This window comes from Catenovulum agarivorans YM01 (assembly GCF_000281085.1).
GTDB classification, from domain to species: Bacteria; Pseudomonadota; Gammaproteobacteria; order Enterobacterales; family Alteromonadaceae; genus Catenovulum; species Catenovulum agarivorans.
The window spans coordinates 216,268-257,393 of sequence record NZ_JH767528.1 but is presented as its reverse complement, the minus strand read 5'-3'; the positions used below and the strand labels follow the sequence as shown (position 1 = coordinate 257,393).

Sequence of the window (41,126 nt, the reverse complement as noted above, 5' to 3'; positions counted from 1 at the left end):
CCTTTATTTTTAAGCTTTTCGAGAAAGTTTTAAAAACAAGTTTTTGATTCAAGCTTGCAGGATTTGGAGGAGTTGAACTTCACCGCGTCGCTGCGTTGTGGTGGCGCATTATAGGGAGAAAAGAATGGGCGTCAACGCTTTTTCATAAGTTTTTTTAAATAAAGTTTCGTTCGCTCATAATTCATACTAACCAGTACAAATTAACGCTAGTTATTGACTTTTTTTTAACCTTTTTCCATTTTTTCAGTACAAAAGTGATGTTAAACAGGTTAATTTATAGCGTGCATATTTTTTATGCGCCTTATTTCTAATGATAATAATCTTTAATTTTGAAATTTTTTGAGGTCTTTATGTCAAATGTTGTAATTAAGCAGGCATTGGTTTTAGTTGTGCTTGCACTTGTTAGTTTTTTTGTCGTTCCCGCTCTATCTATTAATATTGAAGTAAATGTTGCGCTTGCTGTTGGTTTAATTGTTGGTGGTGCACTTGTTATTTTCTTATCGCCATCCGCTGCAGCTGATGTTCAAGTAAACAGCGAAGCATCAAAAACGCTTTATGTTGGCAATCTGCCGTATCGAGCAAATGAAGCGTCTGTACGTGAACTATTTTCTCAACATGGTGATGTGAGGTCAGTTCGTTTAATGCGTGATCGTAACACTGGTAAACGTAAAGGTTTTGGTTTCGTTGAGATTAATGAATCGGCAGCCGAAGCTGCTATCAATGCTTTAAATGACCAAGAGTTTCAACAACGCACATTAAAAGTACGTGAAGCAAAAGACAAAACACAACAGGAAGATAATAACGCTTAACTATTATCCTTCCTTTGTTGATAAATACAGGTTTATTCGCCTTTCTCTTTATCACTGCCATTAAGCAGTTGTTGATTAAAGTGGTTGAACCTGTTTACCGCTTCTAATAACTCATTGCCTGTTAGCTGGAATTGATTACTAAACACCTGGCTGACTAAATGAGCCACTTCTTGTTCGTCTTGTAATTGATTAGCCCCCTGAGCAACCATATCTTTAAGTTTTTCGACATAAGCCATGATTGGCTCTTTAACACTATTCGGTAGTTGAGCTTGACCATTTTCGCTATATGACTGGTACGCAACTGTCGACTGACTCACTCTTTTATTCAGATCTAATGCAAAATTACTAATTTCTGATTGGTCAAATCCTAGTTTTAAGGCTTGTTCGTACGCAGCTTCAACATCACCATTATAAAATTCATCGGCTACACTACTGACATTTTTGACCAAATCTGCGATCGCAGCTAATTCGTCTTCATCCAATTCACCTTCTACTGAGAAGTGCATACTTTCTTGCGAATATTGACTCGACAACCTAAACAGACTGGACTCACTGCCTTGCTCCGACTCAGCTTGCTTTGTTTGTAAAATATTGACTTGCTCATTCAAGCGCGCAAAATCAATTAAAACTTTGTCGCCGTCTTTGGTCGTTAATTCTAATTTAGTAGATTGCGATTCCGTAGTTTGAGATTGTAATCCGGCCTCAAAAATAGACTGAGGTTGGGTTAGACCATTTATACGTTTGTAGATATCATCCAAGCCATTGTTGATCAAACCATGAGCTTTTTTAATGCCATTGGCTAAATCATCATCTTGTTCTTCTGATACACCTAATATTTTTTTAGCGTCTGCAACCCCTTTTGCTACACCTTTGCGAGCCTGAGTTAGCATATCGTTGAGTTGTTCAGTTTCTGCACCTGATTCTTGCGCAGAAGTAATCACACCATCAACAAACTTTAAGACGTTTTTAGCGACAGCTTCAAAATCAAACAACTTTTCATTACGCGCTTTGATTTCCTCAAACGAAGTTTGGTTAATATCGACTTTTTCAGCCGATAACTTTTGCCAAACTTCAAGCTGCTGACTAAAGTTTTGCTGCAAAATAGATAAACCCAACTTGCTGGTTGATTGCTGACTTATATGCGCCTGATCTAAAACCGTTTTGCTGTTAGCCTGCTGCGCTTGTTTGGTTTGCTCGTTTGTCGCTGCATCATATACATCAGCTTTTGCAGTAGTCGATTTATCGCTACTAGCTGGTACAGTTTTATCTGTACGGGTTGTAATGTTTGATATCTCCATACCGCCACCACTTCAATTAAAGCTATTCTTATATGCTATATCGGCACATAATGAATATATTTTAGCCAAAATACCTGCTTTTTGAAAAATAGTTAGTTCAGTTACTGAAAATGATTTGTTTTCCAGTAAACTAATCCTTTTTGTCAGTGTGAATTTCAATATGCGAGTTAATCAAATCGATCCTAGCCAATACAATCAAATGCTCACTAACAAAGTAGAGAGCACATTAAAGTACTTCTCGGGATTAGAATTGCCAAATGCGTCTGTTATTGAGTCAATTCCACAAAACTATCGATTACGCGCTGAATTTAGGGTTTGGCATCAAGATGAAGATAGTTACTACATTATGTTCGATCCTGAAACCAAAGAAAAATATCGAGTTGACTACTATTTACCTGGAAGTGAGTTAGTCAATCAGCTAATGCAAGCTGTTCGTGATGCCTTTTTAGCCAATCCAATATTGCGTTTTAAATTATTCCAAGTTGACTTTTTAACCACGCTGAGTGGCGAAGCGCTTGTCAGCTTGATATACCATAAACCAATAGATGAAGAGTGGATAGGACACGCAAAAGCGTTAAAACAACAATTAAATTCTATAGCCAAAATTGAGTTAATTGGTCGTGCTCGTAAAACCAAGCTATTGATTGACCAAGATTATGTCGTCGAAAACTTTGAAGTAAACAACAAGCAGCTTAGTTATAAACAAATCGAAAATAGTTTTACTCAACCTAATGGCTACATTAATCAAAAAATGCTTGATTGGGCAGCCAACATCAGCCAAAACTTAACGGGTGATTTGCTCGAACTTTATTGTGGTAATGGCAATTTTAGCCTTGGACTCGCACACGCATTTGACCGAGTGTTAGCAACCGAAATTTCGCGCAGTTCAGTAAAAGCAGCACAATTCAACATAGAGTTAAATGGCATAGATAATGTGGTTATCGGCCAATCATCAGCCGAAGATTTTGCAGCTGCCTACTTTGAAGGTAAGTCAGTTAAATCGTTAAAAGAGATTAATTTAGCCGAATACCAATTTTCGACTATTTTAGTTGACCCACCAAGAGCTGGCTTAGATGAAGACACAGAGCAACTGGTTAGCAAATTTGACAACATTTTATATATTTCGTGTAACCCTGAGACATTAGCAAAAAACCTCAAACACATATGCAAAACGCATCAAGTTAAAGACATTAGCTTTTTTGACCAATTTCCATATACACACCATATTGAAACTGGCGTCTGGTTAGTTAAGCGTTAGTTTTTCTATTATCTAGTTCGACTCTAGCACCGTTCACAATCAACCTCAGCTGAGCAACCAATCGCTCAGCTACGGCTCTACGTTGGCTAAATGACATATCAATAACTTCCGCGCCGGCATGAAAGACCAATTTTACCATGGCGTCCGCTTGAGTGAGCGCAAACTCCAAGTGACAAGTTTGTGATTTGCTAATGTAATCAGCTAATTCAGCGATAAAGTGATCGACCTCTCGCGATATCGCCGCTCTAAATTCTTCCGATGTGCCACTGTTGGCTTGCAGTAAAATTCGAAAAGCACCTTCATTAGTTTCCAAAAATTCGATAAATGTCAGTACCGAAGTCGCAATGACCGAACCTTCCGAGGCTATGCGTTTGCGTGCTTGACGCATTAATTGGCGCAACAATACGCCAGCCTCATCAACCAAAGTTAAACCCAGCTCATCCAAATCTTTAAAATGCCGATAAAATGAGGTAGGCGCAATGCCAGCTTGACGTGCAACTTCACGCAGGCTTAACTGAGTATAGTTTTTTTGTGCAGAAAGTTGTTCAAATGCTGCTTGAATAATAGCCCTGCGGGTTTTTTCTTTTTGTACAGCCCTAACACCCATGCTAACCCCACATTTGATTTTTTGGAAAATTTACTCGGGCAAAAGTATAAATGATTCAACAATTAAACAGCAAAACTAAATATCATAGCGACAAACAACTTGATCCTTGCGGCGCATACACTAAAATTGAGCTAACACGTGTACGCTAATATACCCAAGCTACTTGAAGATACGAGATTTCAGCAAGAGATAAAAAGCATTTAGACAAGGCATTGATTGAAGATAACGGTTATCCCTTTTCAAAATCAATAACGCAGTATAAATGCTTTTTAGCCTTACCCTTCGGGAGCTTCACAGCGTTTCTATTACTGCGTTATGTTAATTTGAAAGGTGCCTACATTCCTTCATCAACATGCCTTGTACTAAAAACGCTGTGATAGCTCTGAAACATGCATCTTCAAGTAGCTTGGGTATATATTCTAGCTACCGACCGTAGTAATTGAACAAGGCTCAATAATGAATAAAGCACCAATAGTATGGGTAAACCTACTCATCTTCTTAATTACCGGATTGATCGCATTAGTCGGTATTCCACTTGATATCTATTTTAATGGTTTAGACAGCACACAAATTATCGCAACTGTTTTATGTTTGGGTTATTGTGGTATGTCGATTACCGCGGGTTACCACAGATTATGGTCGCATAAAACTTACCAAGCACACGCATTTGTTCGTTTTGTTTACGCAGTCGGTGGGGCGTTTGCACTGCAAAACAGCATCTTGCATTGGTGCTCTGATCACAGAAACCATCATAGATTCGTAGACAATAATGATAAAGATCCTTACTCAGCTAAACGTGGATTTTGGCATTCACACATTGGCTGGATGATCCGCGAATATCAAGGCCCAGAATACAAGAACTACAATAACACTAAAGATTTACAAAAAGATAAAATTGTAATGTGGCAACACAAATATTATCTGCCACTTGCTATCGTAACTAACTTCGGCATACCGGTTTTACTTGGTTGGTTAAATGGTAATATTTTAAGCATGCTGTTATGGGCAGGCGTGTTGCGTTTAGTATTAAGCCACCACTTTACCTTCTTTATTAACTCGCTTGCGCATATTTGGGGCTCACAACCATACAGTAACCAACATACAGCTAAAGACAACGCCTTATTGGCACTATTAACTTATGGTGAGGGCTATCATAATTTCCATCACACTTTTGAATATGATTATAGAAATGGTATTCGTTGGTGGCATTTTGATCCGACCAAGTGGTTTATCAAAGCTGCCAGTTATGTTGGTTTAACCAGTAAATTGCGTACCACACCGGAAGAGAGAATTGAAAAAGCGTTGGCGGAAAATCACTTCGAAACCCTCAAAGAGCGTTTATTGCATTTGCCACATAACCACCCGCTGGTAAAAAAACTTGAACACGAGTACGAGATATTGCAGCAAAAGATGAACGACTTTTATGCTGCGCGTAAACGTTTATTAGAAATAAAACGCAAAAAGATGGCGAAAGACTACAAAAAGACAGATCTATACGCCCAAGTTCAAGAGTTAAAAGCTAAATTTGAAGAACACAAAAACAAGTTTTTCGATTTATCTATTCCTCAATCAGCATAGTCCTATAGCGTTACACGAAAACCAGCGAAACATTTTGCTGGTTTTCACCTTCCCCACCCGCGTTTATCTCTGAGTATTACCGAGTAAAATAATCAAAACACTTTGTTTAATCTGTACTTATAAGCGGAAATGTCATAACTTTGAACTAAAATACAAGCATAAATCTTTAGGACAAAGTACACCATGGCTAAACAACAGACACAAAATACTTCTGAAATATCTTATGACTTTGACTTTGATGCAATAGTAATTGGCACGGGCCCGGGTGGCGAAGGTGCAGCTATGGGGTTAGCCAAATCAGGTCAATCAGTTGCTGTGATAGAGCGCCATTCTTCCGTTGGTGGTGGTTGCACACATTGGGGAACAATCCCATCAAAAGCGCTCCGTCAATCTGTTTCACAATTAATGCATTTTAATACCAATCCACTTTTCAGTCAGAGTGGTCGAGATAAACACTTTACTTTCCCACAAATACTCAAACATGCGGAAGGTGTTATCCGTCAGCAAATTCGTTTACGTGCAAGTTTTTACGATAGAAATCGAGTTTCTTTAATCACGGGTGAAGCGTCATTTGTCGACAAAAATACGGTTTGTATTACTCATCAAGACGGTTCGACCCAAGAGATAAAAGCAAAAACCATTGTAATCGCAACAGGTTCCCGTCCTTATCGTCCAGCGGATGTTGATTTTAACCACCCGCGTGTATACGACAGCGATACCATATTGTCGCTGAATCACGACCCACGCAGCATCATTATTTATGGTGCAGGGGTAATTGGCTCAGAATACGCCAGTATATTTAGAGGCTTAGGGGTAAAGGTAGATTTAATTAATACCCGTGATCGCCTTCTAGCCTTTTTAGACAACGAAGTTTCCGACGCTATTAGCTATCATCTGCGTAATAATGGCACTGTAATTCGCAATGGCGAAGAATACGACTCAATTAGCGCCACGGAAGATGGTGTTATTTTAAAAACTCAGTCAGGCAAACGCTTTAAAGCCGATTGTTTATTATTTGCCAATGGTCGCACAGGTAACACTGACACACTAAATTTACCTGCTGTAAACCTCAAAGCCGATGGACGTGGTCAAGTTAAGGTCAATGAGAATTATCAAACGGAAATAGACAATATTTACGCGGTTGGTGATGTTATCGGTTACCCAAGTTTAGCCAGTGCTGCTTATGACCAAGGGCGAATAGCGGCAAACTTTATTACTAAGTCAGGTATTCAATCTAAACTCATTGCGGATATTCCAACCGGTATTTATACCATTCCAGAAATTAGCTCAGTTGGTAAAACAGAACAAGAACTTACTGCCGCGAAAATTCCTTATGAAGTAGGCAAGGCTCAGTTTAAACATTTAGCCCGTGCACAAATCGCCAATGCCACCACAGGTGGATTAAAAATACTTTTCCACCCAGATACACGTGAAATTTTAGGCATACACTGTTTTGGGGTATCAGCATCTGAGATTATTCATATCGGCCAAGCAATTATGCAGCAGCAAGGTGGGGCTAATACAGTAGATTATTTCGTCAATACCACATTTAACTACCCAACTATGGCAGAAGCTTATCGAGTAGCAGCATTAAATGGCTTAAACCGACTTTTTTAAGGAAGGAAAGCAGTACACTGTACTGCTTTCCACACCCTGAAAATTTCGAAAAATAGTGCATAAGCTTGTTGTAGGCTAGACTAGAATAAGGAATGACAGATCAACAGCGCTAGATGGAATTATGACGAATCAAATATTACCGCCTGAATTCAGTTCAACTAATTTCGGGGTAAGAGAAGAACTAACTAGCTTTCTAATTAATTATATCGAAGGCCAAGGAGGGTTTTATGTGCTGTTTGATGAGCAAGGATCAGCCGTTTTAAGCAGTAGTAGGCTACCAAACGAATTAACGCCTAGCATCCGCGAAATTCTGAATTTTAACGCCGTGCATAAAATCTTCGGTGAGGAACTTAGCCAACATAAAGCGACTATAATCAACGGCTACCAAGTAACCTTAAATGAAGTGTATCACCAAGAAGCCATGTTCTTGATCTTGCTTGGTATTCCGGAAAACAACGTACTTAGTGAGTTGTATAATGCTTTTCCCATAGGGGTAATGAAAGCAGATCATTTACTGCATTTGAAGTTTTGTAATACCCACTGTTATGAATTGTTTGGTTTAAGCAGCGACGAGTTGTACGGTCGAAACTGGATAAATGCGCTAGATAGCGACTCAAGGGAGAAAATCTTTTCTTTCTTCTCAAGTACTTACAACACGCCTACAGGATTACGCGTTATAGCAGAAGTTGTCTCTCCACTTGGAAAAAAACGGGTATTATCTATCGCGATGCATGAGCAAATTGACCTAGTTGGTAACTTGTTGGGATACCATGTCATGCTGCAAGACATCACCAAAGAGTATGGCGAAAGTAATTACCTTAAACATCTAGCAACACACGATTCATTAACCCAACTGCTCAATCGCTCTTCGCTGATTACTGAGTTAGAAACGATTTGTAGCACCCCTGCAGAACAATCTAACTGCGCCCTACTGTTTATTGATTTAGACAAGTTTAAATATATCAATGATACACTTGGCCATCATATAGGTGATGAATTGCTTATTGTGGTGGCGAAACGACTATTACACACCACACGCGATAGTGACTTAGTCGCTCGAATTGGCGGAGACGAGTTTATCGTTGTGTTAAAAAATGTAGCCAATGAACAGATTGCGTTGGAGCGAACCCAAACAATCGCCAGCAATTTAAAAAAACCAGCCAAAATTCAACAGCAGCAGCTCAATATTTACTTGAGTATTGGCCTGACCATGGGACGTGAAATTATTGATAGCTTTATCACTGACGATCCACATGCCATGGTTGAATACTGGCTAAACGCCTCTGATTCAGCCATGTACAAAGCAAAAGCGCACAAAGGACATGAAATAGTCACCTACAGCCGGGAGCTTTCTGGTGAATTAGAAAGCATACTCAACATTAGGTCTGCAATTGAGCAATTATATCAACAAAATAGCTCTCAAACTTATTTCCAACCAATTTGGAGTGCAACTCAACAAATTGTCGCGGTGGAAGCATTAAGTCGCTTCGATTCGCCAATCTTAAGTAATGTTGCAGATACATTTGCTCACATTAAAGAACATAAATATTCGCAAGAAATACTGCTGCGAATAATAGATAATAATATCTGTAGCTTTATCAAAGTGTTATCTAAACTGCAGGGCCAACTATCGCTCAATATCAATGTAGAGCTCCAACTATTAAATGATGGTAACTTTAGCCAACGCTTTTTGGCGATACTGACTAAATATAAATTGTCACCATCATTGATCACAATCGAGCTGACCGAACGTGAAACCTACTCACATATTGAACATATTGTTTTTGACAATTTAAATACCTTAAAACTGCAAGGTGTTAAAATTGCTTTAGACGATTTTGGTACAGGCTATAGTTCGATTGAAAGATTACTCAAACTCGGGTTTAATCAATTAAAAATAGATAGAGTCTTTTTATCTAACAGCTTAACTTTACAACAAAAAAAATCAGCTTTATTAGCTTCAGTGCAATTAGGTAACGCCCTCAATTTACAACTATTGGTAGAAGGGATAGAAACCACTGAAGATGCCCAAATTTGTAACGAATGCGGCATACAGCTATATCAAGGCTATCTATACGCCAAACCTATGCCAATAGAACAAACCATAAAATTTATAGGAAAACATAATGAAAGCGCAAAATAAACGTAAACCTAGTCACATTGTTGGAGTGGGTGCATCCGCAGGAGGACTAGAAGCTTTACAAGCGCTTTTTGCAAAAATGCCGAACGATATGGATGTTGCGTACGTCATAGTCCAACATTTATCCTCCGACTTTAAGAGTATGATGGCCGAATTGCTTGCTAAACATACAGGTATGCCTACTCATCAAGCCGAAGAAGGTGAAGAAGTACAAGCAAATTCTGTCTATTTAATGCCACCGGGCAAACTAATGCGTGTGGTAGAAGGCAAAATTTATTTATCTGAATTACCACCAGACAATAGAATAAGTTTACCTATTAATGAATTTTTCCGCTCTTTAGCTGAAGATCAGCAAAACCACGCTATTGGTATTTTATTATCAGGCACAGGCTCAGATGGCAGTCGTGGCGCACAAGCCCTAAAAGAAGTTGGTGCACTGGTGATTGCACAAAATCCTGATGAAGCAAAATTTGATGGCATGCCATTGAATGCGATTAACACAGGTGCGGTCGATTTTATTTTAAACACCCAAGATATGCCTGAACAGATTAAAAACTTTATTAATCATCCGCTCGTGGTCAACCGGGATAAGGCTTTTAAATATCATTTGTCTGAAAATGAAGAAATACTCAATAACATTTTAAATCTCGTCCATGAAAAAACGGATTTAGATTTTAAGGCATATAAAGAGTCAACAGTTGCTCGACGTATTGAGCATAGAATGAGCATCAATAATATAAAGTCTTTGCCTGAATATTACGATTATTTGACCACGCATAAAAAAGAAATTGAACTGATAAAACAAGATTTATTAATTGGTGTTACCCAGTTTTTTCGTGATCAAGAAGTCTGGGAATACTTATACGAAAAAATCATTAAACCTATGGTTCTCAATAGAGCCCCAGACGACCCTATTCGTGTTTGGTGTGCGGGCTGCTCTACAGGCGAAGAAGCTTATACCATAGCTATGTTATTTCGGGCTGCCGCTAAAGAATTACACGTAGAGCGTTCAATTAAAGTGTTTGCTTCAGACATTGACCAAACCGCAGTAGGTTATGCAGCCAACGGCATCTATCCACCGTCAATTGCTTCAGAAATACCGGCTAACCTATTTTCCAACAACTTTATTCAAACTGCCGATGGTAATTATCAAGTCAGTAAAGAACTCAGAGGTTTAGTGGTATTTGCAACACACAATTTAATTCAAGATCCACCTTTTTCTAATATGGACTTAGTCAGTTGCCGTAATGCACTGATTTATTTACAAAACCCAGCGCAACAGAAAGCCATGGCATTTTTCCATTTTGCGTTAAAATTTGGTGGTTATTTACTGTTAGGCAGTGCAGAAACCACCGGCAATTTCAGCAATTATTTTGATTCATTTGAAGCAAAATTTAGAGTCTATAAAAAGAATAAAGATATTCGTATTCCAATCCGTGCGATGAGCAGTAATGGATTAAAAAGCAAAACTTATCACCCTAAATCACTACCACAATACTTGTCGAGAAGCGTTAAACATATTGAACCATCAAAATCTTTTAAAATCGGTTTTGATGCTATGCTAGATCAGTTTGCCCCACCCACACTCATTTTTAATAAAAAATTAGCTTTAGTATATAGTTATGGTGATACTTCAGCTTTTACCAAAAAAATTCAACCTGGACATGTCACTAACGATATTTCAGGTATTCTCCGTCCAGATATAGTCAGCCAATGTATTTCTGCCTCCCATCAAGTGTTGCGCGATCATACAAGTGTATTATTTGAAAATGCGTTTAAAGAACCTATGGAAATGGATAGTGATACGCTGCAGTCATGGTCAATAAAATGCTTTACCTTTAGCGACAAAGACAACGAAGATAATCAATACTTAGCCTTATCGTTTTTAGCAGATGACGTGTTTGTTGCTCGAGCCGCCCAAAGTGAATACAACCTAGACCAACAGGTTAAAAATCGCATTGCCGAGCTGGACCATTCATTGATTGAATGTCAGAAACTCTATCGAGAAACGCTAGAAGATCTCGACACCACGCGTGAAGAACTGCAATCCAGTAATGAAGAACTGATGGCAGCGAATGAAGAATTACAATCAACCAATGAAGAGCTACAGTCGGTCAATGAAGAGCTTTATACGGTTAACAGTGAATATCAGCAAAAAATTGTTGAACTAACCAACATTAACAATGACTTAGAAAACTTACTTAAAGCAACTAAACTCGCAGTACTCTTCTTGGATAAAGATTTGAAAATTCGCCGTTATACAGATGCTGTACGTGATTACTTAAACGTAATTGAGTTTGACGTTGATAGAAAAATATTTGATTTAACTTTCAAATATAGTTTTCCCAATTTAAACCAAGTGATTTCTGAGGTTAATTCGCGTGGTAAACCTCAAACTAAAACCTTCACTATAGGCCCAGAACGACGTGTTGAAGTTTCTGTCACACCTTATCAGTTGGAAAGTTACAACAATGGAGTCATGGTGTCGATTCGCGAACAGATAGGCAAAGTAGAAAACTAACCAGCATACAAACCACATATTTTAGATAATTAAAAAGGGCTGAAATAGCCCTTTTTAAATAATCGTAAGCTTGTTTTAATTGCTCAGTGTTAAGGTTTATTAAACAAACGACTTAACAAATTCAGCAATTTCAGGCTCTTGGCAGTTAGCAAAGAAACATTCTTGGAAACGTGGACCACCAACAGCTTGTTTGATCAATTCTGGATCAAGCAATTTTAAGCCAGCTAAAAAGTCTTTCGACATAGCGGCTTTAACATCATTCAAAATACCTGCATTTTCAACTTGTGAAGCTTTGCGCTCTGGTGGATAACCTTGACCTTTCACACCTGTAAATGCTTTTTCGAAGATATAGCGAATATTTAACTCTGCGCCCCAACCAAAACCTTTAGCGAATGGTAAAGACAAAGCGTTGCCATTGTTAATTTGTGCAAATAAATACGCATCAGATGGGTCGATACAATAACCACAAGTAACACCTGGATGTGCATTTAACGACATCAAAGCGCCTTGGCCCGTACCACAGCCAGCCACGATAAAATCAACCGATTTAGAGTTAATCAATAAACCAGCGATAATCCCTAAATGTATGTAAGTTAATCTGTGGTCGTTGTCGCCGTCCATACCTACGTTAAAAACTTCATGGCCCAAATCTGTTGCAACTGAGTTTAGTTGCCCTAATACAACAGGGTTTTTTGCCGCTTGGCTAAACTCGTTCATCAATGCAATTTTCATAATAAGTTCCTCAAGTTTGGTGATATAAGTTTATTTCACCATAGTTAAAATCTGTTCAACATTGTTTGGATTTGTTGCTTCCATCGTAGTTTAGCCATTAATTAATTTAAGAATTTAAAGAAAAAAAGGTAAAGCAAATGCTTTACCTACCCAAAAGCATACTTTGATGCTGAGGCTAAGGTTAAAAACTACAATTTATCGCGCATCGAAGAAATAATACAACTTTACAGCTTCATTTATCAAAAAAAACATCCATGTAATAAGCCAGCTACGACATGCTATCTAGGCTTTCCTACACACACAAAACTGCTATCGAGCCAACCAGCCACCATCTACGGCTAGAACATGGCCGTTTACATAGTCACTTGCTTGGCTAGCTAAGAAAACTGCAGCACCAACCAATTGTTGAGGCTGACCCCATTCACCAGATGGAATACGCTTTTTAATTTCACTGTTCCGCTCTGGATTATCACGTAACGCTTGGGTGTTATCTGTCGCGAAATAACCAGGCGCAATTGCATTTACTTGAATATTATTAATCGCCCATTCGTTAGCTAATGCTTTAGTTAAACCGGCAATTGCATGTTTACTCGCAGTATAAGCAGGTACTGTGATACCACCTGTATACGACAGCATAGACGCAATATTAATAATTTTACCTTCGCCGCGACTTAACATATTACGGCCAACAATTTGGCTTAATAAAAAGGCTGAGTTTAAATTTACATCAATTACTTTTTGGAATTCAGCCAACGGAAATTCTGCTGCAGGGTAACGAGCTATGGTGCCACCATTGTTCACTAATACGTCAACTTGGCCATAAACAGCTAATGCATTGTTTGCCATAGCTTCAACTGCTGCACTGTCAGATAAATCAGCAAACACTTCAACCGCTGAGCCACCTTTGTTTTGAATAATTTCAATTGTTTGTGCACAACCACCTTGGCGAGAAGAAGCACAAATTACTTTAGCCCCCGCTTCTGCGAAACCCACAGCTAAAGCCTGACCGATACCACGGCTAGCACCCGTTACAAGTACAACTTTATCCGCGACTGAAAATAATGTTTGTTGCTGCATAATCCACCACCAGATATCAGGTTATATTACAAGTTAAACTAAAAATAAAAGCCCGAAGGCTCATATTTTGCTACATAAGCTAAAAATATTTTAACTAAGCAGCGCCAATTAATTGTTGATGACGCAAAATACTGTTTTCTAAATGCGCTTTACTCGCAGCTTTTGCGTAATCTTTGTCTTTTAACAAGATGGCTCTTAATATTTGCTCATGCTCTTTTTGAATCACAGCCAAATAATCTGCCGATTGTTGCTGACTTCGCTGGGTAATAATTTCCCGTGCTGGGATAACACCAGCACCAATATAATCAATAAATCGAACAAAATAACGATTACCTGACGCTTCTGCAATTGCCTTGTGAAAATTAAAATCTTCCACTATGCCATCCCGCCCCTGGGCAATAGCTTCGTCTATCTTGTCGTAACAAGTTTGAATACGGCTTAATTGCTCTTCAGTGCGCCTAACCGCAGCCATACTGCACATTTCTACTTCTACCGCCATACGCAATTCTAGAATGAGTATAGCTTCATGAACAGATTCAAACTCTTCAGCTTCAATCGCAAAACCTGAACTGGCAGACTTTTCTGCGACAAATACACCAACACCTTGTTTACTAAGTAAAATGCCTTCTGCTTTTAGTTGTGCAACAGCTTCACGTACCACACTGCGGCTTACCCCTGCCTGCTCTTCTATATACTTAGACGAGGGTAACTTACTGCCAATAGCATATTTACCATGTTTTATTTGCTGACGGAGCATATCTGCAAGCTCAGTGGTTAAATTACTTGAGCGTCGAATTTTCTCAAAAACCAAGCTATCCAATTTATCTCTCACACTATATTTTTCTATATGATAACTAGGTATTTTACAACAGAGTGCATTCGGCACAAATATATCGTATAGAACCCATTTTATTAAATCTGTAAGACCCGAATTTACAGACTCAAGGCTATATGTTGTCATACAAGAGATGCTAAATCAAGACCTGTCTACACAAAACACAATTTATGTCGCGATATGTAGGCAGCAGTTACGGCTGAACTACAATTACTTCGACACCAGCTTGCTGGTATTTCTCTATAATTGTAGGTTCTGCATCGCTGTCTGTTATCAATACATCAACATCAGACAAAGGACAGAAAATAAAACTACTACGCTTCTCTAATTTAGAACTATCTGCCAGAACAATTAGTTTTTCAGCTTGCCTGCGCAGCTTTTGTTCAGAGCGAATCAATAATGCGTCTGATTCGGTCAAACCAAACTCACTAATACCGGGCGTCCCCATAAACATCTTTCTAGCGCTATAGTGCTGTGTCGTATCATTTTCATAGGCACTTAAAATAATACCTTGCTTTCGATACACTTCACCACCAGGCATAGAGATTTGATTCATACTGCGCTCAGCAAGTTCTTGAGCTAGGACGAAAGAATTGGTTAAAATATTCAAATTTCGTCTTTGTAAAAACTCACCCATCATAAATGTGGAACTACCACCATTAATAATAATTGATTCGCCTTCTTCACATAATTCAACAGCTTTTTTGGCAATTGCTCTCTTGACGTCAGCTTTAGTCTCTTTTGATACCCAAAACGCATCTCCGGCAATATGTTTCATCGTTGAGCCTTTATTGCCAATATCCATGGCTTGCGCTCCACCGTGCACTCTAACTAATTTGTTTTGTTTATCTAATTTAACGAGGTCACGACGAATTGTTGCTTCAGAACTGTTTAACATTTGTGTTAATTCTGCTACGGTAGCAAACCGCTTTTCGTCTAAAATATCTAACAATAGTTGCTGTCTTTGAATTTCTAACATAATTTTTCCGGGTCTAGTAGATATAACATGTGGTGTAATCATTTAAATCCCTTTATTAAATTTATTGGTAAATGTTCACGACCAAATCTCGCAGGAGAATCGGCAAATAATCCGCCTCGCCAAAACCAACACTTTCTTTTATTTTTAGAAACAATTCATTCACACTGAATCAACTTCGCTTGTATTCTCTCACAAAGATTTTGCACTCGCAAACTTTATGCCTTAACAGGTTTGACAAGTGATCGCATTGATAAATAGCAGTAAACTTTAGTATCCAAGAATTTAACTGCATGGGCTAGTGCTTCAGTTAATCACATCTTCGGTCTCATTAACCAGCCGCACAAACATTTCAATCATCACTAGACTAGCAGTGACCACAACACCTATTAGTATTATAAATATACTTTTTTCTTTTAATATGCAAAACTTTAGTAAGTTAAACGTTTACCTAAATGGATAATTTACATGCCGAGTCAATCAAAAAAAAACCAGCTTAAAACATCTAAAACTTTTGCACGTAACAGCTTAGTTAGCGCAATTGCACTTATTTGCACAGCCTGTGGTACAACAGATCCAACTGTGAGTTCAACCTCGAACCAATCCGCACAAACCACAGCTGTTGAGTGGGAAAACCCACAAATATTCGCGCAAAATAAATTACCCGCACGCGCAACTTTTTTTGCTTTTGAATCAGCAGAGTTAGCCGACAAAAACCAACGCCATGCATCCAACAACTTTTTATCATTAAATGGCGATTGGTATTTTAACTTTGTCAAAAAACCAGCTGACCGCCCTGCCGACTTTTGGCAAAACAATTTTGATCACAGTCAATGGGCACAAATACAAGTACCAAGCAATTGGGAGCTACAAGGCTTTGGTACGCCACACTACGTAAATATAGATTATGTATTTCCGGCTAATCAGCCATTTATTCCACACGATTACAATCCAGTTGGCTCCTATATAAAAACCTTTGAATTGCCGCAAAACTGGCAACAACAAAAAGTGGTTTTACACTTTGGCGCGGTTAACTCAGCTATGTATGTTTGGGTAAATGGCAAAAAAGTTGGTTATAGCCAAGGCTCAAAATTACCGGCTGAATTTGATATCAGCCAATATGTAACCAGCGGCGAAAACAAAATAGCAGTTGAGGTTTACCGTTGGTCTGACGGCAGTTATTTAGAAGACCAAGATGCCTGGAGTTTAAGTGGTATCGACCGCGAAGTATTTGTATACGCAACACCAGAAAATCATATAGCTGACTATACAGTAACGGCAGATTTAGACTCGAGCTATAAAAACGGTGTATTTAACCTAGCATTAGATTTTGCTGGTAAAGCCGCGGTTAGCCAAATTGAAGTGTCAGTGTTTGACGGCAATAAAGAAGTTTTCAGCAAAAAATACTCAGGGCCAATTAGCGCACAACAAACATTAGATATTGCCGGAACAATTAACAATATCCAGCCATGGTCTGCTGAAACACCTAAACTATATCAACTAAAAATTGCCGCCAACCTCAATGGCCAGCAGCAACACATTCAACAAGCGATTGGTTTTCGCAACCTAAAAATGCAGCACGGCCAGTTTTTAGTCAACGGTAAAGCTGTGACAATTCGTGGTGTAAACCGCCATGAGCATGATCCAGTAACTGGTAAAACCTTAAGTTTAGCGGGCATGATTAAAGACATTGAGATAATGAAAAACCTTAATGTAAATGCAGTGCGTACTTCACATTACCCGAACGACCCACGCTGGTACGAGTTATGCGATAAATACGGCTTATATGTATTAGACGAAGCCAATATTGAATCACACGAGTATATGCAAATTGGTAACGGCAAAGGCATCAACAACAGCCAAGTGCAACAACAACATTTTTTAGGTTATCAGCCTGAATGGCTTGCCGCGCATGTTGATCGTGTACAACGCATGGTAGAGCGCGATAAAAACCATCCGTCTATTATTATGTGGTCATTAGGCAATGAAGCCGGTTTTGGTACTGCGTTTGAACAAGCAACCCAATGGATTAAACAAAATAATCCAAGCCGCCCTGTCACCTATGGTGGTTGGGGCACAGTAGATGGCCACTCACCTATTGAATACGTCGACATTTATACGCCAATGTACGACTTTTTATATGAAATGGAAGACTGGGCGCGCAGCAATCCACAACAACCTATGATCCAAGCGGAATACGCCCATGCTATGGGTAACAGCATGGGTAATTTGCAAGAATATTGGAACTTGATTTACCAGTATCCACAGCTGCAAGGCGGCTTTATTTGGGACTGGGTTGACCAAACCTTGTTTAAAACCAATGGGCAAGGTCAACAAATTATGGCCTACGGTGGAGATTTTGGTGACAGCCCACGTCCAGATTCTGACAACTTTTTAGCCAATGGGGTTATTCAGTCAGATCGCACATTAAATCCACACGCGCATGAACTGAAAAAAGTTTATCAACCTTTGTATTTTGCTGCGGTTGACCTTAAACAAAATTTATTTGTAATCGACAATAAACACAACTTTATTGGCGCAGACAACTTTAGCTACGACTGGCAACTATTCAAAAATGGTGAATTAGTTGAACAAGCTGAAATTAAAGGCATAAAAGCGGCAGCGGGTGATAAACAAGTATTTAAGTTACCAGCGGCCAAACATGCATTTGTTGACGATGCTGAATACCACTTAACCATTCGCGCCAAAGCCAAAGCAAATAAAATTGCTTTTATAAACAAAGACCAAGTGGTTGCTTGGGAGCAATTTGCTTTAACGCCGAGCCAGTTTAATTTCGGCCAAGCAAAACCTGTAGCAGTGCAACTTAAACAAACCGAGCAACAAGTTAATTTAAGCAGCGCACACTTCACACTCGCTTTTGATAAAACATCCGGGCGTATTAGTAATTATACAATTGACGACCAACAAGTTATTCAACAAGGGTTGCGTGCAAATACTTGGCGCGTTACCACAGATAACGACCACGGCGCGCGTTTACACAACAAATTAGCCGTATGGAAACAAGCTAGCGAACAGCAAGTGCTAGAAAGCATATATGTACAACAACTGAATGCGAATTTAGTTCAAGTGAAAACCCTGCATAAAATGGGTGATAACAGCGCGTTATTCTTTACCGAATATTTAGTTGATGGCAGTGGCCGCATTGAAGTGACTGCAGAATTCGCCCCACAAAAATGGGCTATGCCTATGCTGCCAAAAGTGGGCATGCAAATGCAGCTAGCCGGTGACTTTAAACAATTTAGTTGGTTTGGCCGTGGCCCACACGAAAACTATGTCGACCGCAATACAAGCGCTGCGGTTGGGTTATACCAAGCGCACGTTGACGAGCAATACCACGACTATTCGCGCCCACAAGAAACCGGCAATAAAACCGATGTACGCTGGTTTACTTTGCTCAATAAACAAGGTTTAGGCATTCGAATTGCCGGTAAACAATATTTAAGTATTAGCGCTTTACCTATGTTAGACAGCGACTTAGATCACGAACGCCGCGAAATTCATCTGCACGGCCAAGAAGTACCAATTCGCGACTTAGTAAATGTGAATATAGACCTAAAACAAATGGGTGTTGGTGGTGATAACTCATGGGGCGCCCTGCCACATGTGCAATATCAAATACCGAGCGCGCATTACAAATACAGCTTTGTGATTGAACCTGTGTTTGGAAACTGAGTTAAATTTAGCTAAAAACTAGCCTTTGTTATCAAGATATAGCTTGATGGCAAAGGCAAACCCAACCCACCTTAAAATTAGCAATCCACAAGTCTAAGTTGCTTTCTACAGCAGTCAGCTAGATACTAGCGCTCTACCAATTTATCGGTAACTCAAATGACTGATTCGAGCTGCGCTGCCTTTGAAGATGATTCAACTCTGTTAAGTGATAAACAGCAACAAAACAATATTTGGCGTTTAGCTATTGCTCAAGCACTTGCAGGTGCTAACGCCATTGTAATATTTGCCACCGGCTCAATCATTGGTAGTCAACTAGCTCCTTCTTTGTTACTCGCTACCCTACCAATCTCTATTTTTGTTGTCGGCATGGCAGCCTGTGTATTGCCATTTGGGGAAATCGCGCGATTATTTGGTCGACGTACTGCTTTTTTAATTGGCGCAGGGGCTGGGGTTTTAACGGGTCTATTCGCTATGTTTGCCGTTATCTACAGTTGGTTTTGGCTGTTTTGTATATCGAGTTTTTTCGGTGGAGCTTACGCTGCTGTGGTACTGTCATTTCGTTTTGCCGCAACCGATGGTGTATCAGCTAAACGCCAACCGCAGGCTTTGTCTCTAGTTATGGCTGGTGGTGTTTTGGCTGGGGTAATAGGACCACAACTGATTACCTATACTATGCATTTGTCATCAGGCCCTATGTTTACTGCAACCTTTATATTACAAGCTGGCGTTGCTGCGTTGTCAGCAATTATTCTTGCTGGGGTGAAACTGCCTAAAATAGCTATTGAGAAAATCAATAAAGGCCGACCAATCGCTGAGCTAATTCGCCAACCACGTTTTATCAGCGCAGTAATTTGTGGCGCAGCTTCCTATACCATTATGAATTTTTTAATGACAGCCGCACCATTGGCTATGCACATGTGTGGTCATTCACAAAGCGCTGCTAACTTAGGTATTCAATGGCATGTAATTGCTATGTATGCTCCAAGCTTTTTTACTGGCAAGCTAATTAGCCGTTTTGGCGCAACCACTATAGCGGCTATGGGTATTTTATTAACTGGCTTATCTGCATTAATCGGCCTAGCGGGTACTGAAGTCTATCTATTTTGGTGGATGTTAATTCTGTTAGGTGTTGGCTGGAACTTTGGTTTTTTAGGCGCTTCAGCATTAGTATTGCAGTGCCATAAACCTGAAGAAAAAACCCGTGTGCAATCATTGAATGATTTTATTATTTTTTCATTAATGGCCATAGGCTCGTTTGCCTCAGGCGGCATTTTGTCAGCTTATGGTTGGGAGTTAGTCTTGTGGATATCCTTTGTTCCTTTGCTAGTTGCGATACTGACGTTATTTGCCACCAAATTAGAAATTAGGCAATGAAATAGTGCAAGGTATTAACAACTTTGAAGCCTTTATCCTGGCCAGTATAATGCTTAACATTCTCCCAGGTCCTGATTCATTTTATATTTTAGGTCGGAGCATAGCACAAGGTAAGGCAGTCGGAATTGCGTCTTCACTCGGTATTTCTGCAGGGGCATTCATACACACAATTTTAGCTATGGTCGGTCTATCCGCAGTATTAACAGCATCTACAACCATTTTTTTAATCGTTAAACTACTCGGTGCAAGCTATCTAATCTGCTTGGGTGTAAAAATGCTTATGCAAAAAGACATAACACAGCTAACCAACAAACTCAATAACAACCCTAGCCATCTCACTTACATCAACCAATTGACCGGGGGTCTATTGGTTTGCTTAGGCCTCAAAATTCTATCCAAAGAGACTTGACCTAGATATTCACTTTTTAAAAAAGCGCATCCCCAAAAGCGCGCATTACAACACACTTAAATTTATTGGATAACGTCTGGGATAAGCTCAATCCACAATTTTTTGCTAAACAAAACATTGTATTAACAATTTAACTGCATTAACATAAAATCAAATTTAATCAAAATAAAACTGAACTAATCAAATTTTATTTAATCAACACTCTACATAATATGATTTTTAAACCTTCAGGGATGATGAATGGTCTTACACGTATTTGCTGCCTCTGACTTAACAAACCAAGGAAGTTTATGAAAACACCTGCTTTTACAAAGCTCGCATCAATCAGTGCTATAACTCTGTGTTTAGCTGCTTGCCAACAAAATGAAACCATTTCCCAAGTGTCACAAGCTAATTTTCAGCCCAAGGCAAGTTTACCCGCTGAATATGTGACTGACGGCGTACTAGTTAAAAACATTCAAGATAAACGCCATTACCGTTATGTAACTTTGGAAAATGGTTTGCAAGTTATGCTGGTTTCCGACCCAAATGTAAAAACAGCGGCAGCTTCATTGTCGGTTGGGGTTGGTAGCAACCAAAATCCTGAAAACTTCTTAGGATTGGCCCACTATTTAGAGCATATGGTGATCCAAAGCTCAAAAAAATATCCTGAAGAAAATGAGTTTGGCAAATATGTTGCGACTAACGCGGGTGGACACAATGCTTTTACTGCCGACCGAAATACCACTTACTTATTTCAAATAAATGCAGAAGCATTAGAAGGTGCATTAGACCGTTTGGCCTCGGCGATTGCCGAACCAATATTTGAAGAAAATTTTAGTGAGCGTGAGCGCAATGCGGTGCAAGCAGAATGGGATCGTAATTTAAACAATCCAGGCTTTGATGTCTTTATTGCTGGCAAACAATTGATGAATCCACAACACCCTTTTACTAAGTTTAACGTTGGTAATTTAGCCACACTAAAAGATCAGCCAAATAAAAGTTTAAACCAAGCTTTGTGGGATTTTTATAACCAATATTATTCAGCAAATATCATGACGCTGGCGATTGTTAGTAATCAATCACTCGATTGGTTAGAAGACAAAGCAAATAGTTATTTTTCGCCAATTAAAAATCGCAATATTGAGCGCCCACAAACCTCTGAGCTTGCTTACACCCAAACAGGCAAAGCTGTGAATATTCAAATTCCACAAGATACCGACTTTTTACAGGTGTTGTTCCCAATCAATGATCAAAATTATCCACGTTACACACACGCGGGTAAATTTATTATGCGTCAACTAAATAGGCATGACGACACAGCTTTGTTAGGCTCATTACGCAAAGCAGGGTTAACCCATGACGCTGGCTGTAGCTATGCTGAGCAAGCTTTTGAAACTCAAGGTCGATTACAGTGTCATTTTAATTTAACTGACAAAGGCGCAGCAGATAAAAACCAGGTCGTTTCGGCCTTATTTAGTTATATCGACATAATCAAACAGCAAGCGCTAACCGCTGATTATATTGCTGAATACGAGCATATCTTAGCTAAACAACGTCAGCGTTTTAGTGATACAGCCCCACAACATTTTGCGACCAAGCTGTCGCAAACCATGTTAGAGCATGAAGCCAAATATGTATTAATGCCTAACCAGTTTTACCTTGGGTTTGATAAAAAACAAGCAGAACAAATTTTGGCACAAGTGACGCCTGAAAATATGCTTATCAATAATATTGGTAAAAATGTTACTGCCGACCAACAAATACCTTATGCCAAACATAAATATTCGATAGAAACTTTGCCTGAGTTTAAAGCTGTTACTGAATTAGCAGTTAATTTACAGTTACCAGCAGCGCAATTGCCGCAACAAAGTGAACAGTTGGTGCAACAAACTCAGCAAAAAAATTATCAAAAACCAACAGCCGTACATAGTGAAAAAGGTTTAGAAGTATATTTGGCCACTAGCCAATATTTTGCCGATGAAGATAAAGCAATTACCACAGCGTCTATTGAATCACCGCTCACCCGCGCATCAGCGAAAAACTTGCTGATGAATGCCATGCTGACTGAGTTATTACAAAAACAAACTCGAACTACAGCAGAAAATGCCAAATTAATGGATAGCTTACACATAGCTGTATCGGGCAATCCAAATGGCTATAGTCAAATATTATTAGACGGGCCATTGGCAGTGCAACAAACATATTTAACCCAGCTATTCACTGAGTTTAACCAATTGCAGATCAGCCAAACAACATTTGATGATATTAAAGCGCGTTACCTCAAAGGTTACAAAGATATGGAGAAACGCCCTCCTGCTCAACAAACCTTTGCTAAATGGCGTCTGACTTATCAACTATATGCCGACCTATTCACACCAACTGAAACTATAACAGCGCTAGAAAGTTTAACTTTGGCTGATATGCAAAAGTTCCATAAACAAATGTTGCAAGGCCAGCTGAATGTATTGTCGTTAAGCAATATGCCAAAAAGCCAATTAGTTAAATTAGCCCAAGCAGCACGTCAAACAATGGGTGAACCGAATGGAGAAAAACCAAATAATAACAACAATTTCAAACCGACACTTGGTAAACAAGTGAGTGTTACTGAATCAGTTTCCGCCAACGACGTTGTATTGTTACTCGGCTTTATCGCACCAGACAAAAGTGAACAAACCCTGGCGAATTTAACGGTTTTAAACCAATATATGCATCCAGCATTTTTTAATAGTTTGCGTACCCAGCAGCAACTTGGTTATGGTGTAAACAGCCAAGCGCTAAAAATTCACGACTACCCAACTCAAATGTTTTTTGTGCAAAGCAACAACACAGACCTAGCTAGTTTGTACAATAAAATAATTGATTTTACTCAAGCGTTTGAGCCTGAATTAGCCAAGCTGCCTGAACAAACCATCAGCCAAACCATAAGCGCTATTATTCAACAAATTGAACAAAAACCAACAGACATTCGCAAAGAATATCAAGCATTTGTGGGTGATTGGTATCAGCACCATTGGCAATTTGATAGCAGAGATAATCTTGTAGCCGCGTTAAAACAAGTGACTAGACAAAGTTTAATGGCGACGTATCAATCGTTAATTTTACAAGGCCAACATGAACAGTTTGCCGTGCAATACCGAGGTGAAAACTTTAAGGACACTCAGTTTGCTGAGTTAAAAACCTTAACAACTGAACAAGCAGAAAGTATGCAAACCGCAGCACGCTAGTTCGTTCTGCAAGTTACAACAAGGGTAAGTTAGTGGCTTATCCTTGTTGTATTATCAACCAAAGCCTCAAATTCACTTGTGTATTTTTGCAACTTTTCTGGGTTGCATTTTAGGGCAAACAAAAGGTTTACGCTTACCAATAACCGTTAAGGTTCCTTTGTGCCACATGTTTCCTAGTGCGGCCATTAGCATGAAAACCTTAGTCCCCCAACCACTATATTCGCATATTAGATAAATCTACCTTAACCTAAAATGTAAATTGAGAGCCTGAATACTATGCTCATTAGCAGACGAGAATTTATAAAAGCAACCCTAGTGTCTTTAGCAACAATCCAAATCGGTTGTAATTTCCCGCCAGAATTAAATTTAGATAAAGACAAAACAACTGTCGTGTATTGGATAGCTGCAATACTTCAACCGAGTGATAAATCAACTATTTTGACTTTCCTCAAAAGCATCCAAGATCATATTTGGGAAAACATTAGCCAAGATGACATAACACATAGTTTAAACTACCTATGTAAACAACAATATTTACTGAAATTATCTATTGGTCTGACTGATTATTTCTCAATAAACCCAGCAAAACACATCAAGCTCTCCATAAACGAACGCCTAAATAAAGACAGAATTAGATTTTTCTTGCTCAATTGTGGAAAGGCAGATAAATTTCAGACTGTTAGGAGAAACTGTAAAATTAAAGTAGATGGCGTTCCGCCATCGTTTGAAGAAAGGTTACCAATTCAACTGCGCGTTGAAATAAGAGGCAGGCGAAGCCAGCCAATTATCTCATCTTGGGTCTCATTACTTGAGAGTACGTTGTTTACAGTTTCTCCTTCCACCACACAACTATCCCCGACCCATAAATCATTGTCTTATCCTAACTACAACTTTATTGACCACATAGATGCCGACTTATCACCACACATGACTGTTAGGCATATTCTCGCCGCCGACTTAGGAATTTCAGTTCAACTAATTTCTCGAATATTGGCAAATAAAACTCAGTACTACAGATCTTTTGAGATCATCCGGAAAAATGGAAATAAAAGATTGATTGAGGCTCCAAGGACATATTTAAAGGTGTTGATGCGATATATCAATCATCACTTACTAACAGGTTTAGCTATCCATGATTCTGTTCACTCATACAGGCAAGGAAAATCATTTTTGACAAACGCCCAAATACACGTAGCAAAGCAGTATGTATTTAATTTAGATATTGAAAATTATTTTGGCTGTATCAATAAACGCCAAGTTCGAGAACTCTTTAGCATAAATGATTTTACCGCGTCTGCCGCGACTCTGTTGTCAGAATTATGCACCTTTAACGACAGGCTACCCCAAGGCGCTCCGACCAGCCCAATTATCTCAAACGCAATTTTATTCAAGATTGACCAATCAATGCATAGATACTGTGAAAAAAATAATCTGTGTTACACACGCTATTCGGATGACATCACGCTCAGTGGTAACTCCAGACAATCTATTGTAAAAGCAAAATCCAGATTAATAGCCATGATTCACGGAGCTGGTTTCAAAATAAACGACAAAAAGACTCGGCTAATGCCTTACCACAAACAGCAATTAGTTACAGGCGTAGTAGTTAATAAAGAAGCGACTCCAGCACGAAACGAGCTTAGAAGAATTAGAGCCAAATTTCATCAAGCGGCCTGCTCAAGCCAATTACCTTATGCAACAAGAAGCCAATTATTGGGGTACATCAGCTACCTTTCTCATTTTGAAAAATACCGTAACAGTGAGCTGTTACACAAATACTCAAGGATCATCGAAAATGTCTCTTTTGTGGCTTAAACAATCGTGTACAACGTTAGTAAAACATCACCAAGCAATTCATAGCCTAGGTATAGTCGGAATCGGGTTAATTACCGCTGTCTTTCTATATATTGAAAGTAACAACACTAGTCTAAACGCAAAATCTGCGTTGCTTGTAGCCCAATCACAAAAACATTTAGTTGAATTATCCATACTCAAAAGAGAAGACGAATTTTCTGTAAGTGTTATAGACAGAATCACAAAATCGGTAGAGTTACTTTCATCAGAGCATCCCACGGCAAGATTAGCTGGGATATACAACCTAGAAAGGCTAACAGCAGATATCCCCAGCGAATCTATTCCTATCATTCGCATCATTTCTTCTTTCTTAACAGCGCCTTCTAGTAACACGACTAATAATGAAACTAGGCGAGCTTTCTACGCATTGTTAAGAATAGCCGAAAAAACAGGCTTGAATAACTTTTTAGCAGATGAGAACAATATTGATTTAACCAATCTGCAGCTCGAGAACCTAGCGATAAAAAATTACTCGTTTAGAGGGTTTATATTCTCAGAAGCTGTATTTAAAAACGTAACTTTTCACAACGTCAATTTTGCAGATGCAAATTTAACAGGAGCACATTTTATTGATAGCGAAGCTCATGGTCGTATAGAGTTTCGCAGTGCGAATTTAACTCACAGCCAATTTGAAAATTGTGATTTTTCACAAGCGTCCTTTGCTTCTGCTAATTTAGCTGAAGCAAAATTGAGAAATAGTACTTTCCACAATGTAGACTTTTCACATGCAAATCTAAACAAAACGATTATCAGTCATGTTGAATTCGATGGTTCTGTAGGCCTAGCAGAGAACATATTCTTGAAATAAATTCCCAGCTGGCATTGAACAAATACAGTTTTAACTAAAGAAAGCTTGGATTATGAGTTATAAACTCTACGCTAAGCAATACAAAGCACCACAGGAATTGGTCGCGCACTTAAAGTCTAAAAACCTAACGATTAATGATGAACAGCGAGCGATTGCACTTCTTTCATCAATTAGTTACTACAGATTTAAAATCTATTTATATCCGTTGCTCAACCCAGAGTCAGGTTACTATCAACCAAAGGCAAGTTTTGAACAAGGTCTTGAACTATATCGCTTTGATGATGAACTCAGAGACTTAATTTACTCTATTATTGGTCGTATCGAAATCAAATTTATAGTGTGCAATCACAACTTGCATTATCTTTTCAAAATTCAAAAGACGAGTTTTCTAACCACTACTAAAATAATTATTTATATGCTACACCAAGATTATAAGCCATTAAAAATGAATAGACTTTATTTGATACTCGTTATGTTACAACTGATAAATAAAAGTCTTTGTTTATCTGAAAATATTAAAAACGAATTAGAAAGTTTGTTTGCAAAATACCCAACGGCTAAGGATAAATCTCACTCAGCAGGTTTTCCAAACAATTGGGAAATGATCCAATTTGGGGTTAATTTATTAAACAGATTAATTACACCAATCCATAGGATCTAACGGTTGGCCTTGATAGCGCACTTCAAAATACAAGCTTGGTTTAGTTTGCCCACCTGATTGGCCAACCAAAGCGATAGGCTCACCTGATTGTACAATCTCACCTACATCTTTGAGTAGCGCTTGGTTGTGGCCATATAAAGTCATATAACCATTACCATGTTCGACCACTATGACTAAACCATAACCTTTTAACCAGTCGGAAAAGATAACTTGGCCTGCATGGACATTGTGCACTGTTGCGCCGGAATCTGCGTCAATTTTAATGCCCTTCCAGCGCAATTGGCCTGATTTACGTTTGCCATAGATATTTTGTATTTTGCCTTTAGCTGGCCACAAGAGTCGGCCTTTAATATCTTGCAAACCATTCAGTTCAACTTGTTGAGGTAATTCGTCTATTGCTTCAGCGAGTGCTTCTAATGCTTGAGCAAGAGCAGCTTCGTTATCACGTAAACGCTGTATTTCGGCTGATTCAGATTTTATTAACTGGGCTAGTGCATCAATTTGTTGTTGTTGCTGCGCTTTTAATTTAACTAACTCTTGTTGTTTTTGTGCTTCTATTTCAACTAGCTCAACTAATCTGAGTTGTTTTTGATTAAGCATTTCAGTCGTTTGTGCTAATTCAGCTAGTGTAGTTTTTAAATCTTCAATCGCTTGCGTGCGTGCTTTGTTTAAATATTGGTAATAGCTGATCACCCGCTCTAATTTGGCTGGTGAATCTTGGTTTAACAATACTTTTAAATAATCGTGTTGGCCTATGTGGTAGGCGCTATTGAGTTGTTTTTCTAATACTTTCAGCTGTTGCTGTTTGAGTTGTTCTAATTCTTGTTGGCGTGCACTGAGCTTTTTCAGCTCTTTTTCTGTTTCGGTTAATTCTTGTTTGGTTTGGCGTAAAACCCGCGCGGCTTGACCAATTTGTTTATCGGTTTGAGCTAATTGATTTTGGGTTTGTTTTAGTTCTGAGTGGCTTTTATCTAACTTATTTTGTTTAGCTATAATTTGCTGCTGAACTTTTTCAAGTTTGCGTTGTGTTTGTTCAGTGTCTGATTCAGCGAATGCTTTGCTAGATAAGGTTGTTTGCAGGAAAAAAAACACAACAAGGCAAACAAGTTTAATGTTTGCCCCGTTGATATTTTGTTTTGGTTTAGCAATCCTTAGCAGATTCAACTTAAACCAATTTAAAGATAGATTGACCTGTCATTTCTGCAGGTTGTTCCATACCCATTAAGTGCAACATAGTTGGTGCTACGTCACTTAATACACCATTAGCTTTAGCTAATTCAGCATTACGGCCAAAATAGATAAATGGTACTGGCTCGCTGGTATGTGCTGTATGTGCTTGGCCAGTAATTGGGTCAACCATTTGCTCTGCGTTACCATGGTCAGCAGTAATTAAACACTCACCACCTACTTTTGCTAAAGCTTCAGTTACGCGGCCAATTGCAGTGTCAACTGCTTCACACGCTTTAACTGCCGCTTCAAATACACCAGTGTGACCAACCATGTCTCCATTTGGATAGTTACAAATAATTGCATCAAATTCTTGGCTTTCAATCGCTTCAACTAATTTATCAGTTAATAACACTGAGTTCATTTCAGGTTGAAGATCGTAAGTTGCCACTTGCGGAGATGGGATTAAGATACGCTTTTCACCTTGAAATTCGTCTTCACGGCCACCGCTGTAGAAGAAAGTAACATGTGCATATTTTTCAGTTTCAGAGATACGTAACTGAGTTTTGCCATGTTTTTCTAACCACTCACCCATTACATTAACAAGGTCTGATGGTGGATATGCACAGCTTGCTTGAATGTCAGCTGCGTATTGAGTCAACATTACAAAGTCGCTGTATGCTGGTACTTTTGCACGCTCAAAACCGTCAAAATCAGTATCAACAAATGCACGAGTAATTTCACGTGCGCGGTCAGCACGGAAGTTCATGAATATGATTGCATCGCCATCATTTACAGTCGCGGCTTGGCCATTTGCATCGACAATTGCAGTTGCTTTTACAAACTCATCGTTTTCGTCACGTTCGTATGCGGCTTTTAAACCTTCAACTGCAGAGGTTGCAGTGTATTCAGCTTTGCCTTCAGTTAATAACTCATAACAAGCTTGTACACGATCCCAACGCTTATCACGATCTAACGCAAAATAACGACCTATGATGCTGGCTACGCGGCCTTTGCCAGTTGCAGCTAATTGCGCTTCTAGCTCTGCTAATGGGTTTTCAGCACTACGTGGTGGTGTATCACGACCGTCTAAAAATGCGTGAACATAAACTTGCTCAGCACCACGAGCAACCGCCATATCTACCATAGCTTTAATGTGATCAACATGGCTATGTACACCACCTGGTGAAGCTAAGCCCATAATATGCACAGCTTTGCCAGCGTCTTTCGCGCTGTCTACTGCTTTAACTAAAGCAGCGTTGTTTTGGAATTCGCCGTCAGCAATATCTTTGGTGATACGGGTGAAATCTTGATAAACAATACGGCCAGCACCTAAGTTTACGTGACCTACTTCACTGTTACCCATTTGGCCGTCTGGTAAACCTACGTCCATGCCTGAGCCAGAAATTAATGTGCTTGGATACTCTTTCCACAATTTATCTAAGTTTGGTGTATTCGCGGCCATAATCGCGTTGTCTTTAGGGTTTTCGCTGTAACCCCAACCATCCATAATGATTAACACTAATGGTTTTTTCGCAGTAGTCATGCTGTTTACCTGTAGTCGTATTAGTATATAAATTTATGCAAATTTTACTAAGAATTGCTCTACAAACCAATGACAATCCGATTAAATCATACTGTTCTGGTTTATATCGCGGATAATTAGTTGTTATTGTCGCATATCTAGGCTGCTGCAAACAAATATAACGCAATGCAAAGTATAATGACTGCCTTGAGCCTAGTCTCATAGGCTTAGATTACCCAAATTAGATAATTCCGCTAATTGCAAAAAGCGATTGTATTGGTTTAGTTAAGCGATAAGGCTATAATCTGCCGCAGTAAAAACATTCATAGGTCTTTTTAATGCAAGAATACATTCAATTTTTTGCCAATCACCCAATTATGACAGGTGCTTGGTTCGTATTATTTTTCGCGGTTGTTTACACTTTAGTTCAAGCTAAATTTGCACCTTATGCCCGCGTTAATACTCAACAGCTTACCTTATTGGTAAACCGTGAGGACGCAGCTATAGTGGATATTCGTCCGGCAGCTGAATTCAGCAAAGGCCATATCGCCGGCGCATTAAACATCACCAGTGATAAAATTGACGGTGGTAACAATCCAGCCCTTGAAAAAAACAAAGATAAACCCATTATTGTTGTTTGTACCGCAGGTTTGAGTGCGGCTAAAGTTGCAACTCAACTATGCCAAGCAGGTTATCCAAAAGTAAACTTACTTGAAGGTGGTATGAATGCTTGGTTAAATGCGAACTTACCTGTCGCAAAAGGTTAATTTAAAATGGCTACAGTAACCGTATATAGCAAAAGTTGGTGTCCGTTTTGTAGAAGAGCCAAAATGCTCCTGACACAAAAAGGTGTTGCGTTTAATGAAATTGACATAGATCAACAACCTGAAAAACGCGATGAAATGATCCAACTGAGCGGACGCTCAACTGTGCCACAGATTTTTATAAATGAGCATCATGTCGGTGGATGCGACGATTTATTCGACGCAGAATACGACGGTGAACTAGATAATTTGCTCAACGCATAATTTAAAACAAAGGTATTGTCATGTCAGAACAAACTCCAGAAAACAACCAACAAGCAGCAGGTGAAAACGCACCTCAATTCGCAATTCAACGTATTTTTGCGAAAAACATTTCATTTGAAACGCCAAACTCACCTGAAATTTTCACTATTCAGTGGAAACCAGATGTACAAATGGACATAGATACAAAAAGCAAAAAGCTTGACGGTGACACATACGAAGTTGTTTTATCAATTACAGTAACAGCTAAAATTGAAGACAAAACTGCGTTTTTAGTAGAAGTTGAGCAAGCGGGTATTTTCGCTATTGCTAACTTACCACCGCAACAAATGGCACATACTATTGGCTCTATGTGTCCGGGCATTTTATTCCCTTATGCACGTGAAGCAATTTCTAACTTAGTTAACCGTGGTACTTTCCCTCCACTTAATTTAGCACCTGTAAACTTTGATGCTTTATTTGCTAGCTATATGCAGCAAGTTGCGCAACAAGCTCAAGAAAACCAAGAGTCAAACCAAAAACTAGATTCTTAATATGAGCGAACCTTTATTTGATATTGGTGTAATCGGTGCTGGCTCGTACGGCACTGCATTAGCCATTTGTATAGCGCGTAATGGCCACAAAACTGCCCTGTGGGGTCGTGATGAAGCACAAATTAGCGCTATGCAACAAAGCAGGGAAAACAGCCGATATTTACCCGGTTTGCCATTACCACAAGCTTTAACCCCACAAGCTGATTTAGCTCATGTGGTACAAAACAGCCGCAATATTTTATTGGTTGTGCCAAGCCATGCATTTGGCGAAGCTTTAGCACAAATAAAACCGCATTTACGCAGCGACAGCTCAATTGCGTGGGCGACTAAAGGTTTAGAGCCAGAAACAGGCCGATTATTGCAAGATGTTGCGCGTGAACAGTTAGGCGATTCTCGTACCTTAGCTGTTGTTAGCGGCCCAACCTTTGCCAAAGAAATGGCAGCCGGTATGCCAACCGCTATTTCAGTGTCATCTACCGATGCTGATTTTATTCAAACCTTGTCTGATTTAATGCACTGTGAAAAACGTTTCCGTGTGTATAAAAATAACGACTTTATTGGTGTGCAACTAGGCGGCGCAGTTAAAAACGTAATTGCTATCGGCGCTGGTATGGCTGATGGTATTGGTTTTGGTGCAAACGCACGTACCGCGTTAATTACCCGAGGTTTAACTGAGTTATGTCGTTTAGGCGCAGCTTTAGGCGCAAAACCTGAAACTTTTATGGGTATGGCTGGTTTAGGTGACTTAGTATTAACTTGTACTGACAATCAATCTCGCAACCGTCGTTTTGGTTTGGCATTAGGCCAAGGTAAATCGGTTGAACAAGCTATGTCAGATATTGGTCAAGTTGTTGAAGGCTATCGCAACACCAAAGAAGTGTATATGTTAGCGCAACGTATGCAGGTTGAAATGCCGATTGTTGATCAAATTTACCAAGTGTTATACCAAGGCAAAGTGCCAAAAGAAGGTGCATTAGCTTTGTTAGGACGCGAGCAGAAATTTGAGTAATATTCGCAAATAGCTCAACAATTAATAGCGAATCTTTATTAACGCCTGACACTGTCAGGCGTTTGTGTTTGTGTACATATCAACCATTTTATTAGGCCATTACAGATTAAATTGTTTGATTATTTGCAACTGTAATTAATCAACACGAAATGTCACTTTATTAGTTTTAACACATTCATCATAGAAGACACTTACATCTTCTCCACTGTTTTTCGCTTCTTCATTTATCCTACATAAAATTAAATACGCAACATAACTCCTGTGATGAAGTAAAGAATACCTTGTGCGCAACCATTCCTTATCAAATACTGCTCCTGTAAAGCTGCCATTAGCTATTTTAGCGCCCTTCTTAATTTGGCAGTTACTTGGAGCTGAGTTCCGAACATAGGTATTATACTCATCATCCTCGCGTTGAATTACAAGACTAAAATGTGCGTTATCCTCACAAATATCTACCTCAAGAAAAGCAGAGCCATCAGACAAATTTACAGCTGCTAGATAAAAATAATCACCGTCAAAAAATAGCCGATAGGTAATATCATTACTCGCATAAGAGGGGCTAAATTCAAAAAAGTACAAAAGTAAAATAACCAACCAGTTAGTTCTACTCATCTAGAGCCTCCTTTGACCCAATAATTAAAATTTATCCATAAGCATTAATTCAGTTCTTCAAAAACCAACCAATCATCAGGCTCCCAAGGTTTTTTAAATAACTTGAGTCAAAATTAAAACGCCCTTCGCCCACTATTATATTTGGTCGCTCAACTAAAAATCACGCTCGGCTTTTTTAGAAAGTACTTTTTCCAACTCAGTCAAATACGCTACATGCGGTGGTAAGGTTAAACTATTCGGCCTTAGTGCTTTAATTGCCACACTTGCATCCGCCAGCGACCAACCTCGCTCTAACAGAATTTGTGCTGATACTAAACCCGTTCGGCCTGTGCCACCTTTGCAATGCACAGCTATTTTTTTGTTGTCGTCTAATAACTTGTGCACAGTATCTCTTGCTTGTTGCCAAGCTGTTTGAAATGCCTCTTCGGGCGCTTGGTCGTCATGAATAGGTAGGTGAAACCACAAAATATCATGTTGCTCACACAAATCTTTAATCGCGGTAACATCATTTTTTTCTAATTCATATTGCTGCATAAAAGTTAGTACAGCACTGGCACCTTCTGCTTTTAACTGTGCGATAGATTCAGCCAGCGGCAAACCTTTAGTTCCCGGACATGGGGTGATAATAATGGCTGCGCCTTGCTCATTTAGTGCCAGCGGAAAAGTTGGGTGGGTCATAATTCAATTAGTCCTTACACAAAATATTGCGCTAAATTAACCAGCCTGCGAGGTTAAAGTCAAATCAGGCTGCATTGCATTTTTTTGTTTTAACCAAACATAGGCCAACAAACACAATAAAGCAGACAATATCGCAACAGCTGCTGCTAAATTGGCATTTCTAAAGGTGTAAAATTGGCCGATAAAACCAGTTAGAGTTGAACCTAACATCATGCCAACTTTTATTGCATTGGAGTAAAACGCTGAGGTAAAACCAATGCGCTGTGGTAGTTCTTCTTGCAACAACGTTAACGATAGACCAGCAAACAAACCATAAAAAATAGCATTGATAAATTGCAAACCTATAAACTGCCAAACGTGCTCAGCAAAATAAACACCGATGTAAAAGCTCATTGCAACTAGATAAGCAATCGCAATCAGCCGGGTTTTACCAATAGATTTAGCCAACTTACTTGAATAGAGCATTACTGGAATTTCTAAACAAGCAACTAACCCCATAAACACCCCAGGGGTATATTCAGCAAAGCCTAACTCTCGAATAACATATAAAGGCATTGACGATGAATAGAGGATGTTTGCAACCGATCCTAAGGTGACAGAAATACCGAGTAACCAAAAAGCCAATCCAGCTGCCTGTGGTTTTTCAGCTTTATTATTTTGATTGGATTTAGAGATATCAGGAATAAATTTGTACGCAAAAATAGCTGCAACAACAGCACAAATAGCCGCCATATAAAATGATGCAAAAAAACCAAACGCCGAGGCCAAAGCAAAACCAATAGCTGGGCCAGCAATCCAAGCAAACGAAATAGCCGCGCGTAAATTCGCGTTGAATTGCCCAACATCCACTTTGTCAGTTTGATTTGCCCACTGGCGCGATATGGTTAACATTTGTGGAATAGCTGCATTGCCAACGGCGACAAAAGCAATACCGGCCAGTAAAACCAACCAAAAAGAAGACACATTAGCATAAATAGCTAAACCAATTGCCATAGCCAATACTGCAAAAATATACATTTTACGCGCACTTAAACCAGCATCGGCTTTTTGTCCTAACCACTGGCTAATTGCTAAACCCGACAAAGTAACACTGACTGTATACAAACCAATATAGATAGGCTGAGCATTTAAATCTTGTACTAAAAACAAGCTCATTAGCGGATTAACAAATGAACCAACTAGACCGGTTAATATACTTAAAACAATAAATAACCTAGGGGACGTTTTAACAGCAGGTAACAACTAACTACACCTTAAAAGAATAACCACAACAAACTAAGCAGCTTGTAACTGCTCAAAAAAGAGGCGGTATTATAAGGATTAAAAATTAGCTTACAAGTGTATTACTATTTTGATATTGGACAACTTGATTGCGTCCATTACCTTTAGCTGCATATAAAGCTTCGTCAGCTTGTTTTAACGCGGTTGAAATATCTTGTGCGCTCACTTCAACTAAGCCAATACTGGTAGTCACTGATAATACTTTCTGTAGTACTTTAAATTCAAAACTTTCGAAGTGATGGCATAAAAATTCCAAGCGCCCGAGCGCTTCATCTATTGAAGTTTCCGGCAATAATACACAGAACTCTTCACCACCCAAACGAGCGACTATGCCATCTTTAAAATGTGCCATCATACGTTGTGCGGCTTGAACCAAAACAATATCACCGGCTTCATGTCCATAAGTATCATTAATCGCTTTAAAATGGTCTAAATCGAGTAAGGCTAAAGCACTCGGTTTACTCGCTGTTTTTAACGCTTGGTTGGATAATTCAAAAAAACAGCGACGATTTTTAATCTTGGTTAAAAAATCATGATTAGCAGCAAACTCTATTTCTTCAACTTGCTCTATGTATTCTAAATTTCGAAAAATACGCGTATAAAACTCTTCTGCATCAAAGGGCTTATTCAACGCATCGTTGGCACCATTTTTTAAGAAGCGCGCAGTTAACATTGCATTGTTACTGCTGGATATAGCTAAAATAGCGATTTTTTCGTGTGGGTTTTTCCGTCTAATTTTTGATGTAAGTTCCACGCCCGACATCTTCGGCATTTCGTAATCTGTGATCACTACTTTAATTTGAGGATGTGCTTTTAACCGCTCTAACGCATCTTCACCGTCTACCGCTTCTATTACAGTAAAGTTTTGTCGCTCTAATAAGGTACGGAGATATTTACGTACAGATAATGAGTCGTCGACCACTAATATACTCACCTGCATATTACGTTTTAAACGCGTGAGTAATTTGCCAACATAATCAAACGAATGTACAGTTTCTTTTAAAATGAAATCAACCACAGCTTTCGCCATAACTTTTTGGCGTACCTGTTCGTCTAACTTACCGGTTAACACAAAGGTTGGAATTTTTGCCGCAACCGTTTGATCAATCGCTTCGCCGTCATGCGCATCCGGCAGATGAAAATCAACACAGGCACAAAAGTAGTCTTTAAATTCAACTAAAGCTGCAGTTAAATCAGCCATACTGTGCATAACATCTACTTCAAAACCAAGCTTTTGCGCAATTTTGGTTAGAATATCAGCTGTCGTTCTATGATCTTCAACTATTAAAACTCTATTCTTCATGCTGAGTCCTATTTACGCATGCACTGCTGAATATATGGTTAATCGGTTGCGGCCTTCTTCTTTACTTTGATAGAGGGCTTCATCGGCAAATTGGATCATTTGATCTATCGAATGTTGGCCTGAAATGTAACCAATACTAATAGTGTAATGTGTCTCAGCATCCCCACATGCTACTGCATGTTCACTGATCTCTTCTCGAAAGGCGTTTAATAAATGGCCATGGGTTTGCTGATTACCATCTTTAAACAAGATAACAAACTCTTCTCCTCCCATGCGGCATAGGGTTTCTTGCGCAAATTCTTCTCGCAACGTATGCGCCAGATCTTTAATAACTTGGTCACCCATATCATGACCTAACTCATCATTAACACGTTTGAAGTGGTCTATATCTAAAATTGCCACAGCATATTCATTATCACCTTGGCTAACTAGCTGTTGATTTGCTTGGGTGAAAAAAGCATAGCGGTTAAATAATCCCGTCATAGAATCTAAGTCGGCTAACTGCTTAAGTTTTACCATATGCTCCAAATGTTCAATGCTTTGGTGAATACGGCAATAAAACTCCTCTAAACAGAAGGGTTTTTGTAAAAAATCGTTTGCGCCATTTTGAATAAATCGTGCAGACAAGGAAGATGCACCACCACCCGACAAGCCAATAATACACACAGCTTCTTTAGGTTTGCTTTTGCGCACTTCACTAACAAAACGCACACCATTCATTATCGGCATTTCGTAATCAGTGATAATCAATTTAGTGTCGGGGTGTTGCGCTAGTTGTTCAAGCCCTTGCTCTCCATTCGCAGCTTCAATAACTTGAAATAAATTCCGCTCAAGCAAACTACGAATATAACTACGAGTTGCCTGTGAATCATCTACCACTAACACTTTAAAATTAGGGTTATGTTTAAAACGATTTAATTGTTTAGACAAATAAGAAAATGCTTCAGAGCTTTCTTTGGGAATATAATCGGAAACGGCTTTACTGAGGATATGATCGCGAATTTCGCTATCTAAATGGCCCGTCATTACAATAGCTGGAATACCATGTTTGATAACTTCATCTATTGCTTCGCCATCAGGCCCGTCTGGTAAGCTGTAATCCACCGAAGCTAAATAGAAATTATCTTCTTGCGCTAACGCTTGTTGGCACTCAGCCAGCGTTTCAACAATAACGGTTTGATATCCAGCTTCTTTGGCGACATATTCGACCAATGTTGAGATTGGCCGACTATCCTCAACGATTAACAGCTTATACTGTTCCAACTTTTACCTCAGATAATTTCTAAGCGCGCAAAAGCCACTACCAACCATTTACTGCCTACCTGGTCGAAGTTCACTTGCACCCGACTGTTTTGTCCACTGCCTTCGTAATTAAGAATAGTCCCTTCTCCGAATTTTGCATGCATAACTCTTTGACCTAATTGCAATCCGGTTTGATTAAAACTATCTTCGACTACACTTGCGCTAAACCGTCCAACTGCCGCTGGACGACTTATTTGGTTGTTTAACCTAATTTCACTGACACAATCTGCCGGTATTTCCCTAATAAAACGGCTTGGCGCATGATATTGGTCTTTACCATAAATACGGCGTGATTCTGCATAAGTTAAATATAGCTGCTGTTTTGCCCTTGTCATGCCGACATAACATAATCTTCGTTCTTCTTCCATGCGGCCTGATTCTTCTGTGGTTTGTAAACTTGGAAACATGCCTTCTTCGACACCACCAATAAACACCAGTGGAAACTCCAAACCTTTAGCACTGTGTAATGTCATCATTTGCACTGCATCTTGATTACGCTCAGCTTGGTTTTCGCCTGATTCTAGCGCGGCGTGCGATAAAAACGCGCTTAAATCTGATAGCTCTGGCTCGGTATTTTCAAACTGGCGGCAAGCCGTAACTAACTCCTCTAAGTTTTCAATACGTGCTTGCGCTTTTTCGCCTTTTTCTGATTGATACATAAAATGTAAACCAGAGGATTTAATCACTACATCACACTGACGATACAAAACTAAGTCTTCAATTTCATGCTCTAGTTCATTTATTTTATTCACAAAACTACTAACTGAATTGGCCGCGCGACCTGTTAATAATTTTGCCGACACCAAATTTTCAGACGCTTGCCACATAGTTTGTTGATGTTCACGCGCATATTGACGAATTTGTTGTAGAGATTTTTCACCTATACCACGTGTTGGTGTATTGATAATACGTTCAAATGCCGCATCATCTTGGCGATTATTTAACAAGCGCATATATGCCAATGCATCTTTAATTTCCTGACGCTCGAAGAAACGCAAACCGCCATATATTCGATAGGGTATTTGTTCTGTAATTAATGCTTCTTCAAGCACACGTGATTGCGCATTGCTTCTATACAAAATGGCGCTGTCTTTTAACGCATTACCTTGCTCTAACCATTCTTTGATGCGGCCAACAATAAAACGTGCTTCGTCGAGTTCGTTAAATGCCGAATAGAGTTTGATTGGCTCACCATCGCCCGCTTGTGTCCATAAGTTTTTGCCTAAACGGCCAGAGTTATGCGCAATCACCGCATTGGCTGCTTTCAAAATAGTGCCACTAGAGCGATAGTTTTGTTCTAGGCGGATCATATGAGCATCAGGAAAATCGTCTAAAAAGCGTTGGATATTTTCAACTTTTGCACCACGCCAACCATAGATAGATTGGTCGTCATCACCCACTATGCTGATAAAGTTGTCGGCATCAGCTAATAAACGTAACCAGGCATATTGAATGCTGTTGGTATCTTGAAATTCGTCGACTAAAACGTGTTTAAATCTTTGTTGGTAGTGACGCAATAAATGCGGATGTTTTAGCCATAATTCGTGTGCACGTAGTAGTAGCTCAGCAAAATCGACTAGGCCAGAACGGTCACAGGTTTCTTGATAAGCTTGATATATACGTTTCCATACTTCGTCTTGTTGATTGCCCCAAGTTTCTATGTGATGCGGACGCAAACCCTCGTCTTTTTGTCCATTGATGTACCACATAGCTTGTTTTGGCGGCCATTTTTTTTCGTCTAAATCGAGTGCACGTACTACGCGTTTTATTAAACGCAATTGGTCGTCGGCATCGAGTATTTGAAAACCTTCTGGTAAACCAGCATCGGCATAATGCAGGCGCAACATACGGTGAGCTAATCCATGGAATGTGCCTATCCACATGCTTTGCACTGAGGTTTGCAGTAAATCTTCTACCCTGTGGCGCATTTCTGCCGCGGCTTTGTTGGTAAAAGTTACCGCTAAAATTGAATGGGGGGAGATGTTTTCTGCTTGTATCAACCAAGCGATACGTTGCACAAGTACACGTGTTTTACCACTGCCGGCACCTGCAAGTAACAACATTGATTGTTGTGGCGCGGCAACCGCCTCGCGCTGTTTGTCATTTAACCCATCAATTAAACCATGAATATCCATGCATTCGACCTTCGCATTTTTTATAACTGCGCGCAGTATACTGGATAAACGGACAGTTCCCAAGTTTATGCTTTTTTATCGCGGCACGTATGGTGGCATTCAAGCCCATTCGAAGCATTATTTTATAAAAACGCTGTTCGCCAATCCATGGCCGCTCCCAAAAGATATCCCTATCTTTTGAAGTTTTATAAAATAAGCATTCGAATCTGCTTTTGATTGACATTGTTATCGCCGCTTGTGGAATAGCTGTAAGTTCGCTATTTACCACTAACATTGGAAGCGACAAGACATGGTTTGAGTGCCAAACGGCTCAGGTATGAAAGCTAGTGAATGGGCGGGTTGCGAGCAAAACTTCATAAGATAGGGATATCTTATGCGAGCGACACAAGGATGTGCTCGAAGCGTTTTTGTGAGTAACTCCCCATTTGCTAGCTTGTATATAGTGCACCATTTACTCCAGCGCAGAATTTAAAAAGCATTCGAGCAACAACCTACCAGCACCCACAATGTCAAACCAAAGCCTGTTTGAACGCTGATTTTCAAAAACTTCTTTATCAGGGATGATAAAGCAGAGCGCCCACGGATGGGTTTACCGCGTTTTTTGAAAACCATGCTTCAAACGGGCTTTGTTACCATAAAGCGTGCAGCGACTCCCTTCACAAGCACCAAAAAACTCAAATAACATTCGCTATTTTCGCTGCTTGATAAATCGCTCTTTCGGCATCTAACTCAGCCGCTTTAGCCGCACCACCAATAAAATGAACTTTCTGTTTTAACTGCACAATCCATGACGGAATAACCGACTCCTGCCCACTGCAAATTACAATATTATTCACCTCAAGTAATTTAGTTTGCCCGTCTTGCTCAATTACTAGGCCCTGCTGATTAATTTCTTGGTAACTGACACCCGACAACATATGCACCTTGTGCTGCTGCAAATGCGCTTTATGTATCCACCCTGTAGTTTTCGCCAAGTTTTTACCAATAGGCTCAGCTTTGCGCTGCAATAAATAAATATCCGAATTTGCACTAACTTGAGGTTGAGTTAAACCTGCTTCATGTTCAAGGGTAAGATCTATACCCCATTGCTGGCAATAAAGCTC

Annotated in this window: 31 protein-coding genes and 1 pseudogene; 17 read left to right on the top strand and 15 right to left on the bottom strand. The window is 39.4% G+C overall.

Annotated features, from left to right (window positions below):
- Positions 1-350: 350 nt before the first annotated feature.
- Positions 351-809 (top strand): RNA recognition motif domain-containing protein, encoded by a 459-nt coding sequence (locus WSC_RS0112315; protein WP_016956242.1) that lies wholly within the window; start codon positions 351-353, stop codon positions 807-809.
- 32 nt (positions 810-841) lie between these two features.
- Here the strand turns inward: WSC_RS0112315 and WSC_RS0112310 are convergent, their stop codons facing one another.
- Positions 842-2,107 carry a DUF5610 domain-containing protein gene (locus WSC_RS0112310; protein ID WP_016956241.1) on the bottom strand — a complete coding sequence of 422 codons (1,266 nt, stop codon included), beginning with the start codon at positions 2,105-2,107 and terminating at the stop codon, positions 842-844.
- A gap of 160 nt (positions 2,108-2,267) precedes the next feature.
- On the opposite strand from WSC_RS0112310, the gene trmA reads away from it, so the two are divergent.
- Positions 2,268-3,365: a tRNA (uridine(54)-C5)-methyltransferase TrmA gene (trmA, locus tag WSC_RS0112305; protein ID WP_016956240.1), complete on the top strand. Its 1,098-nt coding sequence runs from the start codon at positions 2,268-2,270 to the stop codon at positions 3,363-3,365.
- Here the strand turns inward: trmA and fabR are convergent.
- On the bottom strand, positions 3,355-3,972 hold the full coding sequence (gene fabR / locus WSC_RS0112300) for an HTH-type transcriptional repressor FabR (RefSeq protein ID WP_016956239.1): 618 nt from the start codon (positions 3,970-3,972) through the stop codon (positions 3,355-3,357). The two genes, trmA and fabR, sit on opposite strands and share 11 nt — an antisense overlap.
- Before the next feature lie 456 nt (positions 3,973-4,428).
- Here fabR and WSC_RS0112290 point away from each other — a divergent pair, with 456 nt between their 5' ends.
- The 4 genes from WSC_RS0112290 (at position 4,429) to WSC_RS0112275 (ending at position 11,828) form a co-directional block, all read left to right on the top strand.
- Positions 4,429-5,550, top strand: a complete 1,122-nt coding sequence (locus tag WSC_RS0112290; RefSeq protein WP_016956237.1) for a fatty acid desaturase — start codon at positions 4,429-4,431, stop codon at positions 5,548-5,550.
- Positions 5,551-5,733: 183 nt separating this feature from the next.
- Positions 5,734-7,167 (top strand): Si-specific NAD(P)(+) transhydrogenase, encoded by a 1,434-nt coding sequence (sthA, locus tag WSC_RS0112285; RefSeq protein ID WP_016956236.1) that lies wholly within the window; start codon positions 5,734-5,736, stop codon positions 7,165-7,167.
- 121 nt (positions 7,168-7,288) lie between these two features.
- Positions 7,289-9,310 carry an EAL domain-containing protein gene (locus tag WSC_RS0112280; RefSeq protein WP_016956235.1) on the top strand — a complete coding sequence of 674 codons (2,022 nt, stop codon included), beginning with the start codon at positions 7,289-7,291 and terminating at the stop codon, positions 9,308-9,310.
- Complete coding sequence (locus tag WSC_RS0112275; RefSeq protein WP_016956234.1) at positions 9,294-11,828, top strand: chemotaxis protein CheB; 2,535 nt, start codon at positions 9,294-9,296, stop codon at positions 11,826-11,828. The genes WSC_RS0112280 and WSC_RS0112275 overlap by 17 nt, the downstream gene beginning before the upstream one ends.
- A 99-nt stretch (positions 11,829-11,927) precedes the next feature.
- Here WSC_RS0112275 and WSC_RS0112270 read toward each other — a convergent pair whose 3' ends face one another.
- The 4 genes from WSC_RS0112270 to WSC_RS0112255 all read right to left on the bottom strand — a co-directional run bounded on the left by WSC_RS0112270 (position 11,928) and on the right by WSC_RS0112255 (position 15,451).
- A complete protein-coding gene (locus tag WSC_RS0112270) occupies positions 11,928-12,560 on the bottom strand; it encodes an RpiB/LacA/LacB family sugar-phosphate isomerase (RefSeq protein WP_016956233.1) in 633 nt (210 codons plus the stop codon).
- Between the two features lie 309 nt (positions 12,561-12,869).
- Entirely contained in the window at positions 12,870-13,637 is a 768-nt protein-coding gene (locus WSC_RS0112265) for a glucose 1-dehydrogenase (RefSeq protein WP_016956232.1), read from the bottom strand.
- Between the two features lie 94 nt (positions 13,638-13,731).
- Positions 13,732-14,598, bottom strand: coding sequence for a FadR/GntR family transcriptional regulator (locus tag WSC_RS22685; protein ID WP_016956231.1), 867 nt, complete (start codon positions 14,596-14,598; stop codon positions 13,732-13,734).
- Positions 14,599-14,665: 67 nt separating this feature from the next.
- Complete coding sequence (locus WSC_RS0112255) at positions 14,666-15,451, bottom strand: DeoR/GlpR family DNA-binding transcription regulator (RefSeq protein WP_016956230.1); 786 nt, start codon at positions 15,449-15,451, stop codon at positions 14,666-14,668.
- A gap of 465 nt (positions 15,452-15,916) precedes the next feature.
- Between WSC_RS0112255 and lacZ the strand changes: the two genes are divergently transcribed.
- The 7 genes from lacZ to WSC_RS0112215 all read left to right on the top strand — a co-directional run bounded on the left by lacZ (position 15,917) and on the right by WSC_RS0112215 (position 27,453).
- On the top strand, positions 15,917-19,141 hold the full coding sequence (gene lacZ / locus WSC_RS22680; protein ID WP_016956229.1) for a beta-galactosidase, LacZ type: 3,225 nt from the start codon (positions 15,917-15,919) through the stop codon (positions 19,139-19,141).
- Between the two features lie 156 nt (positions 19,142-19,297).
- The gene (locus WSC_RS0112245; protein ID WP_016956228.1) at positions 19,298-20,515 is read left to right on the top strand and encodes an MFS transporter; all 1,218 of its coding nucleotides are present in this window, start codon (positions 19,298-19,300) and stop codon (positions 20,513-20,515) included.
- 4 nt (positions 20,516-20,519) lie between these two features.
- A complete protein-coding gene (locus WSC_RS22675) occupies positions 20,520-20,924 on the top strand; it encodes a LysE family translocator (RefSeq protein WP_016956227.1) in 405 nt (134 codons plus the stop codon).
- A gap of 290 nt (positions 20,925-21,214) precedes the next feature.
- Positions 21,215-24,130: an insulinase family protein gene (locus WSC_RS0112235; protein WP_016956226.1), complete on the top strand. Its 2,916-nt coding sequence runs from the start codon at positions 21,215-21,217 to the stop codon at positions 24,128-24,130.
- Positions 24,131-24,445: 315 nt separating this feature from the next.
- On the top strand, positions 24,446-25,945 hold the full coding sequence (locus WSC_RS24190; RefSeq protein WP_157447274.1) for a retron St85 family RNA-directed DNA polymerase: 1,500 nt from the start codon (positions 24,446-24,448) through the stop codon (positions 25,943-25,945).
- Complete coding sequence (locus tag WSC_RS0112220) at positions 25,926-26,792, top strand: pentapeptide repeat-containing protein (RefSeq protein WP_016956223.1); 867 nt, start codon at positions 25,926-25,928, stop codon at positions 26,790-26,792. Before WSC_RS24190 ends, WSC_RS0112220 begins: the two co-directional genes overlap by 20 nt.
- Before the next feature lie 52 nt (positions 26,793-26,844).
- Positions 26,845-27,453 (top strand): Abi family protein, encoded by a 609-nt coding sequence (locus WSC_RS0112215; RefSeq protein WP_016956222.1) that lies wholly within the window; start codon positions 26,845-26,847, stop codon positions 27,451-27,453.
- Here WSC_RS0112215 and WSC_RS0112210 read toward each other — a convergent pair.
- Together WSC_RS0112210 and gpmM are read right to left on the bottom strand one after the other, a co-directional pair.
- A complete protein-coding gene (locus tag WSC_RS0112210) occupies positions 27,427-28,545 on the bottom strand; it encodes a murein hydrolase activator EnvC family protein (protein ID WP_040394432.1) in 1,119 nt (372 codons plus the stop codon). The genes WSC_RS0112215 and WSC_RS0112210 overlap by 27 nt on opposite strands.
- A gap of 73 nt (positions 28,546-28,618) precedes the next feature.
- Positions 28,619-30,166: a 2,3-bisphosphoglycerate-independent phosphoglycerate mutase gene (gene gpmM / locus WSC_RS0112205; RefSeq protein ID WP_016956220.1), complete on the bottom strand. Its 1,548-nt coding sequence runs from the start codon at positions 30,164-30,166 to the stop codon at positions 28,619-28,621.
- A gap of 317 nt (positions 30,167-30,483) precedes the next feature.
- Between gpmM and WSC_RS0112200 the strand changes: the two genes are divergently transcribed.
- Genes WSC_RS0112200 through gpsA form a run of 4 tightly spaced genes read left to right on the top strand, consistent with a single transcriptional unit; the run spans position 30,484 to position 32,712 of the window.
- Positions 30,484-30,912, top strand: coding sequence for a rhodanese-like domain-containing protein (locus WSC_RS0112200; protein WP_016956219.1), 429 nt, complete (start codon positions 30,484-30,486; stop codon positions 30,910-30,912).
- Positions 30,913-30,918: 6 nt separating this feature from the next.
- The gene (grxC, locus tag WSC_RS0112195) at positions 30,919-31,173 is read left to right on the top strand and encodes a glutaredoxin 3 (RefSeq protein WP_026016823.1); all 255 of its coding nucleotides are present in this window, start codon (positions 30,919-30,921) and stop codon (positions 31,171-31,173) included.
- Positions 31,174-31,193: 20 nt separating this feature from the next.
- Positions 31,194-31,703: a protein-export chaperone SecB gene (gene secB, locus WSC_RS0112190; protein WP_016956217.1), complete on the top strand. Its 510-nt coding sequence runs from the start codon at positions 31,194-31,196 to the stop codon at positions 31,701-31,703.
- A 1-nt stretch (position 31,704) separates the two neighbouring features.
- The gene (gpsA, locus tag WSC_RS0112185) at positions 31,705-32,712 is read left to right on the top strand and encodes an NAD(P)H-dependent glycerol-3-phosphate dehydrogenase (RefSeq protein WP_016956216.1); all 1,008 of its coding nucleotides are present in this window, start codon (positions 31,705-31,707) and stop codon (positions 32,710-32,712) included.
- Positions 32,713-32,847: 135 nt separating this feature from the next.
- On the opposite strand, the gene WSC_RS0112180 is transcribed toward gpsA, so the two are convergent.
- From WSC_RS0112180 to fadH, 7 genes and pseudogenes are all read right to left on the bottom strand, one after another.
- Positions 32,848-33,324 carry a hypothetical protein gene (locus WSC_RS0112180; protein WP_016956215.1) on the bottom strand — a complete coding sequence of 159 codons (477 nt, stop codon included), beginning with the start codon at positions 33,322-33,324 and terminating at the stop codon, positions 32,848-32,850.
- A 153-nt stretch (positions 33,325-33,477) separates the two neighbouring features.
- Positions 33,478-34,002 (bottom strand): phosphatase domain-containing putative toxin, encoded by a 525-nt coding sequence (locus tag WSC_RS0112175; protein ID WP_016956214.1) that lies wholly within the window; start codon positions 34,000-34,002, stop codon positions 33,478-33,480.
- Positions 34,003-34,038: 36 nt separating this feature from the next.
- Positions 34,039-35,244: a sugar efflux transporter gene (locus WSC_RS0112170; protein WP_016956213.1), complete on the bottom strand. Its 1,206-nt coding sequence runs from the start codon at positions 35,242-35,244 to the stop codon at positions 34,039-34,041.
- Between the two features lie 85 nt (positions 35,245-35,329).
- Positions 35,330-36,586 (bottom strand): GGDEF domain-containing response regulator, encoded by a 1,257-nt coding sequence (locus tag WSC_RS0112165; RefSeq protein WP_016956212.1) that lies wholly within the window; start codon positions 36,584-36,586, stop codon positions 35,330-35,332.
- Positions 36,587-36,598: 12 nt separating this feature from the next.
- The gene (locus WSC_RS0112160) at positions 36,599-37,849 is read right to left on the bottom strand and encodes a diguanylate cyclase (RefSeq protein ID WP_016956211.1); all 1,251 of its coding nucleotides are present in this window, start codon (positions 37,847-37,849) and stop codon (positions 36,599-36,601) included.
- Between the two features lie 8 nt (positions 37,850-37,857).
- Positions 37,858-40,023 (bottom strand): DNA helicase II, encoded by a 2,166-nt coding sequence (gene uvrD, locus WSC_RS0112155; RefSeq protein ID WP_016956210.1) that lies wholly within the window; start codon positions 40,021-40,023, stop codon positions 37,858-37,860.
- A gap of 674 nt (positions 40,024-40,697) precedes the next feature.
- Positions 40,698-41,126: pseudogene (gene fadH / locus WSC_RS25295) on the bottom strand (NADPH-dependent 2,4-dienoyl-CoA reductase); the annotation flags it as partial.

Coding starts and splice junctions, on each gene's coding strand:
- WSC_RS0112315 (WP_016956242.1), top strand. CDS start 351: ATGTCAAATGTTGTAATTAAGCAGGCATTGGTTTTAGTTGTGCTTGCA.
- WSC_RS0112310 (WP_016956241.1), bottom strand. CDS start 2,107: ATGGAGATATCAAACATTACAACCCGTACAGATAAAACTGTACCAGCT.
- trmA (WP_016956240.1), top strand. CDS start 2,268: ATGCGAGTTAATCAAATCGATCCTAGCCAATACAATCAAATGCTCACT.
- fabR (WP_016956239.1), bottom strand. CDS start 3,972: ATGGGTGTTAGGGCTGTACAAAAAGAAAAAACCCGCAGGGCTATTATT.
- WSC_RS0112290 (WP_016956237.1), top strand. CDS start 4,429: ATGAATAAAGCACCAATAGTATGGGTAAACCTACTCATCTTCTTAATT.
- sthA (WP_016956236.1), top strand. CDS start 5,734: ATGGCTAAACAACAGACACAAAATACTTCTGAAATATCTTATGACTTT.
- WSC_RS0112280 (WP_016956235.1), top strand. CDS start 7,289: ATGACGAATCAAATATTACCGCCTGAATTCAGTTCAACTAATTTCGGG.
- WSC_RS0112275 (WP_016956234.1), top strand. CDS start 9,294: ATGAAAGCGCAAAATAAACGTAAACCTAGTCACATTGTTGGAGTGGGT.
- WSC_RS0112270 (WP_016956233.1), bottom strand. CDS start 12,560: ATGAAAATTGCATTGATGAACGAGTTTAGCCAAGCGGCAAAAAACCCT.
- WSC_RS0112265 (WP_016956232.1), bottom strand. CDS start 13,637: ATGCAGCAACAAACATTATTTTCAGTCGCGGATAAAGTTGTACTTGTA.
- WSC_RS22685 (WP_016956231.1), bottom strand. CDS start 14,598: ATGACAACATATAGCCTTGAGTCTGTAAATTCGGGTCTTACAGATTTA.
- WSC_RS0112255 (WP_016956230.1), bottom strand. CDS start 15,451: ATGTTAGAAATTCAAAGACAGCAACTATTGTTAGATATTTTAGACGAA.
- lacZ (WP_016956229.1), top strand. CDS start 15,917: ATGCCGAGTCAATCAAAAAAAAACCAGCTTAAAACATCTAAAACTTTT.
- WSC_RS0112245 (WP_016956228.1), top strand. CDS start 19,298: ATGACTGATTCGAGCTGCGCTGCCTTTGAAGATGATTCAACTCTGTTA.
- WSC_RS0112235 (WP_016956226.1), top strand. CDS start 21,215: ATGAAAACACCTGCTTTTACAAAGCTCGCATCAATCAGTGCTATAACT.
- WSC_RS0112220 (WP_016956223.1), top strand. CDS start 25,926: ATGTCTCTTTTGTGGCTTAAACAATCGTGTACAACGTTAGTAAAACAT.
- WSC_RS0112215 (WP_016956222.1), top strand. CDS start 26,845: ATGAGTTATAAACTCTACGCTAAGCAATACAAAGCACCACAGGAATTG.
- gpmM (WP_016956220.1), bottom strand. CDS start 30,166: ATGACTACTGCGAAAAAACCATTAGTGTTAATCATTATGGATGGTTGG.
- WSC_RS0112200 (WP_016956219.1), top strand. CDS start 30,484: ATGCAAGAATACATTCAATTTTTTGCCAATCACCCAATTATGACAGGT.
- grxC (WP_026016823.1), top strand. CDS start 30,919: ATGGCTACAGTAACCGTATATAGCAAAAGTTGGTGTCCGTTTTGTAGA.
- secB (WP_016956217.1), top strand. CDS start 31,194: ATGTCAGAACAAACTCCAGAAAACAACCAACAAGCAGCAGGTGAAAAC.
- gpsA (WP_016956216.1), top strand. CDS start 31,705: ATGAGCGAACCTTTATTTGATATTGGTGTAATCGGTGCTGGCTCGTAC.
- WSC_RS0112180 (WP_016956215.1), bottom strand. CDS start 33,324: ATGAGTAGAACTAACTGGTTGGTTATTTTACTTTTGTACTTTTTTGAA.
- WSC_RS0112175 (WP_016956214.1), bottom strand. CDS start 34,002: ATGACCCACCCAACTTTTCCGCTGGCACTAAATGAGCAAGGCGCAGCC.
- WSC_RS0112165 (WP_016956212.1), bottom strand. CDS start 36,586: ATGAAGAATAGAGTTTTAATAGTTGAAGATCATAGAACGACAGCTGAT.
- uvrD (WP_016956210.1), bottom strand. CDS start 40,023: ATGGATATTCATGGTTTAATTGATGGGTTAAATGACAAACAGCGCGAG.